Genomic DNA, 56,230 nt, shown 5'->3' with positions numbered 1-56,230 from the left:
CATCCGCATCCTGGCGGCGGTGGATTTCAAGACCAGCCGCAACAACCTGTTTGTCGTGGCGGTCTCGCTCGGCTTCGGGATGATCCCGCTGATCGCGCCCAACTTCAAGCAATGGATGCCGCATGGCATCCACCCGCTGATCGAATCGGGCATCCTTCTGGCCACCATCTCGGCCGTTGCCCTGAACGCCTTCTTCAACGGCACCACCGGCACCGCCGAAGACCTGAAGGAAGCCGCCTCGGTGGCCGATCACTAGGGCGCCTGCCCACGGTCCGAAGGGGTTTTGATCAAACCCTTTCGGCCCGCTCCCGGCTCGCCTATGCTGCGGCAAGTCCCGTCCAGGCCGCAGCATGACCCAGACCAATTCCAGCCTGACCACCGCCCCGCCGCAGATCACGGCCAGCGCCGCGGCCAGGCTCGCCGCCGAACATTTCGGCCTTTTCGGCACCCTGACCCGCCTCACCTCGGAACGCGACCTGAACTTCCGCATCGAGGGGCCCGAGGGCGCCCATGTGGTCAAGATCGCCAATGCCCAGGAACCGCACGAGGTCACGCGCTTCCAGACCGAGGCGCTCCTGCACCTTCACTCCACGGCGCCCGACCTGCCCGTGCCCCGCCTCCGCCGCACCGTCACTGGCGCTACGGAAGTGATCCTGCCGGGGGGCGAGATGCTGCGCGCCCTGACCTATCTTCAGGGCCAGCCCATGCATGCCGCGCCCCACCCGCCTGCGCAACGCATCGCGATGGGGCAGATGGCGGCACGGCTGACAAAGGGCTTGCAGGGCTTTGCCCATCCCGCTGCCGGCCACCGCCTGCAATGGGACATCCGCCATGCCGCCGACCTGGCGCCCCTGCTGCCGCAAATCGCCGATGCGGACCTGCGATCGCTGGCCACCGCCACGCTCGAAAGGTTCGTGGCCCATGTCGCCCCCCGGCTGAAGGACTGCCGCTGGCAGGTGGTCCACAACGATCTGAACCCGCACAACGTTCTGGTGGACCCCGCCGATCCCGCCATCATCAGCGGCATCCTCGACTTCGGCGACATGGTGGAAACCCCGCTGGTCTGCGATCTGGGCGTCGCCGCCAGCTACCAGTTGGACCCGGCTGATGCCGCCGCCAGCCTCGCCGCCTTCACCGCCGCCTATGACACGGAGCTTCCACTGACCGACACCGAGCTTTCGCTCGTCGCCGATCTCACGCAGGCGCGGATGCTTACCACCCTCGCCATCGCCTCCTGGCGGGCCAGCCTCTACCCCGACAACGCGCCCTACATCCTGCGCAATGTCCCCTCGGCGCAGGCCGGGCTTGCCGCCCTCGCCGCCGTCCCGCCCGAGGCCCTGACCGAAACCATAGCCCGCGCCTGCGGAAGGACCTGAGATGAAGAACGACGGCAGCATGATCAACGCCTTCGTGCCCGGTCAGGGCGGGCTGACCGAGAACGAGAGCCGACTGGTGGAACGCCGGGCCAAGACACTCGGGCCCGCCTACCGGCTGTTCTACAAGCACCCGGTCCATCTCGTCCGGGGCGAAGGCGTCTGGCTCTACGACCCGCAAGGCCGCGCCTATCTCGACTGCTACAACAACGTGGCATCGGTCGGCCATTGCCACCCCCGTGTGGTCGCGGCGACTGCCGCACAGGCCGCCACCTTCGCCAGCCACACCCGCTATCTGCACGAAACCGTGCTCGACTATGCCGAGGCGCTGCTGGCAACCTTTCCGGCCGAGCTTGGCCACGTCATGTTCACCTGCACCGGGTCCGAGGCGAATGATCTGGCCCTCCGCATCGCCCGCGCCGCCACCGGCGGCACCGGGATCATCGTCACGGAAACCGCCTATCACGGCGTCACGCAGGCCGTTTCCGGTTTCTCGCCCTCTCTGGGCGAAGGCGTGCCTCTTGGCGAACATGTCCGCACCGTCCCCGCCCCCGATCCCCTGCGCCTGCCGGGCGATCTGGGCACTGCCTTCGCCGCCGGCGTGCAGGCCGCCATCGACGACCTCACGCGCCACGGCGTCAAGCCCGCCGTGCTGATCGTGGACACGGTCTTTTCCTCCGATGGTGTCTTTGCCGATCCGCCCGGCTTCCTTGCGCCTGCGGTGGAGGCCATCCGCAAGGCCGGCGGCCTCTTCATCGCCGACGAGGTGCAGCCGGGCTTCGGCCGCACCGGCAGCCACATGTGGGGCTTCCAGCGGCACCGGATCGTCCCCGACATGGTCTCGCTCGGCAAGCCCATGGGCAACGGCTATCCCGTTGCTGGGCTGGTGCTGCGCCCCGAGGTCATCGCCGATTTCGGCGCGAAGGCGCGCTATTTCAACACCTTCGGCGGCAATGCCGTGGCCGCTGCCACCGCCATGGCCGTGCTGGACGTGATCCGCGACGAAGGCTTGCAGCAGAACGCCGCGACCGTGGGCGCCGCCTTCCGCGCGGGCCTCGCCGACCTTGCCACCCGCCATGCCGCGCTTGGCCCCACCCGCGGCGCCGGGCTTTTCGTCGGGCAGGAAATCGTCGCGAACGGTGATCCCATGGCCGCCGAGGCCGCCGAGGCCGCCCGCATCGTCAACGACCTGCGCGAGGAAGGCGTGCTGATCTCCGCCACCGGCCCGCGCGCCAATGTGCTGAAGATCAGGCCGCCCCTGCCCTTCAGCCTGGACAACCTCGCCTTCTTCCTGGATCGGCTCGACAAGGTGCTCGCGCGGACAAGTGTTAAGTCCAAGTAAATTCGCGCGCGCAAGCCATTGATATCATTTAATATGGAAAGGCGTCCGAGCTCGGACGCCCTCAACCCGGCGCAAAGCTCTCGACATAGTCCACCATCTGCGGCAGGCAGATGGTCTTCAGGTCATAGCGGTCCAGCACCGTCCGCCGCGCCGCGATCCGCATCTTCTCATGCGCCCCCGGCTTGGCCAGCACATCGATAAGCGCCGCCGACCAGCCCTTCACGTCGAAGAAATCCACGAGCCGCCCGTTGACACCGTCGCGGATCACCTCCCGCACCGGCGCCGTATCAGAGGCCACGACCACCGCCCCCGCCGACAGGCTCTCCAGCATCGACCAGGACAGCACGAAGGGATAGGTCAGATAGGCATGGGCCCGGCTCACCTGCATCAGCGCGGTGAAGGTCTGATAGGGCACCTTGCCCAGGAAGTGTACGCGGTTCAGGTCCAGCCGGTCCTTCACCTCGTTCAGGAAGATGTCCTTCCATCCCTTCCCGCCCTTCGGCGCCGCCCCATAGCTCACCTCGTCCCCGCCGACGATCGCCACCTGGACATCCGGCCGTGCCGCCATCACCTCGGGCAGCGCCCGCATGAAGACATGGTAGCCGCGATAGGGCTCCAGGTTGCGGTTCACAAAGGTCAGCACCTCGTCCCCCGCCCGCAACACCTGCCCGTTCGGCATGGCGACCTGGGCATCCGGATTGGGCGTCATGACCGAGGAATCCACCCCGTCGAAGATCACCTTGATATTCTGGCGCAGAAGCGGCGGATAGGTCGAGGCCTGCCACTCGGTCGGCGACAGCCCCGCATCGGCATGAAGCATCGCCTGCCCCAGATAGGCCGTGCGCCCCTGCGCGATCATCACCTGGTCGAAGGTGGGCGGGTTGAACTCGGGGTCGAACCCCACATCGGCACCCCGCCCCTTGTAGTAGAACTCGGCATATACGATCAGCTTCGCCTCGGGCCAGACCTCCTTCAGGAACAGCGTCTCGCCCCAGCCCGAATGGCCGAAGATCACGTCTGGCACATAGCCCTGCGTCTCGCGCAGCTGCATTGCCGCCCTGGCCACGGTCACGCCCCGGTCGCTCATCAGCGTATAGTTGCGCCCCAGTCGAGTGGCCTGCGGGTCGGGCTGGATCACCTCGTGCTTGTAGCGCAGCGTCTTGATCGGGCTCTGGCGCTGGTTCGCCGCATCGGTGAAGGCCAGCACATCATGGCCGCGCCGCACCATCTCGGGCGCCAGATGAAGGAACTGCCCCGGGAAGTTCTGGTGGACGAACAGGAGCTTCACGCCGGAACCGCCTCGCCCGCGAAAGCCGCGCGCATCAGTTCCTTGGTGTAGTCCGTCCTGGGCTGCGCGAAGATCTCTGCACTTGAGCCCGCCTCGACCACGTCACCCGACTTCATGACAATCACCTTGTGCGACAATGCCTTCACCACGCGAAGGTCGTGGCTGATGAAAATGTAGGCCAGCCCGTGCCGGGCTTGCAAGTCGCGCAACAGGTCCACGATCTGCACCTGCACCGTCATGTCCAGCGCCGAGGTGGGTTCGTCAAGCACCACAAGCTTCGGACGCAGGATCATTGCCCGGGCGATGGCGATGCGCTGGCGCTGTCCGCCAGAGAATTCGTGCGGGTAGCGCGCCATCATCGCCGGGTCCAGACCCACCTCGGTCATGATGTCAGCCACCATCTCGCGGCGGTCGCGCCCTGGATCGACCCCGTGCACCCCCAGACCCTCGGCGATGATCTCCTCGGCGGTCATGCGGGGCGACAGGCTGCCGAACGGGTCCTGGAACACGATCTGCATGTCGCGCCGCAGATGCCGTAACTCAGCGCCATGCAGGCTCTCCAGCGGCTTGCCCAGGAACACCGCCTTGCCGGTGAAGGGGATCAGTCGCATCAGCGCCAGCGCCAGCGTCGTCTTGCCCGATCCGCTCTCGCCCACGATCCCGAGGGTCTCCCCGGAACGAACCGAGACCGTGGCGTCGTTCACCGCCTTCACGTGGCCCACGGTCCGGCGCAGGAAGCCCGCAGTGATCGGGAACCAGACGCGCAACGCATCCGTGCGCACCACTTCGGGGGCGCCTTCGGGTACGGGCGCAGGCCCACCCTTCGGCTCGGCCGCCAGAAGCTTGCGCGTGTAGGGATGCTGCGGGTTGGCAAAGATCTCTGCCGCCGGCCCCTGCTCAACGATCTCGCCGCCCTGCATCACGCAGACCCGGTCGGCGATGCGCCGCACGATGCCCAGGTCGTGGGTGATGAACAGGAGGCTCAGGCCTTCCCGCGCCTTCAGGTCGGCCAGCAAGTCCAGGATCTGCGCCTGGATCGTCACGTCCAGCGCGGTGGTCGGCTCGTCGGCGATCAGAAGCTCGGGCCCGTTGGCCAGCGCCATGGCGATCATGATGCGCTGACGCTGCCCACCCGAAAGCTGGTGCGGATAGGCCGACAGTCGGCTTTCCGCCTCGCGGATGCCGACCTTCTGCAACAGCTCGATGATCCGCGCCCGCGCCGCCGGGCCGGTCAGGCCCTGGTGCAGTTTCAGGCTTTCCGCGATCTGCTTCTCGATCGTGTGCAGCGGGTTGAGGCTCGTCATCGGCTCCTGAAAGATGAAGCTGATGTCGTTGCCGCGCACGCGGCGCAGCATGTCCTCGGGCGCGCCAACCATCTCGGTCCCGCGATAGCGGACCGATCCCGAAAGCACTGCCGCATCAGGCAAGAGCGCCACGGTGGACAGCGCCGTCACCGACTTGCCCGATCCGCTTTCGCCCACCAGGGCCACCGTCTCGCCCCGGCCCACGGTGAAGCTTACCCCCTTCACTGCCTGCATTACCCGGCCTTCCTGCCGGAAGGCGACCTTCAGGTCGCGGACGTCAAGGACGGTCTCACTCATGCAAAGGTCTTTCTGGGATCGAAGGCATCGCGCACGCCCTCGAAGATGAACACCAGAAGCGACAGCATGATCGCGAAGGTGAAGAAGGCAGTGAAGGCCAGCCAGGGCGCCTGCAGGTTCTGTTTGGCCTGCATTGTCAGTTCGCCAAGCGAGGGCGACGAGGACGGCAGGCCGAAGCCCAGGAAGTCCAGCGCGGCCAGCGAGCCGATGGCGCCGGTGACGATGAAGGGCAGCATGGTCAGCGTGGCGACCATGGCATTGGGCAGGACATGGCGGAACATGATGACCCGGTCGCGCACGCCAAGCGCCTTGGCGGCGCGGACATATTCGAAGTTGCGTGCCCGCAGGAATTCGGCCCGCACCACGCCCACCAAGGCCGTCCAGCCGAAAATGGTGGACAGGGCCACCAGCAGCCAGAAGTTCATGGGGATGATCGCGGCCACAATGATGATGATGTAAAGATTGGGCGTCGCCCCCCACAGTTCGATCAGCCGCTGGAAGGTCAGGTCCACCAGCCCGCCGAAATAGCCCTGCACCGCCCCCGCCGCCACGCCGATGATGCTAGTCGTGACCGTCACGATCAGCGCGAAGGCGACCGAAAGCCGGAAGCCAAAGATCACCCGCGCCAGCACATCGCGCGCCGTGTCGTCCGTGCCCAGCCAATGCGTGCTGTCAGGCGCCGAGGGGGCCGCAGTTTCCAGATCGTTGATGGTGTTGTAGCTGAAGGGAATGAGCGGCCAGAGGATCCAGCCTTTCTCGACCTTCTCGCCGTCGACCGTGCCGGTCGCCTGAACCTGCTCGATCACCCCTTCCGGGTCGTCCCAGCAGGCTTGCGAACCACCCGAGATGATCAGGCATTTCACCTCGGGGTCGCGATAGGCCGCCTCGGTCTGGAAATCGCCGCCGAAGGCCGTTTCCGGGTAGAACCGCAGGAAGGGCATGTGCAGCTCGCCCCGGTACGACACCAGCAGCGGCTTGTCGTTGGCGATGACCTCGGCGAACAGCGACAGGCCGAACAGCACGGCAAAGATCCACAAGGACCAAAAGGCACGGCGGTTAGACTTGAAATTTCGCCAGCGGCGGGCGTTCAACGGAGACAGAGCCATCAGCCGCGCCTCGCAAAGTCGATGCGGGGGTCGACCCAGACATACATCAGGTCGGACACGATCCCCATCAAGAGGCCGATCAGCCCGAAGAAGTAGAGCGTGCCGAAGATCACCGGATAATCCCGGCTGACCGCCGCCTCGAAGCCAAGCCGCCCAAGACCATCAAGCGAGAAGATCGTCTCGATGATCAGTGACGAGCCGAAGAAGACGCTGACGAAGGCGGCCGGAAAACCCGCGATCACGATGAGCATGGCATTGCGGAAGATGTGTCCGTAGAGCACTCCACGCTCCGTCAGTCCCTTGGCCCGCGCCGTCATGACATACTGCTTGCGGATTTCCTCAAGGAAGCTGTTCTTCGTCAGAAGCGTCAGCGTGGCAAAACTGGAAATCAGCGAGGCCGTCACCGGCAGCGCGATGTGCCACAGGTAATCGGTCACCTTGCCCCAGAGGCTCAGTTCCTCCCAATTGTCCGAGGTCAGGCCGCGCAGCGGGAACCACTGGAAATAGGACCCGCCGGCGAACACCACCAGAAGCAGGATCGCGAACAGGAAGCCTGGGATCGAATATCCCACGATGATGATGCCGGAGGTCCAGACATCGAAGCTGGACCCCGACTTAACCGCCTTGCGGATACCAAGCGGGATCGACACCAGATAGGCGATCAGCGTGGACCAAAGGCCAAGCGTGATCGACACGGGCAGCTTCTCGATCACCAGATCGACCACCGAGACCGAGCGGAAGTAGCTTTGCCCGAAATCGAACCGGGCATAGTTCCACATCATCTCCAGGAACCGCTGCAGGGGCGGCTTGTCGAAGCCGAATTCCTTCTCAAGCTGTGCGATGAACTCGGGCGGCAGGCCCCGGGCACCGATGTACTTGTCATCGCCTCCACCGGCCGCGCCCATCTCCTGGTCGGCCCCGGCATCGCCGCCCGATCCGCCGAGGCGTTCCATCACGTCGCCACCACCTTCCAGCTTCGCCAGAACCTGTTCGATCGGTCCGCCGGGCACGAACTGGGTCAGGGTGAAGTTGATGACCATGATGCCGATCAGCGTCGGCACGATCAGCAAAAGCCGTCGCAGGATGTACGCGCCCATGATCCGGTCTTACTTCAGCGCGCCCGAGGCCTTCAGCTTCGCCGCCTTGTCCGCGTCGAACCACCAGATGCTCGCCTCGCCCAAGGCATAGGGCGGCAGCTTCTCGGGGTGCCCGTACTGGTCGTAATAGGCGACGGTGTAGGTGTTCTTGTACCATTGCGGCACCCAGAACCGTTCCCACCGAAGCACGCGGTCAAGCGCCTTGGTCGAGGTCGTCAATGCCTCCATCGACCCCGCCGCCATGACGTCCTGGACGAGGGCATCCACCGCCGGCGAGTTCATCCCCATCACGTTGAACCCCGAATTCGCGGCAGCGGCAGAGCCATACACCTGCATCAGGTCTGCGCCGGAGATATAGCTCGACCGCGCGTTGCCGGTGATCATGTCGAAGTCGAAGCTCGGCGGCTGTGTCCGCGCCTCTTCCTGAGAGGGATCGACATTGGTCAGCCGCGCCTCGACGCCAAGCGCCTTCAGGTTCTCGACATAGGGGTTGATCACCCGCTCGAACGCCGGGCTGTCGTTCAGGAACTCGACCGACAGAACCTCGCCCTTGGCATTGCGGCGCTTGCCATCGCTGCCGACGCTCCAGCCCGCATCGTCCAGAAGCTTGCTCGCCTTGCGCAGGTTGCCCCGGTCCAGCTGCCGGTCGCCCGAAACCGGCGCCATGACCGCCTCTTCGGTCAGGATGCTCTCGGGCAGCAACCCCTTTTCGACCAGCGGTTTCAGCAGCGCCACTTCGCCGTCGGTCGGCACGCCCGTGGCCGCGAGGTCCGAGTTTTCCCAGATCGAGTTGATGCGGGCATACAGATCGTAGAACAGCGTCTTGTTCGACCATTCAAAGTTGAACATCAAAGCGATGGCCTCGCGGACGCGCGGATCCTGGAACTTGTCGCGCCGCAGGTTGAACAGGAACGCCTGGCCATTGGCCTTGTTGCCGTTCGGCAGCTCCGCCTTGATCACCGTGCCCGCCTTGATCGCCGGGAAGTCATACTGGGTGGCCCAGGTCTTTGACGAATTCTCGTTGCGGAAGGTATAGGTGCCGGCCTTGAAACCCTCGAAGGCCGCGTTCGGATCGGCGAAGTATTCGTACCGGATGCGGTCGAAATTGTACTGTCCGCGCGTGATCGGCAGGTCCTTCGCCCAGTAGTCGGGGTTGCGCTTGTAGATGATGTTGCGCCCGGTATCCATCTTCTCGAACATGTAGGCGCCGGTACCCAGCCAGGGGTTCAGCGTTGACTCCTCCATGTTCAGATTGCGCGCCTCGTAATCCTTCTTTGACAGGATCGGCAGCCCCCCCACGGTCTCGGGGAGGTCGCGGGTCGGAAAACCGGCCTTGAAGGTGAATTTCACCCGGTGCGGGTCCAGTGCCTCGACCTTCTCGACCTGCTGGCCAAGGATTGCCCGGAAATCGGTCAGACCCTTCGCCAGAAAGGTCTCATAGCTGAAGATCACATCCTCGGCTGTCATCGGCGTGCCGTCCGAGAACGTCACTTCTGGCCGCAGGTTGAAGATCACCCACGACCGGTCCTCGGGATACTCCATCGTGGTGCACATGAGGCAGTAGCTGGTGCCGATCTCGTCCGCGGTACCGGTCAGGATCGATTCATGCATTACGGTCGAAGCAGCCGCCGGCACGCCCTTGTAGCTGTAGGGGTTCAGCGAGTCGAAGGTGCCCTGCGCCCAGAAACTGATCTCTCCGCCCTTGGGCGCGTCGGGGTTCACGTAGTCAAGGTGCGGGAAGTCGGCGGCATATTTGGGCGGATCGCCGAAGGTGGTGATGGCGTGGCTCACGATCACCTTGTCCTCGGCATGGGACGGCATCGCCATCGCTGCTGCCAGAGCCAGGATCAGCGCCCCTGCCCCGATCGCTTCCACACCCGCTGGCAAGGACGCCGTCCGAACCGCCGATTTCCCCATACCGCTTCTCTCCCCAGGCCGCGGGTTCGCCCCGCCGTCTCATGATCGGTAAAGGCGAACGCGTCGTCTCTCAAGTTGCGAATGCGTGAGGGCCCCGTGATCACATGCAAAAGGCCGCCCCTGTGGGCGGCCTGCCGGCATTTGCTTGTCTGCGCAGCTTACTGCAGCGTTTGCAGGTAGGCGATCACGTTCGCCCGGTCGGCGGGCTTGGGCAGGCCGGCAAAGCTCATCTTCGTGCCCGGCGCATAGCCCTTCGGGTTTTCAAGGAAGGCGAACAGGTTGTCCGGGGTCCACTGCTGGCCGGCCATCGCCTTCAGCGCTTCAGAATAGCCAAAGCCCGCTACCGACGCTTTCTCGCGGTCCACCACACCGTTCAAGTGCGGGCCGGTGCCATCGGTGCCGTCGATCTTGTGGCAGGCCTTGCACTTGCCGAAGACCTTTTCGCCGGCCGCGGCATCAGCTGCACCCAGAAGCGCCGCCACGTCAACCTCGGCCTCGCCAGAGGCCTCGGCATTCTCCTCGGCCTCACCGGTAGAAATCAGGTAGGCCTGAGCGCGCTCTTCCTCGCCGGCGTGACCTTCCGGGGCAATGGTGTAGATCGCCTCGCCTGCCCAGGATCCCAGAAGGAACACAAGCAGCGCTCCGCAGACCGCGCCCACCACCTTGGTCATCGTCATCGTGTCGAACATGTCGCGCATTCCCGTGGCCGTCGTTTTGCGCGGTATCTATCCGCTTCCCGCCTCGTCTTGCAAGGTGTAGGAGCGCGACGGATTGCCCCTTCGGGCATGAAGCAGAAAGGCATTCGGCAAATGGTGCAGTCCCGCATCGCTTTTCAGGGCGAACCCGGCGCCTACTCGCATCAGGCCTGCCGCCAGGCCCGCCCCCAGATGGAGGCCGTCCCTTGCGCCACTTTCGAAGAGGTCATCGACCTTACGCGTACGGGCGAGGTCGACCTCGGGATGCTCGCCGTCGAGAACTCGACCTACGGCCGCGTCGCGGACGTCCATTCCCTTCTGCCCCTTTCCGGCCTGCACATCGTGGATGAGGAATTCGTCCGCGTGCACATCAACCTGCTGGCCGTGAAGGGCACGGCGCTATCGGCCGTGCGCCGTGTGCGCGCCATGTCGATCCTGCACGGCCAGTGCCGCGGCTTCATCAAGGAACATAGGCTCGCCACGCTGAACTGGCATGACAATGCCGCCGGCGCCCGCGCCGTGGCCGAATTGGGCGACCCGGCCGAAGCGGCCCTTGCTTCGGAACTGGCCGGCGAGATTTACGGGCTCGACGTGCTGGCCCGCCAGATCGAGGACCAGTCCAACAACACAACCAGATTCCTGGTCATGTCGCGCGAGCCCGATCTTTCGCGCCGCGGTGCGACCATGATGACGACCTTCATCTTCCGCGTCCGCAACATCCCCGCCGCGCTCTACAAGGCGCTTGGCGGCTTTGCCACCAACGGCGTGAACATGACAAAGCTGGAAAGCTACATGGTCGGCGGCAGCTTCACGGCGACCGAGTTCTACGCCGATATCGAGGGCCATCCCGAAGACCCGCCCGTCGCACGGGCTTTGGAGGAGCTGACCTATTTCTCCTCGGCCGTGGAAATCCTCGGCGTCTACCCCGCCAACCGCCCGCGCGGCTGACGGGCCGCGCGTCACACCCGCCGCGCGGTCCGCGCGCGACCGTCGAAACCGGCGGCGAAATCGGCAAGCCGGGCCTCGATGCGCTTTTGCACCCGCCCTTTCGCCAGTTTCAGCGATTGCAGCATGATCCTGGCGCTCAGCGTCTTTGGCTTGATCTCGGCCTTGACGTGAAGCCGGCTTGATCGCGCAGACATCTCCACCAGGTCCAGCACGACCTCGCCGGTGAACAGCCGGCTTTCGCCTTGGAAGACCATCCGCGCACCCGGATCCATCTCGACCAGCCGCATCGAGATCTCGCGCCGCTGGCCGCGGAAGTCGAACCGCGCCTGCCAGGCCATACCCGCGCCCGGTGCCGCCAGCCGGTCCGTCCGCGTCACCTCTGCTCCGCGCCGCAGCGCTGCGCGTTCCCAGCCCGCGAAATCGGTCAGCGAAGCCCAGACGCGCTCGGCCGGCGCCTCGATGTCCTGCTTGGCGGCAAAGTTCATGCGGATCTCCCTGCCCGGCGGTTGTGCACCCGGCGGATCTTTCGCCCGCCCTGCGCGAAAGATGGGGTCAATCCAGACTGTCCGCAAGCCAGTTGGCCATCAGGAACTGCGCAATTGCACCCCGCCGAGGCGGTTTCAGCCAGGGGTGAGTCCCGGCCATCACGCTCACCATCTCCTCGCGCGTTATCCACAGCGCATCTTCCAACTCGACCGGGTCCAGAACGATCGCATCCGTCTGTGCCTCGCCCGCGCAACCCAGCATCAGCGAGGCCGGAAACGGCCAGGGCTGGCTTGCCAGATAGCGCACCGCCCCCACGCGCACGCCCGCCTCTTCCATTACCTCGCGCCGCACGGCCGCCTCTATGGTCTCTCCTGGTTCGATGAAGCCCGCCAGCAGCGAGTACATCCCCTCAGGCCAGCCCGGCGACCGGCCCATCAGCACCGAATTGCCCCGCGTGATCAGCATGATGACCACCGGGTCGGTGCGCGGGAAATGCTGAGCATTGCAGGTCGGGCAATGCCGCTGCCATCCCGCCTGCACCACTTCGGACCGCGCCCCGCAAGCCGCGCAGAAACCATGTGTCCGATGCCATTCCAGAAGCGCCCGTGCCGTCGCCGCAAGTTCCGCCTCGCGTGGGGTCAGCGTCGCCATCACGCCGCGCAACTCGCGAAAGCCCTTCTCCCCCGCCAGTGCCGGATGCCGCTGCACCGAGGGGTCGAAGAACCCCGCCTCAGCCGCCTCGGCCTCTGCCCCCGGCTCCCACGACGAGACATCGGCGGCAAAAACCGCCTCCTCGCCGTCCAGCCCAAGGAAGACCCGCGCACCCGTCCGCTCCAGCACGGGCGACTCCGCAGTCACCCAGGCTAGGGCCTCAGTGCCGTCGCACAGGGGCTTGCCCCGCCACATCGGCAGCACCCGTCCGCCTGCAAGCGCCTCCACCTGCCAGGCCGCATCTCCGCGCCGCGCCGCCGCCCGGTTCAGCCCCGATCCACCGAAGGTCACGCTTTCCGCTCGTCGCATCCGTTCCTCCGACTGCTTGCCGCTGCCTTCTGCCATGCCACAAGCCTTCGGGCAAACCTTCCGCGATGACGCAATTTTACAACCATTGCGGGATTCATGCGTGCTCCCCCTTCCCATCCAGCCATCAGGACAGCACGATTTCCCTGCCGGAGGGGATGCCGGTGCCATCCGCGAGGATCGTCGAGAGTGTCAGACTCCCGACCCGTCAACTGCGAGCCGCAGGGCGCGAAGGAGGGAACGCGGCTCAGGCTGCGGATCCTTGCCACCACGGACTTGCATGGCCACCTCCTGCCCTGGAACTACGACCACGCCCGCCCGGCACCCGGCACTGGCCTCGCCGCCCTTGCCCGTTTGATCCAGGACGCCCGTCGGGAAGAGCCAAACAGCATCCTTGTGGACAACGGCGATTTTCTTCAAGGCACGGCACTCACAGATCTGGCGCCCAGCCGGCCCGGCCCCAACCCGGTCATCGCCGCGATGAACCGTCTCGGCTACGCGGCTGCCTCACTCGGCAACCACGAATTCAGCCTGGGCCTGCCGCATCTGGAGCAGGCCTTGTCGTCTGCCGCCTTTCCTTTCTTGTCGGCCAACCTCGTCCGCTGCCTCGGCCCCTCGCCGCTCGAAGACCGGCCCTTCACCGAAGCCAGCGTGCTCCTCGACCTTCAGCCCACCGACCGGCACGGCACAGTCCATGCCCTTCGCCTGGGCATCATCGGCTTCACCCCGCCGCAAACCCTTGTCTGGGACGGTGACAGCATCGGCCACCAGCTTTCCGCGCGCGGCATCCTTGAAGCCGCCCGCGCCCATGTTCCCGCGCTCCGTCGCGCTGGTGCCGACCTCGTGCTCGCGCTCTGCCACGCCGGGCTTGGCGCCGATACCGCCGCAGACGGTTCCGAAGATGTGGCCACGGCCCTTGCCGCCCAAGGGGGCATAGATGCCATGGTCGCCGGCCACAGCCACCGCAGCTTTCCTGACCTGGGCTTTCCCCTTAGCTCGGGCGTGGACCCCCGCTCCGCCACCGCCGCCGGGGTGCCGACAGTGATGCCAGGCTTCGCCGGGAGCCACCTCGGCCTCATCGACCTCGACCTCGAACGGGGGCCGGCCGGGTGGCGTGTCCGGCGCAGCCGCGCCGGTCTGCGAACAACGGCGGGACCGACTGATCCCGGACTTGCCGCTCTCGCTGCGCCCCACCACGCCCGTACGCTTTCGGCACTGGACCAGCCGGTCGGCTTCACGCATCGCCGCCTGCACAGCCACTTCGACCGCATCGCCGACAGCGCCGCTCTGCATCTGGTGGCCGAAGCTCAGGCAGCCCATGTGCGCGCGCATCTGACGAGCGGCCCGCTTGCCGGCGTTCCCGTCCTGGCCGCCGTCGCGCCGTTTAAGACCGGGGGCCGGGGCGGGCCGCAGCACGTCACGGACATCCCGGCCGGGCCGCTGCTGCGCCGCCACGTCTTCGATCTCTACACCTATCCCAACCGCATCGCGGCGCTGCTGCTAACCGGGCAACAGGTGGCCGACTGGCTGGAACATGGCGCCCGCCAGTTCCTGACCCTTAGCCCTGGCAGCCGCGACGGCGCGCTGATCGACCCGGAAGTGCCATCCTTCGCCTTCGACACGATTCCCGCACTTCGCTGGACGGTAGACCCCTCCGCGCCGCCCGGCGCCCGCATACGCGGCCTGACCTATCGGGATCGGCCCATCCATCCGGCCGGCCGCTTCGTCCTTGCCACCAACAGCTACCGTGCAAGTGGCAGCGGCGGCTTTCCCGGCGCCGAACCGCAAAACCGCATCCCCTTGCCCGAAGCCCCCATGCAAGAGGTGCTGTTGGCCCACCTCTCCGCCGGGCCCGTGCCTTGGCACTTCACCCCGTCCTGGCGGCTGGCCGACCTGCCCGGCACCTCTGCGCTGGTCACGGCACCGGAGGGGGCGCTGGATCTCATTGCCCAATCGGGCCTCGCACTGTCCGACGCTGGCCCCGCGCCGGACGGCTTCCGCCTGTTGCGCATCGCCCTTTGACCTCGCGGCTTTTCCCCGCCGCCCGTTCGCGCTATCAGCACCCCGCGCGACAGGAGGATCCCATGTTCGACGCCGTCATCTTCGACCTCGATGGAACCCTGATCGACACCGAGCGGCTGTCGATCCTGACCGGCCTCGCGGCCTTCGCAGAACTTGGCCACGACGCCTCGCCCGATTTCATGCACGGTCTGGTGGGCAAGGACCGTGTCACCTGCGCGGGCATCATCACAACGGCCTTCCCCGGCATCGATCTCGCCGCACTGGATGAAATCTGGCACGGCGCCTTCAACGCCGGGGTTGATTCCGGGCTGGACCTCAAGCCCCATGCGCTCGACCTTCTGGAGGCGATCACCCTGCCACGCGCGCTGGTGACCTCCTCGCACCGCAAGGAATGCCACAACAAGTTGCGTGTCACCGGGCTCGACCGCTTCTTCGACGCGGTAGTGGTGTATGAAGATGTCACCGCCGCCAAGCCCGCGCCCGAGCCTTATCTTCTGGCTGCGCGCATCCTTTCCGTCGATCCCGCCCGCTGCCTGGTGTTCGAAGACAGCGACACCGGCGCAGAGGCCGCGCACCGCGCCGGCATGGTTGTGGTGCAGGTGCCCGACATGTTGCCGACCGAGGGGCGTTTCGCGCATCACGTCGCCCCCGACCTGATGAGCGGCGCGCGCCGCGCCGGGCTCAAGGTCTGACAACAAGGCAAAGGGTCCTCCAGCGGGCCTGCCGCAAACCCGCCCGCCTGGAACAGAGTGTTGCGATCAGCGGCCGACCATGGCCAGAAGCTCGGCCGCCGCTGCCTCCGGGGCGCGCTGACCGCCGGCCACCTCTTGGCCCAGGCGCTCCAGCACGCCCCTCATCGGCTCGCGCGAAAGCCGCGCAAGAAGCCCTTGACGCACCTCCTCCTCGAACCAGCCGCGGGCCTGATCGGCGCGCCGCGCCTGCCAGTGCCCGTTCTCGCGCCGCCAGGCGGCGAGGGAGGCTATCTCGTCCCAGGCGCCGGCCAACCCGTCCCCGGTTTCGGCCGAGACCGGCAGCACCTTGGGAAAGCCTGGTGGATCCTGGGGCCGGTGCCGCAGAAGCCGGAGCGCCAACGCGTAATCCGCCGCCGTGCGCATGGCGGCGGGCTTCAGGTCGCCGTCGGCCTTGTTCACCAGGATAAGATCCGCCACTTCCATGATACCGCGCTTGACGCCCTGCAGCTCGTCCCCCCCCGCAGGGGCAAGAAGCAGCAGGAAGATGTCGCACATCTGCGCCACCATGGTTTCCGACTGGCCCACCCCCACCGTCTCGATCAGCACCAGATCGAAGCCAGCCGCCTCGCACAAAGCCACCACCTCGCGCGTGCGGCGGGCGACGCCGCCCATCTGGCTCTGGCTGGGCGAGGGCCGGATGAAGGCGCGCGGGTCGCGCGAAAGCCGCTCCATCCGCGTCTTGTCGCCCAGGATCGAGCCGCCGGTGCGGGCCGAGGACGGGTCGATCGCCAGCACTGCCACGCGCTTGCCGGCCTCGGTCAGACGGCAGCCGAAGGCCTCGATGAAGGTGGATTTGCCCACGCCCGGTGTGCCTGACAACCCAAGCCGCAGGGCCTGCCGGTCAAGGCCCCGCAGGCTGGACAGAAGCGCGAGCGCCTGTTCGCGGTGGTCCGCGCGCGCGCTTTCCACCAGGGTGATGGCTCGGGCGAGCGATCGGCGGTCCCCATCAGCGACCCCATCGGCCAAGGCGTTCACATCCATCCCGTCCTCCGGCAGCTTTCCGCCCGCTGGCGGACCAGGAACGAACTTGTCATCCGTCCGACACGGCGCGGGCCTTTCTTGCCAAAGGGGGGCGGGATATTCCAGTGACATGATGCCCGACCCCATGGGCCGTGGAGTACGCGATGAAGTCCTTTCTTGCCGCCTTTGTGACCTGCCTTTGCCTCACGGCCCCCGCCCTGGCCCAGAAGGCCACCGAAACCGCCACCTTCGATTTCGTCGTGGCTGGCCTCACCGCCGGCACGCTGACCGTCGCCGGTACGGTGGACGGCAAGGGCTATGCCGTGCAGGGCAAGCTCGGATCCTCGGGCCTCGTCTCCTTCGTGAAGAAGATCAGCTACCAGGGCACCGCGAGCGGCGCCTACAGGGACGACCGTTTTCGCCCCGCCAGCTACCGCGAGAAGGCAGACACCGGTGACCGCCAGTCCGAGGTGGTGATGAGCTTTTCGCGCGGGGTGCCGGTGGTGGAAACCTACAAGCCCCCCGGCAAGCCCCGCCCTCACGACATCTCGGCCGCTGACCAGGCCGGCGCCGTCGATCCGCTCACCGCTGCCTTCGCGGTGCTCAAAAGCGTGGAGCCTGGCCAGGAATGCAACGCCTCCTACGCCATGTTCGACGGCCGCCGCGCCAGCAAGATCTCGCTCTCTGGCCGCAAGGTGAAGGGCGACCGCGTTACTTGCGCCGGCGAGTACCGCCGCGTCGCGGGCTTTCCGCCGCACGAGATGGCCAAGCGCACACGGTTTCCCTTCACGCTGACCTATGCACCGGGCGAGGACGGCCGAATGCGCGTGGTCGAGGTCGCCACGGAAACCACCTTTGGCAAGGCGAAGATGATCCGCCGATGAGTGAAGGCCGATGCCACGCCGCCTGTCTCTGACCCCCGCGCTTGTAGCGCGCGTGACCCGTGCCGTGCCGGATACCGGCCCGCCACCGGGCATGGTGCTGATGCAGGATGCCGACTACGACGACTGGGTGACGCGGACCTTGGCCGGCAACCCGGCGCCCGACCGTCCGGCCCGACTGTTCGCCTATGGCTCGCTGATCTGGAAGCCCGAGATCCCCCATACCGCCGAAACCGAGGGCACCGCCCGCGGCTGGCACCGGTCGTTCTGCTTTCGCATGCCGCGCTTTCGCGGCACGCCGGACTTGCCCGGCCTGATGATGGCGCTGGACCGCGGCGGCGCCTGCCGCGGCCTCTTGCTGACCTTGCCGACCGAGGATCTGCCCGGCCAGCTCCACCGCCTGTTCCGGCGCGAGTTCACGGTGAAGCCGATCAACAGCGCGCCGCGCTGGATCACCGTGGCCACGGCCGAAGGCGCCGTGCCAGCGCTGGCCTTCGTGATGAACCGCGCCTCTCCGCTATATGTCGGCCGCCTGCCGGATGAAGAGGTGGCCGCGGTGCTTGCCACGGCCTGCGGTCACGTCGGCAGCAGCGCGGAATATCTGGCGAACACGGTCCGTCACCTGGAAGCGCGCGGCATCCATGACCGGCACTTGTGGCGGCTGCAGCGGTTGGTGGCGGCGGAGATCGAGGCGCAGGCCGGATAGGCTGGATCGACGAGGGGAATTTTGGTATACTTCGGTATACTGAAATGGAATCCGCCATGCTCCTCGGCCTGCATCACGTCCAGCTTGCCATGCCCGAAGGCGGAGAAGACCTCGCGCGGGCCTTCTATTCCGGGCTGCTTGGCCTGCCAGAGGTGCCCAAGCCCGGAGCGCTGGCCGGTCGGGGTGGCGTCTGGTTCGAATGGGACGGCCTACGCCTGCACCTGGGGGTCGAGGCGCCCTTCGCCCCGGCCCGCAAGGCGCATCCGGCCTTTCTTGTCGACGACCTTGCCGGGCTGCGGCACAGGCTGGAAACCGCAGGCGTCTGCTGCCGCGACGATGCCGCGCTGCCGGGGCTGGAGCGGTTTCACAGCGAAGACCCGTTCGGCAACCGCCTGGAGTTCCTCTGCCCCGCCTGATCCCCGCGTCCCGATTTCCGCAACGGAAATCGTGCCCGGAAGCCGATTGCGAATTCCGGCGCCCCTTCCCCTGCTGCGCCGCTTTCGCCATATCCGCCGCATGACCGACGCGCTTCCCATCGACGATGCCCTGCCCGCCCTGCGCGACGCCCTGCGCAAGGCTGGTCAGGCCGTCTTGCAGGCCCCGCCCGGCGCGGGCAAGACCACGCGGGTACCGCTGGACCTGCTGGCCGGTGGACTGGTGACTGGCCGCATCGTCATGCTGGAACCCCGCCGCCTCGCCGCCCGCGCCGCTGCCGAGCGCATGGCGGAGACCCTGGGCGAAGCAGTGGGCGAAACCGTGGGCTACCGCATCCGGGGCGAGGCGAAGACCTCGACCCGCACCCGGATCGAGGTGGTCACCGAGGGCATCCTCACCCGGATGATCCAGTCCGACCCAGAACTGCCGGGCGTGGGTTGCCTGATCTTCGACGAGTTCCACGAACGTTCGCTGAACGCCGACCTGGGCCTTGCGCTGGCGCTGGAAATCCGCGCCGCGCTGCGGCCAGACCTGATGCTTCTGCCGATGTCGGCCACGCTGGACGCCGCCCCGGTGGCGCGGCTCATGGGCGATGCGCCCATCGTCACCTCCGAGGGCCGCGCCTTCCCGGTGGAGACGCGCTGGCTTCCCCGCCCGCCAGACGCCTCGCTGCGCTATGATGCCGCGATGGCCGGGCTGGTGCGGCAGGCCGCCGAGGAAACCACGGGCGGCATCCTCGTCTTCCTGCCAGGCGAAGGCGAAATCCGCCGCCTGCAATCAGCGCTGGAGGGCCGCCTGCCCGGCACGGCGATTCGTCCGCTTTTCGGCGCGATGGACTTCGCCGCGCAACGTGCCGCGCTTGGCCCGGCCGAGGGCCGCAAGATCGTGCTGGCGACCTCCATCGCAGAAACCTCGCTGACCATCCCCGACATCCGCGTGGTGGTGGATGGCGGCCGCGCCCGCCGCTCGCGCTTCGATCCCGGCTCGGGCATGGCGCGGCTGGTCACCGAACGCGTCAGCCGGGCCGAGGCCACACAGCGCCGCGGCCGTGCGGGCCGCGTGGCCGAGGGCATCTGCTACCGCTTCTGGACGAAGGGCGAGGAGGGCGCGCTGCCCGCCTTCGCCCCGCCCGAAATCGAGACCGCCGACCTGACCGGCCTTGCTCTGGAGCTTGCCCTCTGGGGCTCGGATGCGCTGCCCTTCCTCACGCCGCCCAACCCCGCGGCTCTGGCCGAGGCGCGCAGTCTGCTGACCGACCTCGGCGCGCTCGACGCCACTGGCATCACCGCGCATGGCCGGGCGCTGGCCGGCCTGCCGCTGCATCCGCGCCTGGGCCACATGCTGCTGACCGCCGGCCCCTCTGCTGCCCCCCTGGCCGCGCTGATGGCCGAGCGTGACCCGATCCGCGACGCGCCGCCGGATATGGCCCTGCGATTGATGGCCGTAGCCGACCCGAAGGGCTATGAGGCCCGCCACCCCTGGCCCCTGCACCGCCCGACGCTGGAGCGAATCCGCGACGAGGCCCGCCGCCTGACCCGCCTTGCGCCGAGGGCAGACGCCGGCCTGTCCCCCGGCCAGATGGCGGCGCTGGCCTATCCCGACCGGATCGGCCTGCGCCGCGCGGGCGACGCACCGCGCTGGCTCCTTTCCGGGGGCAAGGGCGCGGCCATGGCGCCGGGACAGCCGCTTTCCGGCGCGCGGCTGATCGTGGTCACCGACACCGACGGCGATGCGCGCGAGGCGCAGATTCGCCAGGCCGTCGCTCTGACCGAATCCGAACTGCGCGCGGTTTATCCCGACCGCTTCCGCTGGCGCGAGGGGGTGGAGTGGTCCCGCCGCGATGGCCGCGTCCGCGCCCGCCGGCAAGAGACATTCGGCGCTCTGGTCATGGACGACCGCGCCTGGCCCGAGGCCCCGCCCGAGGCGCTGGCCCGCGCCGCGCTGGACGGGATGCGCCAGATCGGCCTGCCCTGGACCAATGCCGCTCACCGCCTGCGCGCCCGCATCGCGCTGGCCCGCGGCGACGGCTGGCCCGAGGTCAGCGACGAGGCGCTACTGTCCTGCGCCGAAGACTGGCTCTTGCCCCACCTCGAAGGCGTCAGAACCGAGGCCGACCTGCGTGCGCTTGACCTCGCCCCCGCACTGGCCCGCCTCCTGAACTGGGACCAGACGCGCGAGATGGACCGGCTGGCACCCGCGCACTACGAGACCCCTCTCGGCCGCCGCATCCCCATCGACTATGACGACGAGACGCCTGGCATCGAATTGCGCCTGCAAGAGATGTTCGGCGTCACCACCCACCCCACCGTGGGCCAGCGCCGCCTTCCGCTGCGTATCACCCTGCTGTCGCCCGCGCAGCGTCCTGTACAGGTGACGATGGATCTTCCGCGATTCTGGGCCACCTCCTATGCCGATGTGAGGAAGGACATGCGCGGCCAGTACCCCCGCCATCCCTGGCCGGAAGACCCCACCCAGGCCGACCCGACGCTGAAGGCAAAACCCCGCGGCACCTGACCGGCTTCTTCTGTTCCCAAATATCCTCGGGGGGTGAATGCGCGAATGCGCAGAGGGGGGCAGACGGCCCCCCTGCCCCGCCTGTCACATCGCGAAACCCGACGTGAACGCAGGCCCCTTCCGCCTCCCCTCCCGCCCCGATATGCAGTTGGCGCTAACAGGGAGGCGGGAATGGACCGGCAGGCGGCGCGGGCAAGGTGGGCGGTTGCGGCAATGTTCGCGGCGAACGGCTTCGTGATGGGGGCCTGGGCCCCGCAGATCCCGCTCTTGCTGCCACGGCACGACATCACCAAGCCCGTTCTGGGCCTCTTGATCCTGGTGCTTGGGGTTGGCGCGGTCGGCGCCATGCTGTTCGCGGGCCGCCTGATCACTCGGTTCGGATCGGCCCCGGTGCTGCGGGCCTTCTCGCTCTGTGTTATCCCGGTGCTGCCCTTCGTGGTGTTTTCACCCAACCTGTGGGTGCTGGCCCCGGCCATGGCCGTCTTCGGGGCCATGGCGGGCTGCATGGACGTGGCGATGAACGCGCAGGCCGTGCAGATCGAGCGGCGCCTGCACCGGGCCATCATGTCCTCGTCCCACGGCTTCTGGAGCCTGGGCGGTTTCTTCGGCGCCGGCGCCGGGGCCTATGTCCTGTCGCATTTCGGGTCCGAGGCGCAGGCGCTGGCCGTGGCGGTGGTCGCAGCCATACTCGTGTTCAGCGCCATGCCCTTCCTGATCGCCGATGCCCCGCACGAGGATGCCCGGACCAGGGCGGACGAAAAGCATCCCCTGCTGCCGCGCGATGCAAGCCTCTGGATCCTCGGCGCGATGGCGCTGTTCTCGATGGTGCCGGAAGGCTCGGTGATGGACTGGGCGGCGCTCTACCTGAAAGAGACCTGGGGGTCCGAGCCCTTCGTCCAGGGCCTGGCCTTCGCCTTCTTCGCCGGCGCCATGGCGATCATGCGCTTCCTGGGCGACAGCGTGCGCAACCGCTTTGGTGCGGTGCAGACGATGCGGATTTCCGGGCTGATCGCGGCGGCGGGTCTTATGGGCGGGGCACTGGCGACCACACCCGCGCTTGCGATCGCCAGTTTCGCCGTCTCGGGCCTTGGCGTGGCCAACATGGTGCCGATCCTGTTCTCGGCCGCCGGCAACCACCCCGGCCATGCCGCGGGCACCGGCATCGCGGCGGTGACGATGGTTGGCTATGCGGGCATCCTCGTGGCCCCATCGACCATCGGCTTCGTGGTCGAGCACATCGGTTTCCGGCCCACCTATGCCGCGCTGTCGCTGCTGCTGGTGGTCGTTGCCCTTCTGGCCGGCAGGACGGCGGCGGCGGACATGCGCCCCGCGGCCGCCCCTGCCGCTGCCTAAAGGCGCGCTTCCACTCCATCGGCCGTCACCAGTTCGGCGAAATCGGCCCCCAGAAGCGAAAGCGTGACACGCAGCACGGTCTCGGGGTCGATGCGCCCGCCGTCATGAGCGGGAATGTCAAAGGCCAGAAGCGCATCGCCCGGCAGGATCACCTTGAAGCCCAGGTCGTTGGCCGCCCTCACCGTCGAGGTCACACAAAAGGCCGCGACGGCCCCCGCCACCACGATGCGATCTGCCCCGATCCGGCGCAGTGCCGCATCCAGACCTGTGCCGGCAAAGGCGGAGGAACCGGATTTCCAGAACACCGCCTCGCCCGCCAAGGGCATTGCACAGGGCATGGGTTCGCCACCCGGCTCGCCCTTGCGGAAGGGCGAGTCCGGATCGGCGTCGTCGTGATGCACATGCAGGACAGGCAGCCCCCGGTCGCGGAACAGAGCCAGCAGCGCCGCCACCTTTTCTTCCGCATCCGGGTTCGCCCGGGGCCGGCCGCTCGCGATGCGCTCGGCCATGCCCATCTGCATGTCGATCAGGACAAAGGCCGTGGTCATCCCGCGTTTGCCGCCATGAAGTCGGCCTTGCCGATTTCGATCCCGTTGTGCCGCAGGATGTTGTAGGCCGTGGTCAGGTGGAAGTAGAACTGCGGCAGCGAATAGATGCAGTAGAACTCCGACCCCTTCATGGTGATGTCGTTGCCACGCATCTTGATGGTGATCAGCCGGTCGTCAGCCTCTTCATAGGCCGAGGCCGGGAAGCTGTGGATGTAGTCGCGCGCGGCCTGGACCCGGGCCTTCAACTCGCCAAAGCTGGTCTCGGTATCAGGAAACCCCTTCGGCTCGTGCCCCGCCAGGCGCGCCGCGCCCCGGGCGGCGAAATCGCAGGCCAGTTGCACCTGCTTGACGAAGGGGAACATGTCGGGGAACAGCCGGAACTGCAGGATCGCCTCCGGCTTGATGTTCTTCGCGGCGCAATGCGCCTCGGCCTTGTCCAGCAGACTGGACAGACCGGCCAGGAACCTGTCGTAAACGGAAATGTTGATCGCGCTCATGGAAGCCTCCCTGTTGGGCCGCCACCCTTGCCGGGGCACGCCGCAAGGTCAAGACACGCCGGACTTGCGGCGCGGCAGGCCCTCTGCAAGGCTGGAACCCTGCAAGGCCCGGCCCCATGACCGACGACACGCTTTCCAACCGCACCGCACTGCCCGACGAGTTTCGCCTGATCTTGCGGGATCTCCCGCGCGAAGGCTGGCCTGCGCATCCGGGATTCAACGGGCTGGCCGCCTTCTGGCTGGACCGCCACCTCGCCTTCCGCCGCGTGCTCAGCCATCTGGAGACCGACGCACACGCCCTGATCGACAGGCGCATCGACCCCGACGAACATGCCCGCCGGCTGGTGCGGCTCGGCTCGGGCCTGCTGAACGACCTGATCGGCCATCACCAGATCGAGGACGAGGCCTATTTCCCCGAACTGGCCGCGCTGGAACCCGGCATCGCCAGGGGGTTCGAGATGCTGGACCGTGACCACCATGCCCTGCACGAACTGATCGACAGCTTCGCCGCGGGGGCGAACACCGTGCTGCGGCAAGAGGGAGAGGCGGCGCGGCGCGAGGCAATGGCGCGTTTCCTGCCGGACCTCACCCGCTTCAGCCGCCTCCTGGACCGCCACCTCGAGGACGAGGAAGACCTCGTCCTGCCGGTTGTCCTGAAGCACCGGGTCGGCTGAGCGGCCCGGTAGGGGCCTTACTTCCCCAGACACCAGCGCATGATCGCCTTCTGCGCGTGAAGCCGGTTCTCTGCCTCGTCGAAGATCACCGAATGAGGCCCGTCCATCACCGCGCTGGTGGCCTCGTCGTTCCGGTGTGCGGGCAAACAGTGCATGAACAGGCTGTCGGGCTTGGCTTTGGCCATCAGGTCCTCGTTCACCTGATAGGGGCGCAGCTGATTGTGCCGACGCTCCTTGGCGCTTTCGGGGTCATGCATCGACACCCAGGTGTCCGTCACCACAAGGTCTGCGCCTACAACGGCCCTGTGCGGATCGCGCTCGATCAGCACTTTCGATCCCCGGTCGCGGGCGAAACCCACGAACTCGGCCTCAGGGTCCAGCGTCTGCGGCCCGGTGAAGGTGAAGTCGAACCCGAACTGGCCCGCGGCATGCAGGAAGCTGGCGCAGACATTGTTGCCGTCGCCGCACCACACCACCTTGCGCCCGGCGATCGGGCCGCGATGTTCCTCATAGGTCATCACGTCGGCCATGATCTGGCAGGGATGGGTGCGGTTGGTCAGGCCGTTGATGACCGGCACAGTGGCGTGCTCCGCCATCTCAAGCAGGGTCGCCTCCTCGAAGGTGCGGATCATGATCAGATCGACATAGCGGCTGAGCACGCGGGCGGTGTCGGCGATGGTCTCACCATGGCCCAACTGCATCTCCTTGCCCGAAAGCACCATGGTCTCGCCGCCCATCTGGCGCACGCCCACATCGAAGGACACGCGGGTGCGGGTCGATGGCTTTTCGAAGATCAGCGCGACCATATGGCCCTTCAGCGGCTGGTCGTCATCCGGTGCACCTTTCGGGCGTCCATTTCGGGCCGACTTCATGCCATGGGCCGTGTCGATCATCGACCGGAGCGCGCCGGCATCGGTGGTGTGGATATCGAGGAAGTGCTTCATCTAGAGAGGCTTTCGCAAGCGGCGTCCGCCGGGGGTTTCCCACCCCCGGCCTCCCGCAGAGTGTTTTCACAAAGAACAAGCAGGATATGCGGACGGCATTTCAGGCCGCCCGCCCGAGCGCCGTCGCCGCGCGGTCCAGGCGCGCCAGCGCCTCGGCGATATCGGCCTCGGGAATGTTCAGCGCCGGCAAGAGGCGGATCACATTGTCCGCAGCCGGCACGGTCAACAGATCCTGCGCATAGGCGGCCTTCACCACATCGGTGTTCGGCTTCACGCATTTCAGCCCCAGGATCAGGCCCTCGCCACGCACCGCCTCGAAGACCGTGGGGTGATTCGCCACGAGCCCCTCCAGCCCCTGGCGGAACTGCGCACCCTTGGCACGGACCGCGTCAAGGAAAGCGTCGTCCGACACGATTTCCACCACCTTGGCGCCCAAGGCACAGCCAAGCGGGTTCCCGCCATAGGTCGAACCATGGGTGCCCGCCACCATTCCCGCAGCCGCCGCCTCCGTTGCCAGCACGGCGCCAAGCGGGAAGCCGCCGCCGATGCCCTTGGCCACCATCATGATGTCCGGCGTGACGCCCGCCCATTCATGGGCAAACAGCTTGCCGGTGCGGCCCATCCCGCATTGCACCTCGTCGAAGATCAAGAGGGCGCCGGTTGCGTCGCACAGGTCGCGCAGGCCCTTGAGGCAGGCGTCGGGAAGGGTGCGTATGCCCCCTTCGCCCTGGATGGGCTCGATGATGACGGCGGCAGTGCGGTCCGTCACGGCGGCGCGCAACGCATCGTGGTCACCCCAGGCGAGTTGCGTGAAACCGGGCATCAGCGGCCCGAAGCCCTTGGTCAGCTTCTCGGACCCGGCCGCCGCAATCGCGCCGGTGGAGCGGCCGTGGAAGGCCCCCTCGAAGGCGATGATCTGGATGCGGTCGGGGTCGCCCTTGGCCGACCAGTACTTGCGCGCCATCTTGATCGCCAGTTCGGCCGCCTCGGTGCCGGAATTGGTGAAGAACACCGTGTCGGCGAAGGTCCTGTCCACCAGCATCGCCGCCAGCCGCTCCTGTTCCGGGATGCGGTACAGGTTCGACACATGCCAGAGCTTCTTCGCCTGTTCGGTCAACGTCTCGACCAGGGCCGGATGGGCATGGCCAAGCGCGTTCACGGCAATGCCGGCGCCCAGGTCCAGATAGCGTCGCCCGTTTTCGGCCAGAAGCCACGAGCCCTCGCCCGAGACGAAGGCCAGGTCGGCGCGGTTATAGGTCGGAAGAACGGGAGCGATCATGGAAGTCCTCCGGAACAGGCGCCCAAGCCCTAGGGCCAGGCAAATGCGGGTGTCAACGAGGGAATGCCCGTTACGGCCGGGCAGGCCGGACCTTGCGCCTTATCGGCGTCGCGAAGCGGTAAAGAGGATGCGCGTCAGGGTCATGACGCCGCCATACGCGAAACGCTGCCGCAGGGGAAGCCGAAATCAGGCCCCCGTGCAGATTTCCGAAAGCATGGCGATCAGCGGGGGGTACCAGGCCGTGTCGTAACCATCCTCGTCTTGCAGCACCGCCAGGAAGCAGGCCACCCGCCCGGTCTTGGGATTGGCCACCATGTACTGCCCGCCATAGCCGCCATGTCCCAGCCAGGTGCCGTTCGTGTTGGTCTGGTTGGAATAGCGCAAGTGCCCCCGCGGCGGTGGCATCGGCACACCATCGGCCAGGGTCGCCTTGATGAAGGCGCCCGACCCGAAGGCCGCGCCGTCCACACCTTGGCCCATCCGCGCGAACACTGCGCCATACCGGCACAGGTCACGGGCGGTCAGGCAGATGCCGCCATTGAACAGCGGAAAGCCCGTGCGGTCGGTCGCCATGTGCAAGGCGCCTTCCACCCCGGCCGCATCGGCCAGGTCCGCCAGCCAGGCCGACAGGGGCCGCCCGCCCCGCGCCTCGGCCACCAGCCCCAGCACGTCGGTGTTGGCGCTCTTGTACAGGCAATGCCCCGACCGGTTTACCGTATCCGCCGCCCCCGGCGCGAGACCGATGGTGGCGATGAAGTCGCGATTCATCGGCTCGGTCCCGGCGGGCAACCGCATCCCTGTCGCCGCCTCATGGTGAAACACCGAGGCATCGGTGTCCTGGTAGTCTTCGTTGTAATCGTTCAGGACATTCATGTTCAGCACGTCCTGCAGCCTGGCATTGGCATAGCCCGGCCCGATGAAGGGCAGGATGTCGCCCACCCGCTCTTCCAGCCCCACGCGCCCTTCCTCGACCAGCCGGCCAAGGATCAGGTTCGTGCTCATCTTGGAAATCGACATGATCGAATGCGGTCGGTCCGGACCGAAATCCGGGGCATAGGCTTCGTACAGCAGCCGATTGCCCTCGATCACCGCCATCGCGCTGAACCACGGGCTGGCCGTCAGCCGCCTCACATCCTCGCGCGCCGGGATCGACAGCTCGGCCGACAGCCGCAGGTCCATGACCTGCGCGGCGCGGAAACTTTGCGCATAGCGCGTCACCAGATGCAGGTTGTGAAAGCCGTGCCGCCGCGCGGGAGCCGAGTTCCATCGCGGCCGCCGGTCCTCGCCCACCACCAGGTCTGGGTTCGGATAAGTCTTGATGGCCATGATGCTCCCCCTTGCTGGCACCGGGCAAGACTAGCGGCGCCGATGACGGCGGGGAAGCACAGTGCCAGGTGCCCTTGCGGCCACCCCGCGCCCATCGTTACAATGGTACGTCTTTCTGATCATGCGGAGCACCAGATGTCCTGGACCGACGAGCGCGTCGAGACCCTGAAGCGGATGTGGGCCGAAGGCCAGTCCGCCAGCCAGATCGCCAAGGAACTGGGCGGTGTCACGCGCAACGCCGTGATCGGCAAGGTTCATCGACTGGGCCTGTCGAACCGCGTCGGCGGCAAGGACGAGGAAGAAGCCGAAGCCCCCGCCGCCCGGCCGGAGCCCGCGCCTCAGCCCGCGCCCGTGGCGGCCGCCCCCCGGCCCGAGCCTGCGCCGGAACCCGTCGCCGCCGCCCCGCGCCCCGCGCCCGAACCGCGCCCTGCCCCGGCGGCGCCCGTGGCCAATGTCACGCCGCTGCCCGTGCGCAAGCCGCTGGTCCCCGCCGGCCAGCCACTGCCGCCGCAGCCTTCGGCCAACGAGATCAGCCCCGAGGCGCTCGCCTCGGTGCGCGAGGTGGAAAAGCGCGCGCGCCGGCTCACGCTGATGGAACTGACCGAACGCACCTGCAAATGGCCGATCGGCGACCCGGCGACCGATGACTTCTGGTTCTGCGGCCTGCCCTCGCTTCCCGGCAAACCCTATTGCGAGGCCCATGTCGGCGTTGCCTTCCAGCCGATGAGCGCGCGGCGCGACCGCCGCCGCTGACATGCGTGACGGGCGCAAGGAACCGCTGTACCGCAAGGTCAACACGCGCGCCCGCGGCCACCACCACAGCACCGGCCCAGACTTCGCCTGGACGCGCCACAGCAAGGCCGAACGCGTCGCCGAGGCCCAGGGCGTGACGCGTGGCAAGATGAAGCAGGGCGTGCAGAGGGGCCTCGACTACACGCCGCTCTACCGCTTCCTGCTGTCGCGGGTGGGGCAGGACTGGACGGCGGTCCATGCCGAAGCCCTGTCCCGACTGGACCGCGAAGAGCCGATCTTCCGCATGGTGGCTCTGACGCGGGACCAGGGGTTCGGGTGCTTCATGGGCGGGGAAAGCGCATGGTTCAGCGGGCTTTACGTCGATGACGAAAGCCGGCTCAGGGTGACGGACCCGACGATCACGCCGGAAACGCTCGAACCGACCTGCGCTTGCTGCACCCACACGCTGAATGGCGTCCGCGTGACCCGACGTTTTCGGCTGCCATAGGGATACAGACCAAGAAAAATTCTGCATCTTTTTCGTAGGTTTACTTATCTTTCTAGAATTGATCCAAATCAAAATTCACGGCGCCGTGAGTGCTATGACTCCCCTCGCGCGAACCAACGCCACAGGAGTTCTCCATGCGCAGATCCCTTGCCATAGCCCTTGCCACAAGCGTGATCGGCCTGCCCGCATTTGCTGACGACCTGCGCGATAGCGCGCTGGCCACCTTCAAGCCCCTGCCGTCGACCGTGCCGGCCGTGGCAGAAAACCCGATCACCCCCGAAAAGATCGAGCTCGGCAAGGCGCTGTTCTTCGACCCGCGCCTTTCGGCGTCCGGCGTGTTCTCCTGCGCCTCCTGCCACAACCTCGCCACCGGCGGGGATGACAACATGGAAACCTCGATCGGGCATGGCTGGCAGAAGGGTCCGCGCAACGCGCCGACCGCGCTGAATGCCGTCCTGAACGAAGCCCAGTTCTGGGACGGCCGCGCTGAAGACCTGAAGGCCCAGGCCAAGGGCCCGGTGCAGGCGGGCGTGGAAATGGCCAACACGCCTGAAAATGTCGTGGTGACGCTGAAATCCATGCCGGCCTATACTGAATGGTTCGCCGCCGCCTTCCCCGGCGAGGCGGATCCGGTGACCTTCGACAACATGGCCCGCGCGATCGAGGCCTTCGAAGCCACCCTGATCACCCCCGCCCCCTTCGACGCCTGGCTGAACGGCGATGACGCCGCGCTGTCCGACGATGCCAAGGCCGGCCTCGCGCTGTTCATCGACAAGGGCTGCTCGGCCTGCCATTCCGGCGTGAACGTGGGCGGCCACGGCTACTATCCGTTCGGCCTCGTCGAAAAGCCCGGCGCCGAAGTGCTGCCCGCCGGTGACAAGGGCCGCTTCAAGGTCACCGAAACCGCCAGCGACGAATATGTGTTCCGCGCCGCGCCCCTGCGCAACATCGCGCTGACCGCGCCCTATTTCCACTCGGGCAAGGTCTGGGATCTGCCGGTCGCGGTGGAAATCATGGCGGAAAGCCAGTTGGGCGAAGCGCTGAAGCCGGAAGAAACCGTGCAGATCGTGGCCTTCCTGGACAGCCTGACCGGCGCGCTGCCGGAAATCACGGTTCCCGCGCTTCCGCCGGAAACCGCCACCACACCGCGGCCGACCCAGAAGATCGAATGATCTGACGCCCCTCGGGCGCCCCGCGCCGGCCTTCGGGCCGGCGCTCAGTTGCCACCCAGCAGGTCCTGCAGCGCCTTGGCCGCCTCTTCCTGAAGCTTCTGTTCCAGCGCGTCCCTCGCCGCCTTCTCCAGATCCTCGGCATTGGGGTCGATGGTGACGCCCAGTTCCTCGGCCGCCTTCTTCGCCAGTTCCTCCTTGGCTTTCTGTTCCAGTTTGGCCTGCTCCTCGGCCAGCCGTTCCTTGGCCAGCGCCTCGACATCCAGCTTCAGGTCGGGCGAGTTCCACGGCCCCTTGATGATCAGCGGCACCATCACCCCGCCCGTGCCGTCGGCATCGGGCAGCGCCACCGGCTTGATGCGGTAATCGATCCACTGGCGGTGCAGGTCCACCTTGCCCGCGCCTGTCGCCGTGACCAGCGGCGCGGCAAATGTCAGATCGTCATTCTGCAGGACACCGCCCTGCACGGCAAAGCTGGCCGTCACCTTGTCGAAGATCGTCTTGTCCTCGGGCCCGACATAGGACGGGTCCAGGTTGATCAGCATCCCCGCCAGATCCAGCCCGCGGAACTCGCCCTGGCCAAGCGCCAGGCTGCCCTCGCCCGACAGGCTGCGGACCAGGTCAGGCAACCGCGTGCCCGAACCCAGCAGGTTGAACCGCAGCGTGCCCCGCGCCAGAAGCCGGTCGAAGCCTGCAAACTGGCGCAGCAGCGCCTGCATGTCCATGTCTTCCAGCGCCAGGTTCGCCCGCGTGGAAAACCCCTCGCGCGCATTGGCGATCACCTGGCCCGACACCGTGCCGCCATAGGCCCCGGCGCGCGAGATATCGACGACCGCCCGCGCCCGGTCCAGCTCCATATAGGCCTGCAGCGGCGTCAGCGTCATAAGCCCCAGGTCCAGCTCGTCCGTGGTCAGCGTGATCTGCGCATCCGTTGCCCCGAGACCCGAGGCGTCGATGGCCACATCCGGCCAGCCCCCCGCCGCACCGCCGTTGCCCCCGCCGGAACCGCCGCCTCCGCCCGAGCCGCCCGTCAGCCCGCTCAGGTCCAGCCGCTGCGCCGAGACCAGGGCCGCAATCTTCGGCCGTTCGGCGCCCTGCGTGACATCGGCCTCGACCGTGAGCACATTGTCGTCCAGCCCGATGGTCCCGCCCCGCAGATGCGCGCTGCCCTCGGGCGTCAGGATGGCCTTGCCCGTCACCGTCACACTGCGCGCGCCCAGGCCCGGCGGCAGCGCGGGGCGGTCAACCCCGGCCAGCGCGGAAATCGCCGTCAGATCGGCCAGATCGGCCTCCACCTGCCCCTCGGCCGCAAGCGGCACCAGACCCAGGCGCCCATCGAAGGCAACCTGCGCCGCACCGGCCTGCAGCGCCAGCGTTACCGCTTCCGTCTGCCCGCTCAGAAAGGCCATCATCGCCCCGATGTCCGCATCCAGCGTGAAGGCCTGCCCGTTCATCACCCCGGAAAGGTCCAGATCGACCGGTCCGGCGGGATCGGGAACCGCGGTCTTCAACGCAATGTCCGTCAGCGCCACCCGCGTGCCCGCCCCATGGTCCAGATAGGTCACGCGCCCGCCCGTCACCTCCAGCCGGTCCAGCGAAAGCGGTGGCAGCGCCGTGCCGGCGCCCGACGCCACGTCTCCGCTGCCCGTCTCCGCAGTCGCCGCCAACGCAACGGGGCCAAGCTCCCAGTTGCCGCGGCCGTCGGCCGCCCGCTCCAGCACGATCTCCGGCGCCGCCGCAATCAGCGCCGTCACCCGCACCTCACCGGAAATGAGGCTGGCGGCATCCAGCCCGATCTCCAGCTTGTCGGCATGGAACATCGGTCCCTGATCCGACCACGCCGCATTGGCGATACTCACATCGCCCGCCACAACGCCAAGCACGGGCCAGACCTGGGGCACCACCGACCCGCCGATGGTCAGCGCCCGCCCGGTGCGCGCCTCGAACTGCTTGGCGGCGATATCAGCGACCGACTTCGCAGGGATCAGCCACACGGCTGCCACGGCAAGAATGGCGAGAGTGACGACAACGGAAACCAGTCGAACGATCCAGCGCATCGGGCCCTCGCATGTTGGGAACCCGACCCTAGACGCCGCCATTGACCGGGTCCAGACGCCCGGCGGGCTTCCGCTCAGTCGCGGCTGACCGGCCGCGATCGCAGGCGCGCCACCGCCTCTCTCCCGGCGGCAGGCCAGAAACGGCCGCCAGGGTTGCGAAACTCCCAGCCACCAGCGTCACCCGGCGATGGCGCAAACCATTCCGTCTGCTGGCGAATTTCGAACGGCCCCCACCTGCCGCCCGAGCCCCCCCGGCAACAAATCGATTCGCACCGATTCGCACCGCCATGACTTCCCGTAAGGTCCCACGTACGAGAAGCCATCCGGGCCGGGCCATGCCCGCCCGCGCTACCTTCCACAATTCCGTCGGCGACCTGCTCGGCCGCCATCATTCTGCAGTGCAGCAGAACTTGACCGGTTCCAAAACACATGCCTGCTTGGCGCCCTGGCGCCATTTTCAGGCACCGGACATCCGATTGGGCAAATCGTCACAAATCCCTCCGACGCATGGTCAAAAGGGTCACGATATCCCAATTCGCCCAACCTGAAAGGGCGTTGATTATTCTCTCGCCCCCTATTCGGAATTGCCGTTTAATTGAAATCCGGCTCCGAAACGGGCGATCACAGCGGTTGAAATGACCCGCCGACACCTCCGTGCTGTCTCAATCATCGGTCCGGCCCAGGGCCGGCACCGCCTCGCAAGACCCCGACAAATTCCCGGGGTACAAACCTTCATCCGGCAGAACGACGGGTCCCTCGCGGCCTCACCCTTGTGGGGCAAGCCCCTCGGGTCGCTCCCATGGCACGCGGCTCGAACGCCGGTCGGGGCCTGAATGCGTCACCCGCAAAGGTCCCCACTGGTGATCAGCCGGCCCGACGTTCCCTGAACCGGAGCGCCTTGGAAGGCCGCTGCACTCGGCACCCGGAACCCGGCAACGCCGATCGTCACCCGCCGCGGGAGGCACCTCTTGGTGGATCGGCCGGCCAGACTGGCAACAATGCCACCGCTCTGTGCACGACCAGCTCCGCGTCGGGCAATCCTGCCTGGGCATCTACCGGCAGAAGGGCGCATCCAGGGTCGTGAACAGGAAGAAGGGGCGCTTGGCACGCCCCCTCCCCCGTCGCTTCCTCCCGGAATGCTCCCGCCGGGCTGGGGTCCGGCGGGGTGCGACATCTCAGACGAACCAGTTCTCGATGATCACCGAACCCGACGGCAGGTCGACCTGCACGCCCTCGTTCAGGCGGACATAGTCGTAGTAGCCCGTGCCGTAGGTGGTATCGACCGAGAACAGCGCCTTGGCATCGTCGCCATTGACGATGATCCGGCCCAGTTCGATGTCGTCGCCGCCGCCCTTGGCGCCGTCGTCGCCCCAAGACCACAGGATGAGGTTGGCCTTGTTGGCGTTCGAACCCAGCTGAACCTTGACATTGTCCAGGTTTTCCAGCGCGGTAAGGTCGATCTGATCGTAGTAGTCGTCGGACTGGAAGTCCTTGATCGTGTCCGTGCCGCCGCAGCCGCAGGTCTCGCAGAACACGAAGTGATCGTCGCCGACACCGCCGGTGAGCATGTCATTGCCCTTGCCGCCGGTCAGCCAGTCGTCGCCGGCACCGCCCACGAGGCTGTCGTTGGCATCGCCGCCAAGCATCAGGTCATTGCCGTTGCCACCGTTCAGCACGTCGCAATCGGCACCACCGAACATCAGGTCGTCGCCATTGCCGCCAACCATGTTGTCCTTGCCGCTGCCGCCATCCATCTGGTCGCAGTCGTCGCCGCCGTTCATCTTGTCCGCGCCACCCTGGCCGTACATGATGTCCTTGCCCTTGCCGCCGTCCATTTGGTCGTTGCCGTCGCAAATGCCCTCGGAAATGCCACCGTAGTACGGGTAGTTGTCGCCCAGCATGACATCGTCGCCATCACCGCCGAGCATGCCGTCAGAGCCGTCGCCGCCGGCCAGATGGTCGTTGCCCGCGTCGCCGACGACATAGTCGTCGCCCTTGCCGCCATCGGCCATATCGTTGCCGGCACCACCGGACAGACGGTCGTTGCCGCATTCGCCGAACAGGAAGTCGGTCCCGCCCAGGCCGCTCAGAACGTCATTGCCGTCGCCGCCCCAGATGGTGTCCGAGTTCGCTGCACCGGTGATGGTGTCGTCGCCGGCACCGCCGAAGGCGCACAGGATCACCGGCGTGAAGCCGATGGTGCCGTTGGCGGCATTGGCATACCAGCTCGGCAGCGAAGCCAGCGTGGCGTTCAGGTCGAAGAAGTCATTGCCGTCGCCGCCAAGCGCAGCAGCGATCAGAACTTCCGGGCCCCAACCGTACAGGTTGTTCACCTTGTCGATGGTGAACGAGCCGTAGCCGGTGTCCAGGGGGGTGAGGAAGTCGCAGCAGGCGTCAAGGTCTTCCAGGGACCAGAAAACGCATTCCGGATCGAAGTACTGCCAACCCATTTCTTGGTTGCAGAGGTCGATCCCTTGATCACAGAGCCAGTAATTTGACATTTTGGGAACCTTTCGATTGGGCACATTGCCATCACAGTCGCGCCTTAATTGCGTCGACTTTTAGACTATACACGCTTTTCGCCGGGTCGCCAAAACAGATAATCTCCGAGTCCGCGGCGATCAAATTGACTCGAAAGAGTCCATGGGAATCAACCACTAATCAGATCAGCAACGGACCGCGAATCAACCCAAAAAGAATCCGCCAGTTTGCCACTCATCTTAAGCGAGAAAAGTGCCCGATTCGTTCCGTGAGCGCGAAGTGTCTTATTTCCGCCATGTTTCTCCAGAACGGCGCCAGCATCCAGAAGCAATTTTCTGCACCTGCAAATACAGTGCAGATGCAGCATAACATGGTCACAGAAACTCAATTCGAGCGACGTATTCAATCAGATTGCGCTTCATATAGCGCCATTCATTCCGCTCCCACTTCTGATATGCAAGTCACCCATATGTAGTTGGCCTTGCGATTCAGGCCACGTCATGATGTTGCGAAGCAAGTCGCGCTCTATCCTGTTTGCCTCTGACCGCGACACCGCTCAAACTGCCTCCTGGAAGGGCCACCTCGTGCCTTGAACAAGGACGCACCAAGACAAGAGGCGCACCATCGACTTCGCCTCACCCGACCCGGCCTGCCTCGGCAAAGGCGAAGGATCGACCGACGCGGCGCTCTCAAGGCAGACCAAGTGGCGGCCATTCACGGACAAATCTTACCGCCGGGTTAATGCGACCTCGCAACCCACTGATTTTATTTGATGTCGATAGGCGTCCGAGCTCGGACGCCCCTCTACCCGTCCGACCTGAAAAGCCCTATATCCGGGTCCATGTCCCAGAACCCACCGATCCTGCGCCCCGACCTCGCCCGCCCGCTCGTCCCCGACACCCGTCGGCCGGGCCAGCCCACCATCGGCATGGTCTCCCTTGGCTGCCCCAAGGCCCTGGTCGACAGCGAACGCATCCTGACCCGTCTGCGCGCCGAAGGCTACGCCATCTCCCCCGACTACCAGGGCGCCGACGCCGTCATCGTGAACACCTGCGGCTTCCTCGACTCGGCCAGAGCCGAAAGCCTGGACGCCATCGGCGAGGCCCTGTCCGCCAACGGCAGGGTCATCGTAACCGGCTGCCTCGGCGCCGAGCCCGAGTACATCACCGGCGCCCATCCCAAGGTACTGGCCGTTACCGGCCCCCACCAGTACGAGGCCGTCCTCGATGCAGTCCACGGCGCAGTGCCCCCTGCGCCCGACCCCTTCATCGACCTCCTGCCTGCCTCCGGAATCCGCCTCACCCCCCGCCACTTCAGCTACCTGAAGATTTCCGAAGGCTGCAACCACGCCTGCCGGTTCTGTATCATCCCCGACATGCGCGGGCGGCTGGTCAGCCGCCCGGCCCATGCCGTGGTCCGCGAGGCCGAGAAGCTGGTGGCGGCGGGGGTGAAGGAGTTGCTGGTCATCAGCCAGGATACCTCGGCCTATGGCGTGGACCTGCGCCACGCCACCGACCGCGGCCACCGGGCCCATATCACCGACCTCGCCCGCGACCTGGGCAGCCTCGGCGCATGGGCCCGGCTCCATTACGTCTACCCCTACCCCCATGTCCGCGACCTGATCCCGCTGATGGCTGAAGGGCTGGTGCTGCCCTACCTGGACATCCCCTTCCAGCACGCCCACCCCGACACGCTCCTCCGTATGGCCCGGCCGGCCGCCGCCGCGAAGACCCTGGACGAGATCGCCGCCTGGCGGGCGACCTGCCCGGACCTGACGCTGCGGTCCACCTTCATCGTGGGCTACCCCGGCGAGACGGAGGCGGAGTTCCAGACCCTGCTGGACTGGCTGGACGAGGCCCAGCTCGACCGGGTGGGGTGCTTCCGCTATGAGAACGTGAAGGGGGCGCGGTCCAACGACCTGCCGGACCATGTGCCGGAGGAGGTCAAGGAGGAGCGCTGGCAGAGGTTCATGGAGAAGGCCCAGGCCATCTCGGAGGCGAAGCTGGCCGCCAAGGTGGGGCGGCGGCTGGAGGTCATTGTGGACGAGGTGGACGAGGACGGGGCCACCTGCCGGACCAAGGCCGATGCCCCCGAGATCGACGGGAACCTCTTCATCGACGAGGGGTTCGAGGGGCTGGCGCCGGGGGACATCGTGACCGTCGAGGTGGACGAGGCCGGGGAATACGACCTATGGGGACGGCTGGCCGGCTGAGGCGTCCGAGCTCGGACGCTTTTCCGACTCAATGATTCCAATGGGTTGCCAAGGCGAATTAACTTGGACTTAAGATTTGTCCGAGGCGACGTGCCAGGAGGCCCGCGCCAGTTGGACCGCCGGATCAGATGACACTGTGCACCGCCCGGCGGGCGTTTCGAAGAACCCAACCTCACAAGAGAGCGCGCCGCACAACAATGGGACGGTGTGTCGGGCCGCACCCCGCGGCATCGCCAGGTTCCAGCGGCGCGCGGTCTGGCGCAACCTACCACCGCCCCGTCGTCGCCACCCAGAGCAGCCTTCCCCGGCGGGCGAATTCGGACAGGGCAAGCTGACCTTGCGTGATGCGGGCGGGCTCGGCCGCGGCCTGGCGCAGGAGGGGCGCGGCCTGCCAGGCGGCCAGCGCGGCGGGACCGATCTGGCGGCGGGATGGGCGGGCCTGTTCCAGCCGGGCGAGGCCTTCGCGGGCGAGTGCGGCGAGCGCGACGGGGCTATCGTCGAGGAGCGGCTGGCGGCCGCGGGCCACGAGATCGGGGACGGCGCGCAGGAAGTTGGCGAGGCCAGAAGCCTGCCCAAGGGCGCGGGCGGCGGGTTCGGCTTCGGGCGGGGCGCCGGTGGCGCGCGCGGCGAGCCACATCAGGCCGCCGGCGGTGTCGTCAAGATAGGCGTCGAAGGCGGCGCGATCCTCGAAGGGCTCGCGCCAGACGTCCCACCGGCGGGCGGCGGCCATGCGGTCCAGAACGTCGACAGGCAGCGCGGCCTCGCGGATGAGGTCGTGCAGCGGGCCGGCAACCTCATGCGCGCGGCGGGTGGGGTCTTCCAGCACGTCGCGCCACCATTGCAGGCGCATCTCGGCGATCATCGGTTCCGAGGCAACCCAGGGGGCGCGGGCGATTTCGAGGTTATAGGCGTAAAGCGGAAGGAGCCTGGCGCGCGCGGCCAACGGTGCGGCCATGACGGCTGCGAAGCGGTCGGGATCGCCCTGTTCGACCAGGCGGGCGCAGGCGTCGAGGCTCACCGCGGCACCGGCTGGCCCTGGTCGCGGATCAGTTTCCAGGTGATGGCGTCGAGCAGGGCCTCGAAGCTGGCGTCCACGATGTTGGGGCTGACGCCGACGGTGGACCAGCGGTGGCCCTGGCCATCCTCGCTGTCGATGATGACGCGGGTGGTGGCCTCGGTGCCGCCTTGGGTGATGCGGACCTTGAAGTCCACGAGCTTCATGTCGTCGATGGCGGCCTGGTAGGGGCCGAGATCCTTGGCCAGCGCCTTGGCCAGCGCATTGACGGGGCCGCGGTCATGGCCGGTTTCATCCATGCTGTCCGAGACGGACATGACCTTCTTGTCGCCGAGCTTCACCACCACCACGGCTTCGGAGAGGCTGACCATCTGGTTGTACTTGTTCTTCCGGCGCTCGACCGTGACGCGGTAGCGCTTGACCTCGAAGAATTCGGGGCAGAGGTCGAGTTCGCGCCGGGCGAGGAGTTCGAAGGAGGCCTGGGCGCCGTCATAGGCATAACCCTGGTCCTCGCGCTCCTTGATGCTGTCGAGGATGCGGGCGAGGCGGGGATCGCCGGGCGCGACCTCGATGCCGGCTGCGGAGAGGCGGGCGCGCAGGTTCGACTGGCCAGCCTGGTTCGACATCGGGATCAGCCGGGCGTTGCCGACCAGGCCGGGGTCGATGTGTTCGTAGGTCGAGGGGTCCTTGAGGATGGCGCTGGCGTGGAGCCCCGCCTTGTGGGCGAAGGCCGAGGCGCCGACGTAGGGCGCGCTGCGCAGGGGCACTCGGTTCAGGATGTCGTCGAGGAGGCGGCTGGTGCGGGTGAGGCCGGCGAGCGCCTGCGGGGTGACGCCGGTGTGCAGACGGCTGGCGAAGGGTTCCTTCAGCAGGAGCGTCGGGATCAGGGTGGTCAGGTTGGCATTGCCGCAGCGTTCGCCCAGGCCGTTCAGCGTGCCCTGGATCTGGCGGGCGCCGGCGAGGACGGCGGCCAGCGAGTTGGCGACCGCGTTGCCGGTGTCGTCGTGGCAGTGGATGCCGAGGTGGCTGCCGGGGATGCCGGCGGCGATGACCTCCGCCGTGATGCGGCCGACCTCTTCGGGGAGGGTGCCGCCGTTGGTGTCGCACAGGACGATCCAGCGGGCGCCGGCGGTGTGGGCGGCCTTCAGGCAGGCCAGGGCATAGGCCGGGTTGGCGCGGTAGCCGTCGAAGAAGTGTTCGGCGTCGAAGAGGGTTTCGCGGCCCTTCGCCACGGTGTGGGCGATGGAGGCGGAGATGGCGGCGAGGTTTTCGTCGAGCGTGGCGCCCAGGGCCGTGGTGACGTGGAAGTCGTGGGTCTTGCCGACGAGGCAGACGGCCGGGGTTTGGGCGTCGAGGACCGCGGCGAGGACGTCGTCGTTCTGGGCCGAGCGGCCGATGCGGGCGGTCATGCCGAAGGCGGTGAGGGTGGCGCGGGTCTGGGGGGCGGCGCGGAAGAATTCGCTGTCGGTGGGGTTGGCGCCGGGCCAGCCGCCTTCGATGTAGTCGACCCCCAGGGCATCGAGGGCGCGGGCGATCTGGGCCTTCTCGGTGGCCGAGAACTGGACGCCCTGGGTCTGCTGGCCGTCGCGGAGGGTGGTGTCGAAGAGATAGAGGCGCTCGGGGGTCATGGGCGGGCCTGGGTCTGGGCGTCCGAGCTCGGACACCTTGGGCGGGTGAGGAAAATCAACGGGTTGCGCGGGCGGATTAACTTGGACTTAAGGATTGTCCGAGGGGTGGACAGGGGCGGACGGCCCCCCTCCCCCTCGGCAAGGCAGTGCCTCGCCCCCCACAAGGGGGAGGGGAGGCGCGAGGGGCCTGCGCTGCGCCTGGGATGGTGGGCCGCGCGGGTCAGGGCCGGGTCCAGTGGACCCGGACCCCGCGCGTTGGCGATTTGGCGACAAATCGCCAAGGGGTTGTCCGATTTCTCCAGACGGTTGGGCACGGGGCGCGGCTGCCCCGGCGGTCGCGCTTGCGCGACTGCCCTGCGGGGGGCAGTCGCGGCCCGTGCGCGGGGCGCACGGGCGGTCTGGCTGAAGCCGGTCGAGGCGCCCGAGGCGATGGCCTCGGGCGAGGCTGCCGGAGAAACGAGGGGCGCCGACGTCACCTGAGCGGCTCCAGCTTGGCGGCATCGAAATCGGGGCCGGGGCGGAGCTCCACGTCGTCCTTGGACATGCGGACCTCGACCCCCGCTGCGATGAGGGCGGATTTGAGCGCGTCCACGGCGGCGAAGTCCTTGGTAGCCTTGGCGGCTTCGCGGAGGTCGGCAAGGCGTGCAGCGAGCGGCGCGAGGTCAACCCCGGTGTCCAGCCAGCCACCCATGCCGTCCTCCAGAAGCCCGAGCAGGGCAGCGGAGGCCTTCAGCGTGCCGGCATCGCCAGCAGCCGCGAGGGCGTGCAGTTCGGCGATGGCGCCGGCGGTGTTCAGGTCATCGGCCAGCGCGGCGATGACGGCATCGGAGGGTGCGCCCTGCCCTGCCGCGGCGGTGATCTCGCGCCACTTCGTCAGCGTCGCCTTCGCCTGAGCCGCCTTCTCTGCCGTCCAGTCCATCGGCTTGGAGTAGTGCGTGCCGAGGTAGACGAAGCGGATCACCTCGCCCGGATGGCCCTGGTCCAGCAAATCGCGCACGGTGAAGAAGTTGCCGAGCGACTTCGACATCTTCTTGCCCTCGACCTGCAGCATCTCGTTGTGCATCCAGACCTTAGCGAAGCCGGCGGAGGGGTGGGCGCAGCAGGATTGGGCGATTTCGTTTTCGTGGTGCGGAAACTGGAGGTCGATGCCGCCGCCGTGGATGTCGAAGGCGGGGCCGAAGAGTTCGTAGGACATGGCCGAGCATTCGATGTGCCAGCCGGGGCGGCCGCGGCCCCAGGGGCTGTCCCAGCCGGGAAGGCCCTCGTCGGAGGGTTTCCACAGCACGAAGTCCATCGGGTCTTCCTTGAAGGGCGCGACCTCGACGCGGGCTCCGGCGATCATGTCATCGACCGACCGGCCCGAGAGGCGGCCGTATCCGGCATAGGAGCGGACGCGGAAGAGGACGTGGCCTTCCGCGGCATAGGCGTGACCGCTGGCGATGAGGTCGGAGATCATCGCCTGCATGGCGCCGATGTAATCCGTCGCGCGCGGCTCGAAGGTGGGGCGCAGCGCGCCGAGCGCGTCCATGTCCTGGTGATACCAGGCGATGGTTTCCTCGGTGCGTTCGCGGATCAGGTCTTCCAGCGTGCCGGGGGCGCCCGCCGCCTTCCTGCGCTGCGCCTCGGCGTTGATCTTGTCGTCCACGTCGGTGAAGTTGCGGGCATAGGTGACGTGATCCGGCCCGTAGACATGGCGCAGAAGCCGGAACAGCGTGTCGAACACCACCACCGGGCGACCGTTGCCGAGATGGGCGCGGTCATAGACGGTGGGGCCGCAGACATACATGCGCACGTTCATCGGATCGAGGGGTTCGAAGACCTCTTTCCGGCGTGTCAGCGTGTTGTGCAGGCGGATCGTGACCATGTTCCCTCTCCCTGGATGCCCCTGGGCGGGAACCGGCTTCGATTGCGCGAAAGGACGGGCCCGCCTGACGAAGTCAGCCGGTAATGCAGCAGATGCCGATGAGCCCGTTGCGAGTCATGGCCCGCCTTCTAGCGTTTGCGGGCCATGACGGGAAGGGAAAAGTCAGATGCCGTTGCGGGTGAAACCGCCGCGGACATCGGGGCCGACGCCAAGCCAGCTGGCGATGGTGCGCGACAGATGCGCGCTGATCTGCGACTTCTGCGTCTCGCCGCGGTCACGGGCGGCGCGCATCTGTGCGCCGGAAAGCGCGGGAAGGGCGGCCTCGATCTTCTCGGGTCCGAACAGCACCTGGCCGGAGCGGGCGTCGACCACCTGGGCGATGAAGTCGATGTTGTGGACGCCCGAGCTGGACAGGCGGGTTTCAGCCTCGAAGGTCAGGGCGTGGAAACGGGTGACGGTCAGGTCGAGATAGACCGGGCGCGACCCGTGAAGGCCCGCCGCGCCCTTCTTCGCCGCGTTGCGGACGATGACCGCCACCTGATCGTGACGGTCGCCGGTGGCCGGATCCTCGCGCCAGACGATGTCGGCCTTGGGCATGAGGGACTTTTCCTCGCTGACCACCAGAGATTGCGGCACGGAGACACGCACATCGACCACGCGCCAGCCCCGCGACACATCGGCGGGGACCGGATCCTGGTACCAGGTGCGGAAGCTGGTGCAGCCCCCGAGCAGCGTGAGAGAGAGGGTGGACAGCACGAGCGTGCGGCGCGAAAGGGTCATGACATTCTCCGTTGGCCGGTCGAACCGGCGCTTGGAGGGCAAGCTAGGCGCTGAACCGGGCAGGATTTTTGCCATATTGAGGCGATTGGGCGGCAGATCGGGGGATCGTTTCCAAGCGCGGGGATTTCTGGCAGGCTACGCCCATGAGCCGCGCCTTCGTTCATGCCATCTGTGCCGCCCTGCCGGGGGCGGAGGTCTCCGACCCCTGGGGCGGGGGGCATGACTGCTGGAAGGTGGGGGGCAAGATGTTTGCCGTGGTGGGCGCGATGGAGGACCACGGCGTTTCGGTGAAATGCACCGATGTGGAGACAGCGCGGCTGGTGATCGAGATGGGGCGGGGCGTGAAGGCGCCCTATCTGCATGCAAGCTGGGTGCGGCTGCCCTGGGGGATCGTGCCCGAGGACGAATTGCGCGAGCGGCTGGAGACTTCGTACCGGATCATCCGGGCCGGGTTGCCGAAGAAGGTGCAGGCAACACTCGGTTGAGGCAACCAAGAGAGAAGGGGCGGAGGTTTCCCCCCGCCCCCGCCCTGCCGGCGGATGCCGGATCAGAAGCGGTAGGCCGCGCGCAGCATGAGCGTGGTGGCATCGGCGTTCACGTCGGTGCCGGCCACGTCGTCGAAGCTGTTGTAGAGAACTTCGGCGCCCAGGGTCCAGTTGTTGCCCATGTCATAGTCGGCGCCCACACCGGCGACCCAGCCGTTGACCGAGTCGTTCTGGCCGTTGAAGTTGCCCTCGGCCCCGGCCCAACCGGCGGTGCCGTAGAGGAAAGCCTGGCCGAGATCGGCACCGGCCTGCAGCTTGATGTGATAGAGCGCGTCGAGCGATCCGTCGTGGTTGTCGCCCAGATTGATGTTCGACCAGCTGTAGTCGCCTTCGATACCGGTGATGAAGGTCCCGAAGTCATAACGGTAGCCGGCCATCACGCCGCCAAGACCGCCATTGCCGTCGGCCACGCCATCGGTCGAATTGATCGAGCCATAGCCAAGCTGGGCACCGCCGTAGAAGCCGGTCCAGTCGGGGGTGACATCGACGACCACGGCGACCGGGGCCACGACCGGCTCGGTCACGGGGGCGGCCATGCCACCGGCGAACGCAGCGACCGGGGAAATCATCGCGGCACCAAGCACCGACGCAATCATCATCTTCATTCTCAGACTCCTCGTCCTCGGATTTGTCATCGGGCGCATTCTGTTCCGCGGGGATGCGGAGGCGCCCAACCCCGCGTGAGATGGTCCCTTTGCAGGCGCAGCACAACCGGCCACACGGCGATGTGAGCGGGACAACCCGTTGATCGCAGCGGATTTTGGCCGATCGTGAGCGACAGATCGGCCAGTTCCTGCCGGGATCAGCCCCCGGCGCGGGTTTCGAGGTCGAGCCATTCCTCTTCGGCGGCTGAAAGGGCCGCCTGGCGGTCGGCCAGCATCTCGGAGGCCTTGCGGAACTTCACCGGCTCTTTCGTGAAGAGGTCGGGGCTTTCCAGAAGCTGGGCGAGCTTGCCGATTTCGGCTTCCAGCCGGGCGATGAGGTCGGGAAGTTCGGCGAGGCGCTTCTTTTCGGTGAAGCTGAGGCCATCGGCCTTGCGGGCGGGGGGCGGCGTTTCCGCGGGCTTTGCGGGGCGGTTGGCAGGTGCCGGTGCGGGGTCGGACGCGGCGGGGCGCTGCGCCATGTAGTCGGACCAGCCGCCGGGATAGACGGTGACGCGGCCCTGACCCTCCATCGCGACGGTCTGGGTGGCCACGCGGTCGATGAAATCGCGGTCGTGCGAGACGAGGAGGACGGTGCCGTCGAACTCTCCCAGCACGTCCTGCAGGAGATCAAGGGTTTCGACGTCGAGGTCGTTGGTGGGCTCGTCCAGGATGAGGAGGTTCGAGGGCTGCGCCATGACCTTGGCCATGAGAAGCCGCGCGCGTTCGCCGCCCGAGAGGGATTTGACGGGGGCGCGGGCCTGGGCGTCGTCGAAGAGGAAGTCCTTGAGGTAGGCCACCACATGGCGGGGCTGGCCGCGCACCAGGACCTGGTCGGAGGAGCCGGAGACGCGCATAAGGGGATCGTTCGTCAGGCTGTCCCAGAGCGTCGCTTCGGGGTCGAGCCGGGCGCGGGCCTGGTCGAAGACGGCGATCTCCAGGTTGGTGCCGAGGGTGACGGTGCCCGCATCCGGCGGGGTCTCGCCGGTGAGGAGGCGCAGGAGCGTGGTCTTGCCCACACCGTTGGGGCCGACGAAGGCCACGCGGTCGCCGCGCATGACGCGGAGGTCGAGGTTCCTGACGATGGGCAGTTCGCCGAAGCTCTTGGTCAGGCCCTTCGCCTCGATCACGCGCTTGCCGGAGGTGGGGCCGGCGTCCAGTTCCAGCGCGGCGGTGCCCTGGCGGCGGATTTGCGCGGCACGTTCGGCGCGCAGCGCGGCCAGGGCGCGGACGCGTCCCTGGTTGCGCTTGCGGCGGGCAGAGATGCCTTCGACGGCCCATTTCGCCTCGGCCTTGATCTTGCGGTCGAGCTTGTGGCGGGCCTCGTCTTCCTCGGCCCAGACGGTTTCGCGCCATTCCTCGAAGCCGTCGAAGCCGGATTCGCGACGGCGGACCTCGCCGCGGTCGATCCAGAGGGTGGCCTTCGTGAGCGCCTTGAGGAAGGCGCGGTCGTGCGAGATGAGGACGACCGCGGCGCGGGTGGCCTGAAGCTGGGCTTCCAGCCATTCGATGGCGGCGATGTCGAGGTGGTTGGTGGGCTCGTCCAGCAGCATCACGTCGGGCGCCTGCGCCATGAGGCGGGCCAGCGCGGCGCGGCGGCGTTCGCCGCCTGAGGCGGTGGCCACGGGGGCATCGGGGCGGAAGCCAAGCCCCTCGCCCGCGGCGGCGACGCGCCAGGATTCATCGGCGGGCAGGCCGGCGGCGGCGTAGTCGCCAAGCGTGGCGAAGCCGGACAGGTCGGGATCCTGCTCCATGTAGCCGATGGAGGTTCCGGCGGGGACGACACGTTCGCCCCGGTCGGGTTCGACGAGGCCGGCCATCACCTTCATCAGCGTGGACTTGCCCGAGCCGTTGCGGCCCACGAGGGCGACCCGGTCGCCGGGCTGGACGACCAGCGAGAGGCCGTCGAACAGGGGATTGCCGCCGAAGGTCAGCGAGATGCCGGAAAGCTGGAGAAGGGGTGCGCGCGCCATGCGCGGGGGTTATGCGGGCCGGCGCGCGGCGTCAACGGGCGGCAGAGGGATCAATCCCCGGTCCCGTTCGTCGGGCGGGGCGGGCGTTCCGGCAGCGTGACCGTGACGGTGATCGGCTCGCCGTCGCGCAGGAGGTCCACCGTGATCTCTTGCCCGACCTTCAGCCCGCGCACGATGTCGAGCGCGTTGTCGAGTGTGTCGACCGGCCTGCCGTCCACTGCGGTGATGATGTCGCCGCCGATGATGACGCTGAGGCCCCCCAGCTGCACGGGCAGGTCGCCGCCCCTGAGGCCCGCGATGTCGGCGGCGCTGCCCGGTTCGACCGTCTCGATCAGGAATCCGGTGAGGCCGTACATCGCTTCGGGCGGGGCGCCGATCATGTAGAGAATCGGTGGCGTGACCATCTGGCCGTAAAGTCCGTGCCAGGGCCGGCTGATGCGGCCGGTGCGGGCCAGTTCGGGCAGCACCTCGGCCAGAACCGAGACCGGCACGGCAAAGCCGATGTCTTCGCCGAGCGCGGGGTTGGAGGTGCGGCTGACAAGCCCGATCACGCGGCCGCAGTCATCGAGCAGGGGCCCGCCGGAATTGCCGGGATTCACCGCGGCATCGGTCTGAAGCATGGGTTCCAGCCAGGACAGGGTGGAATCGTGCAGAACCCGCCCGATGCCGGTGACGATGCCATGGCTGATGGTCTTGCCCAGGCCGAGCGGGAAGCCGATGGCAAAGGCGGTCTGGCCTGGGTGCAGGCTGTCAAGCGGCGCGAGTTCGAGCGGCGGGCCCGCGGACTGGTCATCGACCAGACGCAGGAGGGCCAGGTCAAGCTCGTTGTCGGAGCCGACGATGCCCGCGTCCCAGGAGTCTTCCCCCACGAAAACGATGATGACCTTCGCGCCCTCCACGACATGCGCGTTGGTCAGGACCAGCCCGTCGGGCAGGATCGTGCCCGAGCCGAAGACCGGGCGGACCCGGTCGTTCACGCGGTAGGGGTCGATTCCCAGGGCGAAGACCTCGACCACGGAGGGCGCGGCGCGGTCCCAGATGGCCTCGGCCCCCAGGCCGCAGCGGCCCTGCGCCGCCGAAGCAGCGGCGCCGGTCAGGGCGAGCGTCGCAGCCGCGAAGGCCAGGGCAAAGACGATGGCGCGGCGGAGCCCGTGTGGTGCTTGGCGGGACTGATCGCCACCGTTTCGCCAGAGATCGGGGCCGCCGGCGGGCATCTCGGGATCAGACTTGCGGTGCATGGCATCCTCCTCCGCTCTCGGAGATGAAACCTGCACCGGTTGGAGGATCGGCGCCTTGATCGCGCTCAAGCGGCGGCGAAATTCTCGGCGCTGGCAATGGCGCGCAACGCGCGGGCGCGCGCGGGCGGGATGGCGGCGATTTCAACGGCGGTGAAGACGACCAGCGTGTCGAGATCGGGGTCGGGCACGGCGCGGTCTGCCACCCATCCGCCCATGCCGAGATAGGTGCGCAGAAGCGTGGGCAGGCCGGCCAGCGCGGCGCGGGGATCGGCGGGCGGGCCGGGCGGCAGCGGCACGGCATCGCCGCGCGCCTGGGGGCGGTGGGCGGCCGGGCCGAGATGTGCGCCGGCGAGGGCCGACAGCGCCGGGCGATGGCGCGCAGGGTCTGCCCCGCGGAAGCTGGTGCAGCCGAAAAGTACGCCGGCGCCGAGGTCATCCACCACCCCGGCCAGCGCGCCCCAGGCGAGGCGCAGCACATCGGGATCGGCCACATCGGGTCGGATGCAGAATCGGCCAAGCTCCAGCATCGGGAAGGCCAGGTCGGCCATCGGAGCGAGATCGAAGAAGCGGTCCGAGTAGCTGGCGGCCAGGTGTTCGGGCGTGGTCACGGGGATAAGCCGGAAGCAGGCGAGCAGCGCGCCCTGCTGGTCTTCGATCAGCCAGTGCTGGGCGGTGGCGTCAAAGCTGTCGCTGTCGATCCCGTCAACGCCACGGAAGCACAGGTGCCGCAGGCGCTGCGCGGACAGGAGATCCGGGTCGGTGACGGCGCGGCGGGCGCAGAGACGGCCCTTGCGAAGCTCGTGCATCATACCTCTCATCGCGCGACTGGCGAAAGCCGCACGCGATGCCCATTATCCCTGTGGATGCACGACGGGCAAGTGACGGCCTGCGGACAGGAATGCGAAGGTGGAAGGGAACGGCTGGCAATGGACAAGGTGATCAAGACCGAAGCGGAGTGGCGCGCGCAACTGGACGACCTGGCCTATCGGGTGACACGCGAGCACGCGACGGAGCGGCCCTTCACCCATGACGATTTTCCCGAGGATCCGGGCACATATCGCTGCACCTGCTGCGGGGCGCCCCTGTTCGATGCGGAGACGAAGTTCGATGCGGGCTGCGGCTGGCCGTCGTTCTTTGCGCCGCTGGATGAAAGCGTCATCGGCGAGAGCCTGGACACCAGCCATTTCATGCGGCGGACCGAGGTGCATTGCAACCGCTGCGACGCGCATCTGGGCCATGTCTTTCCCGACGGGCCGGCGCCCACGGGGCTGCGCTATTGCATCAACGGCGTGGCGCTGAAGTTCGACCCCGAAGCGTGACCGGCGGGCCTTCGGGCCGGGGCATCCCGGCCTGGGGCCTGGATCACTGCAGCAGATCGGCGGCGTCGAGGCGGCCGATGTTGCCGAAAATCTGCTTCACGGCCGAGCTGCCCTGGATGTTCGTCGTCGTGACACGGCGCGACAGGACGACGACGCGGCCATTCTCGACCCCGAAGCGTTCGATGTTGGTGACGCGGCCGCCGGGATCGAAGGAGATGGCCACGACTTCGCGGTCGATCTCACGCGGGGCGTTGATTCCCGTGAGCTTCCAGCGGCCCTGCACATAGTACCAGGCATCGGCGTTCAACATGCCTTCGGCGGAGGGACGGCCCAGGATTTCCTGCACCTTGTCGCGTTCGGTGCCGATCTGGATCTGGGCAAGTTCCTGATCTGTCGGCACATAGCCGTGGTTGTTGTAGACCGGCGCACATGCCGCCGTGGCAAGGAAGAGACCGACCGCCGCGGCCCGAACTGCCCTTGCCTTGATCCTCAACGTCCACTCCCATTGCCAGTCCCGGCCGGCCCTGGGACCGCCGGGCCTTGTCAGGCTTTGGCGGGCACCGTATGCGACGGGCAGTGGCGGGCGGGCCAGCGGCCCGTTGCCCTTGGCCTTAACAGAAGGTCGCGGCCCGGATCAAGGGTGGCCGCCCCAGGACGGCGGTTCCCGGCACGGGAACCGCGCGGAACGAGCGAGGAAGACCATGAACGCGCAGCCTTTCAGCCATCCCGTCCGAACCGGCAGCCTGCCGGGCAAGCGCGCCTTTGCCTTTGACCTTGCGCCGGGGGCCGAGGAGCGTGCGGCGGTGGCGAAAGCGCTTGGCCTTCTGGACCTGCCGGCGCTGCGGTTTGCGGGCGAGTTGCGGCCGGTGGGTCGCAAGGATCTGGAGCTTGAGGCGCGGCTTGTGGCCGATGCGGTGCAACCCTGTTCGGTGACGCTGGCGCCGGTGCCGGCCCATGTGGAGGAGACGGTGGCGCGGCGCTATCTGGACGACTGGGCCGAGCCCGAGGGCGACGAGGTGGAGATGCCCGAGGACGATACGGCCGAGCCCCTGCCCGACATGATCGACCTGGGCGTGGTGGCGATGGAGGCGCTGGCGCTGGCGCTGCCCCTTTATCCGCGGGCCGAGGGCGTGGATCTGGGCGAGGCGGTGTTCGGCCCGCCCGGCGCGGCCCCCCTGCGCGACGAGGATCTGCGCCCCTTCTCGGGGCTGGCGGCGCTGAAAGACAAGCTGGCCAAGCCCGAGGGAGAGGGCTGAGAAACGCCGCGGCAGACAGGCGATTGCGGGCAGAAAGGGACTTGCGCGCGCGGCGAATCCGAGTATGTATCGCGCCCTGTCACGGGTCCGGCGGGCCGTTCGGGGCGTCTTTATCGTTGGCGCCCGACATGCTTGCCGATCCAGGGAAATCAGGGGCCAGTCCCCGAACACGAGGTTGAGACATGGCTGTCCCCCAGAACCGAGTTACCCGGTCCCGCCGGAACATGCGCCGCGCCCATGACGCGCTGGTGGCTGGCAACCCGGCCGAATGCCCGAACTGCGGCGAGCTGAAGCGCCCGCACCACGTGTGCGGCGCCTGCGGCCACTATGACGCCCGCGAAGTCGTGGCGACGGCTGCGGTCGATCTGGACGAGGACGCGGCGTAAGCCGCCTCGCCTGACCGCGGCGCATCATGACGCAGGACAGCGTTCAGACGGCGGCCGCAGAGTCAGCGCGAATCGTTGTATCGGTCGATGCCATGGGCGGAGATCGCGGGCCGGCAGCGGTGGTTGCCGGTCTTGTTGCATCTGCGCGCGACAATCCTGACGCCGACTTCCTGCTGCACGGCGACGTGGCGGTGCTGACGCCGCTGGTGGCGCGGCAGGCCGGACTGTCTGGGCGCGTCACACTGCGCCATGCGGCCCAGGTCGTGGCGATGACCGACAAGCCGAGCCAGGTGATGCGGCATGGTCAGGCCACCTCGATGTGGGCTACCATCGACGCGGTGAAGCAGGGCGAGGCCAGCGTTGCCGTGAGCTGCGGCAATACCGGCGCCCTGATGGCGGTGAGCCTGATCCGCCTGCGCCGCCTGCCGGGAATCAACCGCCCCGCCATCGCCTGCCTGTGGCCCTCGCGCAATCCCGGCGGGTTCAACGTGATGCTGGACGTGGGTGCCGACATCAAGGCGGATGCCGAGGACCTGCTGCAATACGCCTCGATGGGGGCATCCTATGCGCGCATCGGGCTGGGGCTGGCACGGCCGCGCGTGGGCCTGCTGAACGTGGGCACCGAAGAGCACAAGGGCCGGGCCGAGATGAAGCTGGCGCATGACCGCATCGCGGCGGCGGCCGAGGCGGGGGCCTTCGACTTTGTGGGATTCGTCGAGGGCGGCGACATTCCGGGGTCGCGTGTCGATGTGATCGTGACCGACGGCTTCACCGGCAACATCGCGCTGAAGACCGGCGAGGGCACGGCCAAGCTGATTTCGGATTTCCTGCGAGAAGCCTTCGCGGCGACCTTCCTGTCGAAGATCGCCGCGCTGCTGGCGCTGACGTCGCTGAAACGGTTGCAGGTGCGGATCGACCCGCGGCGGGTGAACGGCGGGGTGTTCCTGGGGCTGAACGGCACGGTGGTGAAGTCGCACGGCGCCTCGGATGCGACAGGTGTGGCGGCGGCGATCGGGCTGGCCTGCCAGCTGGCGCGGTCGGGCTTCCGCGAGCGGCTGGCGGCGCGGGTTGCATCCACCATGCGCGCGGGGCAGGATGCCGGCGCGGAGGGGAGCCCTGACAATGGGTCCGCAAGTGGGTTGGGGGTCGGATCGGGGCAATGACGACACGCGCCGTTGTAAGGGGCGTCGGGCACTATCTGCCCGAGCGCATCGTGCCGAATGCCGAATTCGAGCAGATCGTGGAAACCTCGGACGAGTGGATCCGCACGCGCTCGGGCATCGAGCGGCGCCACTTTGCCGCTGAGGGGCAGACGACATCGGATCTGGCGATCCGGGCCGCGCAGGCCGCGCTGGCCGATGCGGGGCTTGAGCCCGATGACATCGACGTCATCGTATTGGCGACCTCGACCGCGGACCTGACCTTTCCTTCGGCCGCCACGATGGTGCAGGCGGGCCTTGGCATGACGCGGGGCTTTGCCTTCGACGTGCAGGCCGTGTGCGCCGGGTTCGTCTTTGCGCTGTCCACGGCGAATGCGCTGATTCTGTCGGGCCAGGCGAAGCGGGCGCTGGTGATCGGGGCCGAGACATTCTCGCGGCTGATGGACTGGACCGACCGGTCCACCTGCGTGTTGTTCGGCGATGGCGCGGGGGCGCTAGTGCTGGAGGCGGCGGAGGGCATGGGCACGACCGATGACCGCGGCATCCTGTCGGCTGACCTGAATTCGGACGGGCGGCAGCGCGACATCCTTTATGTCGATGGCGGCGTGTCGAAGGGCACGGTCGGCCACCTGCGGATGCAGGGCAAGGAAGTGTTCCGCCACGCGGTGGAAAAACTGGCCGCCACCGCCCATGCCGCGCTGGACAAGGTGGGCCTGTCGGGCGAGGACGTGGACTGGATCGTGCCGCACCAGGCGAATATCCGCATCATTGAGGCCACGGCCCGGCGGATGCAGGTTCCGATGGAGCGGGTGGTGGTGACGGTGCAGGACCACGGCAACACCTCGGCCGCCTCGATTCCGCTGGCGCTTTCGGTGGGCCGAGCGCGCGGGCAGATCAAGGAAGGCGATCTGCTGGTGACGGAAGCCATCGGCGGCGGGCTGGCCTGGGGATCGGTCGTCCTGCGCTGGTAGGCCGGGCGGAATGACCCGTCGGGCGTCGCCGAATCCGGCGAAATATCGCCCGCCAAGTGGTTGATATTGACTCGCAAATGCCAAGCGCCCAATCTCGCCCGAAAGGCGAAGGCCTGAAACGAGCGGCCTGAGCCAATCAGGGCCGGAACATCGGGGGGACGGCATGAGCGAAAAGACTCTGACGCGGATGGACCTGAGCGAAGCGGTGTTCCGCGAGGTCGGGCTCAGCCGCAACGAATCGGCCCAGCTTGTGGAAAGCGTGCTGAGCCATGTCTCGGACGCCTTGGCGAGCGGCGAGACGGTGAAGATTTCGTCCTTCGGCACCTTCTCGGTGCGCGACAAGACGGCGCGCGTGGGCCGCAACCCCAAGACCGGGGAAGAGGTTCCGATCTCGCCCCGGCGCGTGCTGACCTTCCGACCCTCGCATCTGATGAAGGACCGCGTGGCGGCCGGGACCAAGCGGTAGGATCTGACACCGCATGGAAAAGTCGCCGGACGCCTTCCGCACCATCAGCGAAGTCGCCGATTACCTTGAAACGCCGGCCCATGTGCTGCGGTTCTGGGAGAGCCGGTTTCCCCAGATCAAGCCGGTGAAGCGCGCCGGCGGGCGACGGTATTACCGCCCGTCGGACGTGGCGCTTCTGGCCGGGATCCGGCGCCTGCTGCATGACGAGGGCATGACCATCCGCGGCGTGCAGAAGATGCTGCGCGAACAGGGGGTGCGGCAGGTCGCGGCCTTTGGCAGCGACGGCGCGGCGCTGGAAGAGGTCTTTGCGGTGGACGAGCGGCTCTTGGAGGGCATCCCCGGCGTGGGGCCCGAACCGCCGAGCGCCGAGATTCTGTCGTTCCAGGCGCGCGCGCGGACGGATGAGGACGGGCTGTCTGTCACCGACCCCAACCTGCGTGAGGGCGAGGAGCCCGACGTCGCGCCAGAGGTGGAACCGCCCCGGCCCGTGCTGCCGCCGATTGCGGTGACGGCGCTGGAGGTGCAGGGCGAAGACGTTGTGCCACTGGCTGCCGGCATTGGCCCGATGCGGGGGGACGACGCGACCCCGGAGGCCGGGATCGGGGAGGTGCCGGCCGTCGATGAGGTGGAGGTCGGGGAGGCGGAGGTCGAGGAGGCGCCCTTCCTGGACACCGAGGCCGAGCCGGATTGGCGCGAGGCCGAGACCGCCGAGTTGCACCGCCTGCATCCTGAACCTGTCGCGGAGAGTGCCGGCGACGAGGAGAGTGCCGGGGACGAGGAGAGTGCCGGGGACGAGGGTTTCTTCGCCGGCCCCGAGGCGGATTGGGAGCCGGAGGAAGAAGCCGCCGCCGAGGTGGGCCGCGAACCGGTCGAGGAACTTCCCTCTGCCGAAGAGATGGCTGATCTTGCCGCGCTGGACGGGGTGAGGCCGGACGAGATCGAGGCGATCCTGGCCGAGGTTCTGACCGGGCAGGACGAGATCGGGCAGGAAGAGGCCGCGGAACTGGCCGACGAAAACCTGTTCCTGGACGCGGGGCTGGAGGAAGCCTGGGCCGGGAGGCAGGTTGCGGAACCGGCGCCCGAGCCCGCAGCCGAACCGGAAGCCGAAGTTCGCGAAGAATTGGTCGCAGAGGTCGAGGTCACGGAGGTCGAGGCCGCCGAGATCGAGGAGCCGGCGCCCGCGCCGCTTGCGCGGCAGGGCGACCTGTGGTCGGCGGCAGGCATCGCCGCGCCGCCTGCGGTGGCGCCGAAACCCCGTGGGGCGGACCTTCTGGTCGAAGAGACCGACGACCTGCTGGATGTTGACCTGGCCTCGGTCCTGCCGGTGCTGGGGCGGCTGCGGGCGGCGGACCCGGAGGCCTTGGCCGAGCGGGCGGCAGAGTTTGCGGCCCTGCGCGACCGGCTGCTGGCGCTGCGCGAGGGCATGGCCGCGGCGGCGCGGGTGCGGGCGCGCTGAGCCCTTGCCCATGCGCTTTCCCGCTTGCCCCTGCTTCGAAACTCGCTATGTATCCCGCGCATCGGGCCGTAGCGCAGTCTGGTTAGCGCGTCCGTCTGGGGGGCGGGAGGCCGCGAGTTCGAATCTCGCCGGCCCGACCATTTACCGAACCGCCCGCCTGCCCTGTGGCAGCGCGGGCGGTTCCGTTTCCGAAAGGGGCCTCGCGTGACCGGAGTGCTGCCCGACCTGCGCCTTCGCCAGTTGATCGCCGTGGGCGCCATCGCCGCCGAGCCGGCCATCACGCCAGAGCAGGTGCAACCTGCCAGCCTGGACCTTCGGCTTGGGACGGTGGCCTATCGCGTGCGGGCCTCGTTCCTGGCGGGACAGGGGCGGAAGGTTGCGGACCGCATCGCCGAGTTCGAGATGCACCGGATGGACCTGACGGGCGGCGCGGTGCTGGAAAAGGGCTGCGTCTATGTCATCCCCCTGGCCGAGCGGCTGGCGCTGCCCGCCGGGCTGACGGCGGTGGCCAATGCCAAAAGCTCGACCGGGCGGCTGGACCTGCTGACGCGGACCATCACCGATGGCGGGACCGAATTCGACCGGGTGCCCGAAGGCTATCACGGGCCGCTGTGGGCCGAGGTCTGCCCGCGCAGCTTTTCGGTGCTGGTGCGGCCGGGGATGCGGCTGAACCAGCTGCGGCTGCGCGACGGCGCGGCGGCGCTGACCGATGCCGAGCTCGCGGCGCTGCATGAGGCCGAGCCGCTGGTGGACGGCGAGGCGGTGATCGACGGGGGGCTTGGCTTCTCGGTCGACCTGAAGCCCGCCGAGTGGGACCTGGTGGGCTATCGCGCCAAGCCCCATGCCGGGGTGGTGGATCTGGACCGGATCGGTGCCTATCCGGCGCGCGAGTTCTGGGAAGAGGTGCGCACGACCGAGGGGCGGATCATCCTGGACCCCGGCGCGTTCTATATCCTCGTCAGCCGCGAGGCGGTGACGATCCCTCCGGATTATGCCGCCGAGATGGCGCCCTACCTGGCGATGGTGGGCGAGTTCCGGGTGCATTACGCGGGCTTCTTCGACCCCGGCTTCGGCCATGCCAGCGCCGGCGGCAAGGGCAGCCGCGGCGTGCTGGAGGTGCGGTGCCACGAGGCGCCCTTCGTGCTGGAGCATGGGCAGGTGGTGGGCCGGCTGGTCTATGAGCGCATGAGCGCCCGGCCCGAGCGGCTGTATGGCGCGGGGATCGCGTCGAACTATCAGGGCCAGGGGCTGAAGCTGGCCAAGCAGTTCCGCGTGGGCTGAGCCGGCCGGCGTCGCGCCTTGATCATTCGGGCAAAGATGACACCGGGGGCGTTCTTTCGCCGGAGGATTCGTGCGACCATGGCGGCGGGAGGCGGCCATGGGGCGACGGCTTGGCGCGGCAGGCTGGTTGGTTGTGGCGCTGGTGGCCCCTGCCCCGGCGCTGGCCCATTCGCTGTCGCTGACCCTGTGGCCTTCCTCCGACCCGGAGGCGGTGCTGCGCTGCGCGGTGCATCTGGATGCCGGGCGGATGCGGGTGGTTCAGGGCCGAGGGCCCGGAGCGGGCGAGCGGGTCGTGATCTGGACCCCGACCGCCGTTGAGCAGGCGGTGATGATGTCGGCGCTGGCGGCCTTTGTGGCGGGGGACCTGCCCTCGGTCCTTCCGACCGATCCGGCGCAGCCGGCGCCGCCCTTCGTGACGGTGAACTGGATCACCCGGCTTGACGGAGGCATCCTGGCCGGGCGCATGGTCGCGCCGGGGCTGGACCTGCCGCCGGTACTGAAGGCGGTGGTGGTCCGGCTGATGCCGGGGAGCCTGTGCGACAGGGACTGAGCTCAGCCGAAGCGGCGGCGCGCGTCCAGCGCGAGGCCGGTGCCGACCGAACCCAGCATGTCGCCTGTGGCGATGCGGGTGCCGGGGAAGAGCTGGCCGGCAAGCCGGTGCAGTGCGGGCAGGTGCGCGGAGCCGCCGGTGAGGAACACGGTGCCGATCTGCGCGGGCGCAAGCCCCGCCTGGGCCAGCGTGGTGGCCAGCGCCGTGCCGATGCGGTCCAGCGGCGCGGCGATGGCTTCCTCGAACCGGTCGCGGCGGATCACCGGGTTCGGGCCGCCGCAGATGGAAGTAAGCGAGAGGCGCGTGGCCTCGGCCTCGGTCAGTGCGATCTTGGCCTCTTCCACCAGCATGGCGAGCGCATGGCCGCGGCGGGTTTCGATCACGCGGATCAGGCGGGCGATGCGGTCGGGGGCATCGGCTTCGCGCGCGATCTGGCGGAGTTCCGTCAGGGTGCGGGCTGTGTAGACCATGTTGATCCGCACCCAGGTGGCAAGGTCGATGTAGTAGTGTCGCGGCATCAGGCTCTTGCCCTGGCGGACCGAACTGCCGAAGCCCAGGTGGGGCATGACCTCGGCCAGCGACAGAAGCCGGTCGAGATCGGTGCCGCCCACCCGGATGCCGTGGTTGGCAAGGATGTCCCCGGCGCGGTCGGGGTGGCGGGCGAGGGTGGGCGAGACGCGCAGGATCGAGAAGTCGGAGGTGCCGCCGCCGATGTCGGCGACCAGCACCAGTTCCTCGGCCGTGACCGAGGATTCGTAATGCAGCGCGGCGGCGATGGGTT

52 protein-coding genes and 1 tRNA gene (2 of these 53 running past the window's edge) are annotated in these 56,230 nt (G+C 67.7%); 27 read left to right on the top strand and 26 right to left on the bottom strand.

Going from position 1 to position 56,230, the window contains the following annotated elements; translation table 11 throughout:
* The 3 genes from JO391_RS02665 to JO391_RS02655 all read left to right on the top strand — a co-directional run.
* A protein-coding gene (locus tag JO391_RS02665; protein ID WP_220662663.1) for a nucleobase:cation symporter-2 family protein crosses the window boundary here: on the top strand, positions 1–256 show its final stretch. It extends 1,220 nt beyond the left edge of the window; the window shows 256 of its 1,476 coding nt (coding positions 1,221–1,476); the start codon falls outside the window, past its left edge; its stop codon occupies positions 254–256.
* 94 nt (positions 257–350) lie between these two features.
* Entirely contained in the window at positions 351–1,376 is a 1,026-nt protein-coding gene (locus JO391_RS02660) for a phosphotransferase (RefSeq protein ID WP_220662662.1), read from the top strand.
* Position 1,377: 1 nt separating this feature from the next.
* Positions 1,378–2,715 carry an aspartate aminotransferase family protein gene (locus JO391_RS02655; protein ID WP_220662661.1) on the top strand — a complete coding sequence of 446 codons (1,338 nt, stop codon included), beginning with the start codon at positions 1,378–1,380 and terminating at the stop codon, positions 2,713–2,715.
* A gap of 61 nt (positions 2,716–2,776) precedes the next feature.
* Here the strand turns inward: JO391_RS02655 and JO391_RS02650 are convergent, their stop codons facing one another.
* The 6 genes from JO391_RS02650 to JO391_RS02625 form a co-directional block, all read right to left on the bottom strand.
* A complete protein-coding gene (locus JO391_RS02650; RefSeq protein WP_220662660.1) occupies positions 2,777–4,003 on the bottom strand; it encodes a glycosyltransferase in 1,227 nt (408 codons plus the stop codon).
* The gene (locus JO391_RS02645) at positions 4,000–5,604 is read right to left on the bottom strand and encodes an ABC transporter ATP-binding protein (RefSeq protein ID WP_220662659.1); all 1,605 of its coding nucleotides are present in this window, start codon (positions 5,602–5,604) and stop codon (positions 4,000–4,002) included. Before JO391_RS02645 ends, JO391_RS02650 begins: the two co-directional genes overlap by 4 nt.
* A complete protein-coding gene (locus tag JO391_RS02640; protein WP_220662658.1) occupies positions 5,601–6,710 on the bottom strand; it encodes an ABC transporter permease in 1,110 nt (369 codons plus the stop codon). Before JO391_RS02640 ends, JO391_RS02645 begins: the two co-directional genes overlap by 4 nt.
* The gene (locus JO391_RS02635; RefSeq protein WP_220662657.1) at positions 6,710–7,807 is read right to left on the bottom strand and encodes a microcin C ABC transporter permease YejB; all 1,098 of its coding nucleotides are present in this window, start codon (positions 7,805–7,807) and stop codon (positions 6,710–6,712) included. Before JO391_RS02635 ends, JO391_RS02640 begins: the two co-directional genes overlap by 1 nt.
* Positions 7,808–7,816: 9 nt before the next feature.
* Positions 7,817–9,724 (bottom strand): extracellular solute-binding protein, encoded by a 1,908-nt coding sequence (locus JO391_RS02630; protein ID WP_220662656.1) that lies wholly within the window; start codon positions 9,722–9,724, stop codon positions 7,817–7,819.
* A 158-nt stretch (positions 9,725–9,882) separates the two neighbouring features.
* A complete protein-coding gene (locus JO391_RS02625) occupies positions 9,883–10,413 on the bottom strand; it encodes a c-type cytochrome (protein WP_220662655.1) in 531 nt (176 codons plus the stop codon).
* A gap of 123 nt (positions 10,414–10,536) precedes the next feature.
* Between JO391_RS02625 and JO391_RS02620 the strand changes: the two genes are divergently transcribed.
* Positions 10,537–11,367 carry a prephenate dehydratase gene (locus JO391_RS02620; RefSeq protein ID WP_220664418.1) on the top strand — a complete coding sequence of 277 codons (831 nt, stop codon included), beginning with the start codon at positions 10,537–10,539 and terminating at the stop codon, positions 11,365–11,367.
* An 11-nt stretch (positions 11,368–11,378) separates the two neighbouring features.
* On the opposite strand, the gene JO391_RS02615 is transcribed toward JO391_RS02620, so the two are convergent.
* Entirely contained in the window at positions 11,379–11,852 is a 474-nt protein-coding gene (locus tag JO391_RS02615; RefSeq protein WP_220662654.1) for an SRPBCC family protein, read from the bottom strand.
* A gap of 67 nt (positions 11,853–11,919) precedes the next feature.
* Positions 11,920–12,873 carry an NAD(+) diphosphatase gene (gene nudC / locus JO391_RS02610; protein ID WP_220664417.1) on the bottom strand — a complete coding sequence of 318 codons (954 nt, stop codon included), beginning with the start codon at positions 12,871–12,873 and terminating at the stop codon, positions 11,920–11,922.
* Between the two features lie 186 nt (positions 12,874–13,059).
* Between nudC and JO391_RS02605 the strand changes: the two genes are divergently transcribed.
* Complete coding sequence (locus tag JO391_RS02605) at positions 13,060–14,892, top strand: 5'-nucleotidase C-terminal domain-containing protein (protein WP_220662653.1); 1,833 nt, start codon at positions 13,060–13,062, stop codon at positions 14,890–14,892.
* A gap of 62 nt (positions 14,893–14,954) precedes the next feature.
* Positions 14,955–15,584, top strand: a complete 630-nt coding sequence (locus JO391_RS02600) for an HAD family hydrolase (protein WP_220662652.1) — start codon at positions 14,955–14,957, stop codon at positions 15,582–15,584.
* A gap of 66 nt (positions 15,585–15,650) precedes the next feature.
* Here the strand turns inward: JO391_RS02600 and meaB are convergent, their stop codons facing one another.
* Entirely contained in the window at positions 15,651–16,625 is a 975-nt protein-coding gene (gene meaB / locus JO391_RS02595; protein WP_220662651.1) for a methylmalonyl Co-A mutase-associated GTPase MeaB, read from the bottom strand.
* A 143-nt stretch (positions 16,626–16,768) separates the two neighbouring features.
* On the opposite strand from meaB, the gene JO391_RS02590 reads away from it, so the two are divergent.
* The 5 genes from JO391_RS02590 to JO391_RS02570 all read left to right on the top strand — a co-directional run bounded on the left by JO391_RS02590 (position 16,769) and on the right by JO391_RS02570 (position 22,493).
* A complete protein-coding gene (locus tag JO391_RS02590; RefSeq protein ID WP_220662650.1) occupies positions 16,769–17,488 on the top strand; it encodes a DUF3108 domain-containing protein in 720 nt (239 codons plus the stop codon).
* A gap of 10 nt (positions 17,489–17,498) precedes the next feature.
* Complete coding sequence (locus JO391_RS02585; protein ID WP_220662649.1) at positions 17,499–18,191, top strand: gamma-glutamylcyclotransferase; 693 nt, start codon at positions 17,499–17,501, stop codon at positions 18,189–18,191.
* A gap of 56 nt (positions 18,192–18,247) precedes the next feature.
* Positions 18,248–18,607: a VOC family protein gene (locus tag JO391_RS02580; protein WP_220662648.1), complete on the top strand. Its 360-nt coding sequence runs from the start codon at positions 18,248–18,250 to the stop codon at positions 18,605–18,607.
* 100 nt (positions 18,608–18,707) lie between these two features.
* Complete coding sequence (gene hrpB / locus JO391_RS02575; RefSeq protein WP_220662647.1) at positions 18,708–21,140, top strand: ATP-dependent helicase HrpB; 2,433 nt, start codon at positions 18,708–18,710, stop codon at positions 21,138–21,140.
* 171 nt (positions 21,141–21,311) lie between these two features.
* Positions 21,312–22,493: an MFS transporter gene (locus JO391_RS02570; RefSeq protein ID WP_220662646.1), complete on the top strand. Its 1,182-nt coding sequence runs from the start codon at positions 21,312–21,314 to the stop codon at positions 22,491–22,493.
* Here the strand turns inward: JO391_RS02570 and JO391_RS02565 are convergent.
* Both JO391_RS02565 and JO391_RS02560 read right to left on the bottom strand, forming a co-directional pair.
* Entirely contained in the window at positions 22,490–23,041 is a 552-nt protein-coding gene (locus JO391_RS02565) for a cysteine hydrolase family protein (protein WP_220662645.1), read from the bottom strand. The genes JO391_RS02570 and JO391_RS02565 overlap by 4 nt on opposite strands.
* Positions 23,038–23,538 (bottom strand): DUF1993 domain-containing protein, encoded by a 501-nt coding sequence (locus JO391_RS02560; protein ID WP_220662644.1) that lies wholly within the window; start codon positions 23,536–23,538, stop codon positions 23,038–23,040. The genes JO391_RS02565 and JO391_RS02560 overlap by 4 nt, the downstream gene beginning before the upstream one ends.
* Positions 23,539–23,654: 116 nt before the next feature.
* On the opposite strand from JO391_RS02560, the gene JO391_RS02555 reads away from it, so the two are divergent.
* Positions 23,655–24,212 (top strand): hemerythrin domain-containing protein, encoded by a 558-nt coding sequence (locus tag JO391_RS02555; protein WP_220662643.1) that lies wholly within the window; start codon positions 23,655–23,657, stop codon positions 24,210–24,212.
* 17 nt (positions 24,213–24,229) lie between these two features.
* On the opposite strand, the gene argF is transcribed toward JO391_RS02555, so the two are convergent.
* The 3 genes from argF to JO391_RS02540 all read right to left on the bottom strand — a co-directional run bounded on the left by argF (position 24,230) and on the right by JO391_RS02540 (position 27,761).
* Positions 24,230–25,156 carry an ornithine carbamoyltransferase gene (gene argF, locus JO391_RS02550; RefSeq protein ID WP_220662642.1) on the bottom strand — a complete coding sequence of 309 codons (927 nt, stop codon included), beginning with the start codon at positions 25,154–25,156 and terminating at the stop codon, positions 24,230–24,232.
* 100 nt (positions 25,157–25,256) lie between these two features.
* Positions 25,257–26,435, bottom strand: a complete 1,179-nt coding sequence (locus JO391_RS02545) for an aspartate aminotransferase family protein (RefSeq protein WP_220662641.1) — start codon at positions 26,433–26,435, stop codon at positions 25,257–25,259.
* A 186-nt stretch (positions 26,436–26,621) separates the two neighbouring features.
* Positions 26,622–27,761, bottom strand: a complete 1,140-nt coding sequence (locus JO391_RS02540) for a serine hydrolase domain-containing protein (RefSeq protein ID WP_220662640.1) — start codon at positions 27,759–27,761, stop codon at positions 26,622–26,624.
* A gap of 135 nt (positions 27,762–27,896) precedes the next feature.
* On the opposite strand from JO391_RS02540, the gene JO391_RS02535 reads away from it, so the two are divergent.
* The 3 genes from JO391_RS02535 to JO391_RS02525 all read left to right on the top strand — a co-directional run bounded on the left by JO391_RS02535 (position 27,897) and on the right by JO391_RS02525 (position 30,173).
* Complete coding sequence (locus tag JO391_RS02535; RefSeq protein ID WP_220662639.1) at positions 27,897–28,514, top strand: GcrA family cell cycle regulator; 618 nt, start codon at positions 27,897–27,899, stop codon at positions 28,512–28,514.
* A 1-nt stretch (position 28,515) separates the two neighbouring features.
* Positions 28,516–29,001, top strand: coding sequence for a hypothetical protein (locus JO391_RS02530; RefSeq protein ID WP_220662638.1), 486 nt, complete (start codon positions 28,516–28,518; stop codon positions 28,999–29,001).
* A gap of 134 nt (positions 29,002–29,135) precedes the next feature.
* A complete protein-coding gene (locus JO391_RS02525; RefSeq protein ID WP_220662637.1) occupies positions 29,136–30,173 on the top strand; it encodes a cytochrome-c peroxidase in 1,038 nt (345 codons plus the stop codon).
* 44 nt (positions 30,174–30,217) lie between these two features.
* On the opposite strand, the gene JO391_RS02520 is transcribed toward JO391_RS02525, so the two are convergent.
* Positions 30,218–32,227, bottom strand: coding sequence for an AsmA family protein (locus tag JO391_RS02520; protein ID WP_220662636.1), 2,010 nt, complete (start codon positions 32,225–32,227; stop codon positions 30,218–30,220).
* Between the two features lie 1,175 nt (positions 32,228–33,402).
* Positions 33,403–34,677 (bottom strand): calcium-binding protein, encoded by a 1,275-nt coding sequence (locus JO391_RS02515; RefSeq protein WP_220662635.1) that lies wholly within the window; start codon positions 34,675–34,677, stop codon positions 33,403–33,405.
* Positions 34,678–35,549: 872 nt separating this feature from the next.
* Here JO391_RS02515 and rimO point away from each other — a divergent pair.
* The gene (gene rimO / locus JO391_RS02510) at positions 35,550–36,920 is read left to right on the top strand and encodes a 30S ribosomal protein S12 methylthiotransferase RimO (protein ID WP_220662634.1); all 1,371 of its coding nucleotides are present in this window, start codon (positions 35,550–35,552) and stop codon (positions 36,918–36,920) included.
* 265 nt (positions 36,921–37,185) lie between these two features.
* On the opposite strand, the gene JO391_RS02505 is transcribed toward rimO, so the two are convergent.
* From JO391_RS02505 to JO391_RS02490, 4 genes are all read right to left on the bottom strand, one after another.
* Positions 37,186–37,938 carry a squalene/phytoene synthase family protein gene (locus JO391_RS02505; protein ID WP_220662633.1) on the bottom strand — a complete coding sequence of 251 codons (753 nt, stop codon included), beginning with the start codon at positions 37,936–37,938 and terminating at the stop codon, positions 37,186–37,188.
* Positions 37,935–39,563: a citramalate synthase gene (gene cimA, locus JO391_RS02500; RefSeq protein WP_220662632.1), complete on the bottom strand. Its 1,629-nt coding sequence runs from the start codon at positions 39,561–39,563 to the stop codon at positions 37,935–37,937. The genes JO391_RS02505 and cimA overlap by 4 nt, the downstream gene beginning before the upstream one ends.
* A gap of 472 nt (positions 39,564–40,035) precedes the next feature.
* Positions 40,036–41,427: a cysteine--tRNA ligase gene (gene cysS / locus JO391_RS02495; protein WP_220662631.1), complete on the bottom strand. Its 1,392-nt coding sequence runs from the start codon at positions 41,425–41,427 to the stop codon at positions 40,036–40,038.
* Positions 41,428–41,589: 162 nt separating this feature from the next.
* Positions 41,590–42,207: a DUF6778 family protein gene (locus JO391_RS02490; protein WP_220662630.1), complete on the bottom strand. Its 618-nt coding sequence runs from the start codon at positions 42,205–42,207 to the stop codon at positions 41,590–41,592.
* A gap of 143 nt (positions 42,208–42,350) precedes the next feature.
* Between JO391_RS02490 and JO391_RS02485 the strand changes: the two genes are divergently transcribed.
* Positions 42,351–42,692, top strand: a complete 342-nt coding sequence (locus JO391_RS02485) for an MmcQ/YjbR family DNA-binding protein (protein WP_220662629.1) — start codon at positions 42,351–42,353, stop codon at positions 42,690–42,692.
* A gap of 62 nt (positions 42,693–42,754) precedes the next feature.
* Here the strand turns inward: JO391_RS02485 and JO391_RS02480 are convergent, their stop codons facing one another.
* The 4 genes from JO391_RS02480 to JO391_RS02465 all read right to left on the bottom strand — a co-directional run bounded on the left by JO391_RS02480 (position 42,755) and on the right by JO391_RS02465 (position 47,413).
* Complete coding sequence (locus JO391_RS02480) at positions 42,755–43,357, bottom strand: outer membrane protein (RefSeq protein WP_259444804.1); 603 nt, start codon at positions 43,355–43,357, stop codon at positions 42,755–42,757.
* A 197-nt stretch (positions 43,358–43,554) separates the two neighbouring features.
* Positions 43,555–45,366, bottom strand: a complete 1,812-nt coding sequence (locus JO391_RS02475) for an ABC-F family ATP-binding cassette domain-containing protein (RefSeq protein WP_220662628.1) — start codon at positions 45,364–45,366, stop codon at positions 43,555–43,557.
* Between the two features lie 50 nt (positions 45,367–45,416).
* On the bottom strand, positions 45,417–46,604 hold the full coding sequence (locus JO391_RS02470; RefSeq protein WP_220662627.1) for a S1C family serine protease: 1,188 nt from the start codon (positions 46,602–46,604) through the stop codon (positions 45,417–45,419).
* Between the two features lie 65 nt (positions 46,605–46,669).
* The gene (locus tag JO391_RS02465) at positions 46,670–47,413 is read right to left on the bottom strand and encodes a GNAT family N-acetyltransferase (protein ID WP_259444803.1); all 744 of its coding nucleotides are present in this window, start codon (positions 47,411–47,413) and stop codon (positions 46,670–46,672) included.
* 117 nt (positions 47,414–47,530) lie between these two features.
* On the opposite strand from JO391_RS02465, the gene msrB reads away from it, so the two are divergent.
* Positions 47,531–47,923: a peptide-methionine (R)-S-oxide reductase MsrB gene (msrB, locus tag JO391_RS02460; RefSeq protein ID WP_220662626.1), complete on the top strand. Its 393-nt coding sequence runs from the start codon at positions 47,531–47,533 to the stop codon at positions 47,921–47,923.
* Between the two features lie 43 nt (positions 47,924–47,966).
* On the opposite strand, the gene JO391_RS02455 is transcribed toward msrB, so the two are convergent.
* Positions 47,967–48,416 carry an outer membrane protein assembly factor BamE gene (locus JO391_RS02455; RefSeq protein WP_220662625.1) on the bottom strand — a complete coding sequence of 150 codons (450 nt, stop codon included), beginning with the start codon at positions 48,414–48,416 and terminating at the stop codon, positions 47,967–47,969.
* A gap of 208 nt (positions 48,417–48,624) precedes the next feature.
* On the opposite strand from JO391_RS02455, the gene JO391_RS02450 reads away from it, so the two are divergent.
* The 9 genes from JO391_RS02450 (at position 48,625) to JO391_RS02410 (ending at position 55,449) form a co-directional block, all read left to right on the top strand.
* Positions 48,625–49,179 carry a YceD family protein gene (locus JO391_RS02450; protein WP_220662624.1) on the top strand — a complete coding sequence of 185 codons (555 nt, stop codon included), beginning with the start codon at positions 48,625–48,627 and terminating at the stop codon, positions 49,177–49,179.
* A gap of 182 nt (positions 49,180–49,361) precedes the next feature.
* On the top strand, positions 49,362–49,565 hold the full coding sequence (rpmF, locus tag JO391_RS02445; RefSeq protein WP_220662623.1) for a 50S ribosomal protein L32: 204 nt from the start codon (positions 49,362–49,364) through the stop codon (positions 49,563–49,565).
* 26 nt (positions 49,566–49,591) lie between these two features.
* On the top strand, positions 49,592–50,728 hold the full coding sequence (gene plsX, locus JO391_RS02440; protein WP_220662622.1) for a phosphate acyltransferase PlsX: 1,137 nt from the start codon (positions 49,592–49,594) through the stop codon (positions 50,726–50,728).
* Positions 50,725–51,696, top strand: a complete 972-nt coding sequence (locus JO391_RS02435) for a beta-ketoacyl-ACP synthase III (RefSeq protein ID WP_220662621.1) — start codon at positions 50,725–50,727, stop codon at positions 51,694–51,696. Before plsX ends, JO391_RS02435 begins: the two co-directional genes overlap by 4 nt.
* A 163-nt stretch (positions 51,697–51,859) precedes the next feature.
* Entirely contained in the window at positions 51,860–52,162 is a 303-nt protein-coding gene (ihfA, locus tag JO391_RS02430) for an integration host factor subunit alpha (RefSeq protein WP_220662620.1), read from the top strand.
* A gap of 13 nt (positions 52,163–52,175) precedes the next feature.
* Complete coding sequence (locus JO391_RS21775; protein ID WP_259444802.1) at positions 52,176–53,618, top strand: MerR family transcriptional regulator; 1,443 nt, start codon at positions 52,176–52,178, stop codon at positions 53,616–53,618.
* Positions 53,619–53,680: 62 nt separating this feature from the next.
* Positions 53,681–53,758 (top strand) — tRNA-Pro (locus tag JO391_RS02420).
* Positions 53,759–53,822: 64 nt separating this feature from the next.
* Complete coding sequence (locus JO391_RS02415; protein ID WP_220662619.1) at positions 53,823–54,899, top strand: 2'-deoxycytidine 5'-triphosphate deaminase; 1,077 nt, start codon at positions 53,823–53,825, stop codon at positions 54,897–54,899.
* Positions 54,900–54,996: 97 nt separating this feature from the next.
* On the top strand, positions 54,997–55,449 hold the full coding sequence (locus tag JO391_RS02410) for a hypothetical protein (RefSeq protein ID WP_220662618.1): 453 nt from the start codon (positions 54,997–54,999) through the stop codon (positions 55,447–55,449).
* Between the two features lie 2 nt (positions 55,450–55,451).
* Here JO391_RS02410 and JO391_RS02405 read toward each other — a convergent pair whose 3' ends face one another.
* On the bottom strand, positions 55,452–56,230 hold the 3' portion of the coding sequence (locus JO391_RS02405; RefSeq protein ID WP_259444801.1) for an Hsp70 family protein. It continues 490 nt past the right edge of the window; the window shows 779 of its 1,269 coding nt (coding positions 491–1,269); its start codon lies off the right edge, out of view — the gene reads right to left on this strand; its stop codon occupies positions 55,452–55,454.

The sequence above is a fragment of the Neotabrizicola shimadae genome (assembly GCF_019623905.1).
Classification (GTDB): Bacteria; Pseudomonadota; Alphaproteobacteria; order Rhodobacterales; family Rhodobacteraceae; genus Neotabrizicola; species Neotabrizicola shimadae.
This window is presented reverse-complemented; position numbering and strand designations above follow the sequence as displayed.

Excerpts from the sequence above, each read along its gene's own strand:
- JO391_RS02560 (WP_220662644.1), bottom strand. The coding sequence starts at position 23,538 with ATGAGCGCGATCAACATTTCCGTTTACGACAGGTTCCTGGCCGGTCTG.
- JO391_RS02615 (WP_220662654.1), bottom strand. The coding sequence starts at position 11,852 with ATGAACTTTGCCGCCAAGCAGGACATCGAGGCGCCGGCCGAGCGCGTC.
- JO391_RS02465 (WP_259444803.1), bottom strand. The coding sequence starts at position 47,413 with ATGATGCACGAGCTTCGCAAGGGCCGTCTCTGCGCCCGCCGCGCCGTC.
- argF (WP_220662642.1), bottom strand. The coding sequence starts at position 25,156 with ATGAAGCACTTCCTCGATATCCACACCACCGATGCCGGCGCGCTCCGG.
- nudC (WP_220664417.1), bottom strand. The coding sequence starts at position 12,873 with ATGCGACGAGCGGAAAGCGTGACCTTCGGTGGATCGGGGCTGAACCGG.
- ihfA (WP_220662620.1), top strand. The coding sequence starts at position 51,860 with ATGAGCGAAAAGACTCTGACGCGGATGGACCTGAGCGAAGCGGTGTTC.
- JO391_RS02545 (WP_220662641.1), bottom strand. The coding sequence starts at position 26,435 with ATGATCGCTCCCGTTCTTCCGACCTATAACCGCGCCGACCTGGCCTTC.
- JO391_RS02640 (WP_220662658.1), bottom strand. The coding sequence starts at position 6,710 with ATGGCTCTGTCTCCGTTGAACGCCCGCCGCTGGCGAAATTTCAAGTCT.
- JO391_RS02515 (WP_220662635.1), bottom strand. The coding sequence starts at position 34,677 with ATGGGTTGGCAGTACTTCGATCCGGAATGCGTTTTCTGGTCCCTGGAA.
- JO391_RS02555 (WP_220662643.1), top strand. The coding sequence starts at position 23,655 with ATGACCGACGACACGCTTTCCAACCGCACCGCACTGCCCGACGAGTTT.
- cimA (WP_220662632.1), bottom strand. The coding sequence starts at position 39,563 with ATGACCCCCGAGCGCCTCTATCTCTTCGACACCACCCTCCGCGACGGC.
- rpmF (WP_220662623.1), top strand. The coding sequence starts at position 49,362 with ATGGCTGTCCCCCAGAACCGAGTTACCCGGTCCCGCCGGAACATGCGC.
- JO391_RS02535 (WP_220662639.1), top strand. The coding sequence starts at position 27,897 with ATGTCCTGGACCGACGAGCGCGTCGAGACCCTGAAGCGGATGTGGGCC.
- JO391_RS21775 (WP_259444802.1), top strand. The coding sequence starts at position 52,176 with ATGGAAAAGTCGCCGGACGCCTTCCGCACCATCAGCGAAGTCGCCGAT.
- JO391_RS02475 (WP_220662628.1), bottom strand. The coding sequence starts at position 45,366 with ATGGCGCGCGCACCCCTTCTCCAGCTTTCCGGCATCTCGCTGACCTTC.
- JO391_RS02490 (WP_220662630.1), bottom strand. The coding sequence starts at position 42,207 with ATGACCCTTTCGCGCCGCACGCTCGTGCTGTCCACCCTCTCTCTCACG.
- hrpB (WP_220662647.1), top strand. The coding sequence starts at position 18,708 with ATGACCGACGCGCTTCCCATCGACGATGCCCTGCCCGCCCTGCGCGAC.
- JO391_RS02570 (WP_220662646.1), top strand. The coding sequence starts at position 21,312 with ATGGACCGGCAGGCGGCGCGGGCAAGGTGGGCGGTTGCGGCAATGTTC.
- rimO (WP_220662634.1), top strand. The coding sequence starts at position 35,550 with ATGTCCCAGAACCCACCGATCCTGCGCCCCGACCTCGCCCGCCCGCTC.
- JO391_RS02585 (WP_220662649.1), top strand. The coding sequence starts at position 17,499 with ATGCCACGCCGCCTGTCTCTGACCCCCGCGCTTGTAGCGCGCGTGACC.
- JO391_RS02630 (WP_220662656.1), bottom strand. The coding sequence starts at position 9,724 with ATGGGGAAATCGGCGGTTCGGACGGCGTCCTTGCCAGCGGGTGTGGAA.
- JO391_RS02450 (WP_220662624.1), top strand. The coding sequence starts at position 48,625 with ATGAACGCGCAGCCTTTCAGCCATCCCGTCCGAACCGGCAGCCTGCCG.
- JO391_RS02590 (WP_220662650.1), top strand. The coding sequence starts at position 16,769 with ATGAAGTCCTTTCTTGCCGCCTTTGTGACCTGCCTTTGCCTCACGGCC.
- JO391_RS02540 (WP_220662640.1), bottom strand. The coding sequence starts at position 27,761 with ATGGCCATCAAGACTTATCCGAACCCAGACCTGGTGGTGGGCGAGGAC.
- meaB (WP_220662651.1), bottom strand. The coding sequence starts at position 16,625 with ATGGATGTGAACGCCTTGGCCGATGGGGTCGCTGATGGGGACCGCCGA.
- JO391_RS02410 (WP_220662618.1), top strand. The coding sequence starts at position 54,997 with ATGGGGCGACGGCTTGGCGCGGCAGGCTGGTTGGTTGTGGCGCTGGTG.
- JO391_RS02580 (WP_220662648.1), top strand. The coding sequence starts at position 18,248 with ATGCTCCTCGGCCTGCATCACGTCCAGCTTGCCATGCCCGAAGGCGGA.
- plsX (WP_220662622.1), top strand. The coding sequence starts at position 49,592 with ATGACGCAGGACAGCGTTCAGACGGCGGCCGCAGAGTCAGCGCGAATC.
- JO391_RS02485 (WP_220662629.1), top strand. The coding sequence starts at position 42,351 with ATGAGCCGCGCCTTCGTTCATGCCATCTGTGCCGCCCTGCCGGGGGCG.
- JO391_RS02645 (WP_220662659.1), bottom strand. The coding sequence starts at position 5,604 with ATGAGTGAGACCGTCCTTGACGTCCGCGACCTGAAGGTCGCCTTCCGG.
- JO391_RS02435 (WP_220662621.1), top strand. The coding sequence starts at position 50,725 with ATGACGACACGCGCCGTTGTAAGGGGCGTCGGGCACTATCTGCCCGAG.
- JO391_RS02660 (WP_220662662.1), top strand. The coding sequence starts at position 351 with ATGACCCAGACCAATTCCAGCCTGACCACCGCCCCGCCGCAGATCACG.
- JO391_RS02635 (WP_220662657.1), bottom strand. The coding sequence starts at position 7,807 with ATGGGCGCGTACATCCTGCGACGGCTTTTGCTGATCGTGCCGACGCTG.
- JO391_RS02625 (WP_220662655.1), bottom strand. The coding sequence starts at position 10,413 with ATGTTCGACACGATGACGATGACCAAGGTGGTGGGCGCGGTCTGCGGA.
- JO391_RS02520 (WP_220662636.1), bottom strand. The coding sequence starts at position 32,227 with ATGCGCTGGATCGTTCGACTGGTTTCCGTTGTCGTCACTCTCGCCATT.
- JO391_RS02530 (WP_220662638.1), top strand. The coding sequence starts at position 28,516 with ATGCGTGACGGGCGCAAGGAACCGCTGTACCGCAAGGTCAACACGCGC.
- JO391_RS02525 (WP_220662637.1), top strand. The coding sequence starts at position 29,136 with ATGCGCAGATCCCTTGCCATAGCCCTTGCCACAAGCGTGATCGGCCTG.
- JO391_RS02480 (WP_259444804.1), bottom strand. The coding sequence starts at position 43,357 with ATGAAGATGATGATTGCGTCGGTGCTTGGTGCCGCGATGATTTCCCCG.
- JO391_RS02600 (WP_220662652.1), top strand. The coding sequence starts at position 14,955 with ATGTTCGACGCCGTCATCTTCGACCTCGATGGAACCCTGATCGACACC.
- msrB (WP_220662626.1), top strand. The coding sequence starts at position 47,531 with ATGGACAAGGTGATCAAGACCGAAGCGGAGTGGCGCGCGCAACTGGAC.
- JO391_RS02655 (WP_220662661.1), top strand. The coding sequence starts at position 1,378 with ATGAAGAACGACGGCAGCATGATCAACGCCTTCGTGCCCGGTCAGGGC.
- JO391_RS02470 (WP_220662627.1), bottom strand. The coding sequence starts at position 46,604 with ATGCACCGCAAGTCTGATCCCGAGATGCCCGCCGGCGGCCCCGATCTC.
- JO391_RS02565 (WP_220662645.1), bottom strand. The coding sequence starts at position 23,041 with ATGACCACGGCCTTTGTCCTGATCGACATGCAGATGGGCATGGCCGAG.
- cysS (WP_220662631.1), bottom strand. The coding sequence starts at position 41,427 with ATGGTCACGATCCGCCTGCACAACACGCTGACACGCCGGAAAGAGGTC.